Annotated in this window: 48 protein-coding genes; 28 read left to right on the top strand and 20 right to left on the bottom strand. The window is 61.5% G+C overall.

Going from position 1 to position 47585, the window contains the following annotated elements:
- Positions 1–15 precede the first annotated feature (15 nt).
- Complete coding sequence (yaaA, locus tag HX783_RS07200; protein ID WP_177016444.1) at positions 16–795, bottom strand: peroxide stress protein YaaA; 780 nt, start codon at positions 793–795, stop codon at positions 16–18.
- A 119-nt stretch (positions 796–914) separates the two neighbouring features.
- Here yaaA and HX783_RS07195 point away from each other — a divergent pair, with 119 nt between their 5' ends.
- The 5 genes from HX783_RS07195 (at position 915) to moaE (ending at position 5099) form a co-directional block, all read left to right on the top strand.
- Complete coding sequence (locus tag HX783_RS07195; protein ID WP_177016443.1) at positions 915–2039, top strand: polysaccharide deacetylase family protein; 1125 nt, start codon at positions 915–917, stop codon at positions 2037–2039.
- A gap of 348 nt (positions 2040–2387) precedes the next feature.
- Positions 2388–3782 (top strand): PhoH family protein, encoded by a 1395-nt coding sequence (locus HX783_RS07190; protein ID WP_012722339.1) that lies wholly within the window; start codon positions 2388–2390, stop codon positions 3780–3782.
- A gap of 152 nt (positions 3783–3934) precedes the next feature.
- Complete coding sequence (moaC, locus tag HX783_RS07185; RefSeq protein ID WP_177016442.1) at positions 3935–4408, top strand: cyclic pyranopterin monophosphate synthase MoaC; 474 nt, start codon at positions 3935–3937, stop codon at positions 4406–4408.
- Positions 4405–4647 carry a molybdopterin converting factor subunit 1 gene (gene moaD / locus HX783_RS07180; RefSeq protein WP_177016441.1) on the top strand — a complete coding sequence of 81 codons (243 nt, stop codon included), beginning with the start codon at positions 4405–4407 and terminating at the stop codon, positions 4645–4647. The genes moaC and moaD overlap by 4 nt, the downstream gene beginning before the upstream one ends.
- 2 nt (positions 4648–4649) lie before the next feature.
- The gene (moaE, locus tag HX783_RS07175; RefSeq protein ID WP_177016440.1) at positions 4650–5099 is read left to right on the top strand and encodes a molybdopterin synthase catalytic subunit MoaE; all 450 of its coding nucleotides are present in this window, start codon (positions 4650–4652) and stop codon (positions 5097–5099) included.
- 104 nt (positions 5100–5203) lie between these two features.
- Here the strand turns inward: moaE and rhlB are convergent, their stop codons facing one another.
- Both rhlB and HX783_RS07165 read right to left on the bottom strand, forming a co-directional pair.
- Complete coding sequence (rhlB, locus tag HX783_RS07170) at positions 5204–6679, bottom strand: ATP-dependent RNA helicase RhlB (protein WP_177016653.1); 1476 nt, start codon at positions 6677–6679, stop codon at positions 5204–5206.
- A gap of 96 nt (positions 6680–6775) precedes the next feature.
- Complete coding sequence (locus HX783_RS07165) at positions 6776–7432, bottom strand: alpha/beta hydrolase (RefSeq protein WP_159954346.1); 657 nt, start codon at positions 7430–7432, stop codon at positions 6776–6778.
- Positions 7433–7779: 347 nt separating this feature from the next.
- Here HX783_RS07165 and HX783_RS07160 point away from each other — a divergent pair, with 347 nt between their 5' ends.
- The 4 genes from HX783_RS07160 to HX783_RS07145 all read left to right on the top strand — a co-directional run bounded on the left by HX783_RS07160 (position 7780) and on the right by HX783_RS07145 (position 11949).
- Positions 7780–8811: an amino acid ABC transporter substrate-binding protein gene (locus tag HX783_RS07160; RefSeq protein WP_159954347.1), complete on the top strand. Its 1032-nt coding sequence runs from the start codon at positions 7780–7782 to the stop codon at positions 8809–8811.
- Between the two features lie 72 nt (positions 8812–8883).
- Complete coding sequence (locus HX783_RS07155; RefSeq protein ID WP_177016439.1) at positions 8884–10065, top strand: amino acid ABC transporter permease; 1182 nt, start codon at positions 8884–8886, stop codon at positions 10063–10065.
- A gap of 10 nt (positions 10066–10075) precedes the next feature.
- Complete coding sequence (locus tag HX783_RS07150) at positions 10076–11173, top strand: amino acid ABC transporter permease (protein WP_177016438.1); 1098 nt, start codon at positions 10076–10078, stop codon at positions 11171–11173.
- Positions 11174–11184: 11 nt separating this feature from the next.
- Complete coding sequence (locus HX783_RS07145) at positions 11185–11949, top strand: amino acid ABC transporter ATP-binding protein (protein WP_003171943.1); 765 nt, start codon at positions 11185–11187, stop codon at positions 11947–11949.
- Positions 11950–12001: 52 nt separating this feature from the next.
- Here the strand turns inward: HX783_RS07145 and HX783_RS07140 are convergent, their stop codons facing one another.
- Together HX783_RS07140 and HX783_RS07135 are read right to left on the bottom strand one after the other, a co-directional pair.
- Positions 12002–12490: a type II toxin-antitoxin system MqsA family antitoxin gene (locus HX783_RS07140; RefSeq protein WP_177016437.1), complete on the bottom strand. Its 489-nt coding sequence runs from the start codon at positions 12488–12490 to the stop codon at positions 12002–12004.
- The gene (locus tag HX783_RS07135; RefSeq protein ID WP_177016436.1) at positions 12487–12798 is read right to left on the bottom strand and encodes a type II toxin-antitoxin system MqsR family toxin; all 312 of its coding nucleotides are present in this window, start codon (positions 12796–12798) and stop codon (positions 12487–12489) included. The genes HX783_RS07140 and HX783_RS07135 overlap by 4 nt, the downstream gene beginning before the upstream one ends.
- Positions 12799–12957: 159 nt before the next feature.
- Here HX783_RS07135 and HX783_RS07130 point away from each other — a divergent pair, with 159 nt between their 5' ends.
- Both HX783_RS07130 and HX783_RS07125 read left to right on the top strand, forming a co-directional pair.
- A complete protein-coding gene (locus HX783_RS07130) occupies positions 12958–13617 on the top strand; it encodes a FadR/GntR family transcriptional regulator (RefSeq protein ID WP_177016435.1) in 660 nt (219 codons plus the stop codon).
- Positions 13607–14872 (top strand): CynX/NimT family MFS transporter, encoded by a 1266-nt coding sequence (locus HX783_RS07125; RefSeq protein ID WP_177016434.1) that lies wholly within the window; start codon positions 13607–13609, stop codon positions 14870–14872. The genes HX783_RS07130 and HX783_RS07125 overlap by 11 nt, the downstream gene beginning before the upstream one ends.
- 2 nt (positions 14873–14874) lie before the next feature.
- Here the strand turns inward: HX783_RS07125 and HX783_RS07120 are convergent, their stop codons facing one another.
- From HX783_RS07120 to HX783_RS07080, 9 genes are all read right to left on the bottom strand, one after another.
- Positions 14875–15522 carry a DUF1120 domain-containing protein gene (locus HX783_RS07120; RefSeq protein ID WP_177016433.1) on the bottom strand — a complete coding sequence of 216 codons (648 nt, stop codon included), beginning with the start codon at positions 15520–15522 and terminating at the stop codon, positions 14875–14877.
- A gap of 9 nt (positions 15523–15531) precedes the next feature.
- Positions 15532–16662, bottom strand: a complete 1131-nt coding sequence (locus HX783_RS07115) for a DUF1120 domain-containing protein (RefSeq protein ID WP_177016432.1) — start codon at positions 16660–16662, stop codon at positions 15532–15534.
- 11 nt (positions 16663–16673) lie between these two features.
- A complete protein-coding gene (locus HX783_RS07110) occupies positions 16674–19124 on the bottom strand; it encodes a fimbria/pilus outer membrane usher protein (RefSeq protein ID WP_177016431.1) in 2451 nt (816 codons plus the stop codon).
- Between the two features lie 73 nt (positions 19125–19197).
- A complete protein-coding gene (locus tag HX783_RS07105; protein ID WP_177016430.1) occupies positions 19198–19941 on the bottom strand; it encodes a fimbria/pilus chaperone family protein in 744 nt (247 codons plus the stop codon).
- 2 nt (positions 19942–19943) lie between these two features.
- Entirely contained in the window at positions 19944–20573 is a 630-nt protein-coding gene (locus HX783_RS07100) for a DUF1120 domain-containing protein (protein ID WP_177016429.1), read from the bottom strand.
- Between the two features lie 88 nt (positions 20574–20661).
- Positions 20662–21285, bottom strand: a complete 624-nt coding sequence (locus HX783_RS07095) for a DUF1120 domain-containing protein (protein WP_177016428.1) — start codon at positions 21283–21285, stop codon at positions 20662–20664.
- Positions 21286–21321: 36 nt separating this feature from the next.
- On the bottom strand, positions 21322–21945 hold the full coding sequence (locus tag HX783_RS07090) for a DUF1120 domain-containing protein (protein WP_177016427.1): 624 nt from the start codon (positions 21943–21945) through the stop codon (positions 21322–21324).
- 39 nt (positions 21946–21984) lie between these two features.
- Positions 21985–22623 (bottom strand): DUF1120 domain-containing protein, encoded by a 639-nt coding sequence (locus HX783_RS07085; RefSeq protein ID WP_177016426.1) that lies wholly within the window; start codon positions 22621–22623, stop codon positions 21985–21987.
- Between the two features lie 29 nt (positions 22624–22652).
- Complete coding sequence (locus HX783_RS07080) at positions 22653–23282, bottom strand: DUF1120 domain-containing protein (RefSeq protein WP_177016425.1); 630 nt, start codon at positions 23280–23282, stop codon at positions 22653–22655.
- A gap of 448 nt (positions 23283–23730) precedes the next feature.
- Between HX783_RS07080 and HX783_RS07075 the strand changes: the two genes are divergently transcribed.
- From HX783_RS07075 to dacB, 7 genes are all read left to right on the top strand, one after another.
- Positions 23731–24534: a response regulator gene (locus HX783_RS07075; protein WP_177016424.1), complete on the top strand. Its 804-nt coding sequence runs from the start codon at positions 23731–23733 to the stop codon at positions 24532–24534.
- 201 nt (positions 24535–24735) lie between these two features.
- Positions 24736–25371: a response regulator transcription factor gene (locus HX783_RS07070; RefSeq protein ID WP_177016423.1), complete on the top strand. Its 636-nt coding sequence runs from the start codon at positions 24736–24738 to the stop codon at positions 25369–25371.
- A 115-nt stretch (positions 25372–25486) separates the two neighbouring features.
- The gene (locus HX783_RS07065; protein ID WP_010212931.1) at positions 25487–25957 is read left to right on the top strand and encodes a nuclear transport factor 2 family protein; all 471 of its coding nucleotides are present in this window, start codon (positions 25487–25489) and stop codon (positions 25955–25957) included.
- 36 nt (positions 25958–25993) lie between these two features.
- Positions 25994–26269 carry a GIY-YIG nuclease family protein gene (locus HX783_RS07060; RefSeq protein ID WP_119738470.1) on the top strand — a complete coding sequence of 92 codons (276 nt, stop codon included), beginning with the start codon at positions 25994–25996 and terminating at the stop codon, positions 26267–26269.
- A gap of 75 nt (positions 26270–26344) precedes the next feature.
- On the top strand, positions 26345–27280 hold the full coding sequence (locus HX783_RS07055) for a glutathione S-transferase family protein (RefSeq protein WP_177016422.1): 936 nt from the start codon (positions 26345–26347) through the stop codon (positions 27278–27280).
- A 109-nt stretch (positions 27281–27389) separates the two neighbouring features.
- The gene (locus tag HX783_RS07050) at positions 27390–29810 is read left to right on the top strand and encodes a TonB-dependent receptor (RefSeq protein WP_177016421.1); all 2421 of its coding nucleotides are present in this window, start codon (positions 27390–27392) and stop codon (positions 29808–29810) included.
- 235 nt (positions 29811–30045) lie between these two features.
- On the top strand, positions 30046–31497 hold the full coding sequence (gene dacB, locus HX783_RS07045; protein ID WP_177016420.1) for a D-alanyl-D-alanine carboxypeptidase/D-alanyl-D-alanine-endopeptidase: 1452 nt from the start codon (positions 30046–30048) through the stop codon (positions 31495–31497).
- A 1-nt stretch (position 31498) separates the two neighbouring features.
- Here dacB and HX783_RS07040 read toward each other — a convergent pair whose 3' ends face one another.
- Positions 31499–32278 carry an IclR family transcriptional regulator gene (locus tag HX783_RS07040; protein ID WP_177016419.1) on the bottom strand — a complete coding sequence of 260 codons (780 nt, stop codon included), beginning with the start codon at positions 32276–32278 and terminating at the stop codon, positions 31499–31501.
- A gap of 120 nt (positions 32279–32398) precedes the next feature.
- Between HX783_RS07040 and hmgA the strand changes: the two genes are divergently transcribed.
- The 4 genes from hmgA (at position 32399) to HX783_RS07020 (ending at position 37152) form a co-directional block, all read left to right on the top strand.
- The gene (gene hmgA / locus HX783_RS07035; protein WP_177016418.1) at positions 32399–33682 is read left to right on the top strand and encodes a homogentisate 1,2-dioxygenase; all 1284 of its coding nucleotides are present in this window, start codon (positions 32399–32401) and stop codon (positions 33680–33682) included.
- A 3-nt stretch (positions 33683–33685) separates the two neighbouring features.
- Entirely contained in the window at positions 33686–34972 is a 1287-nt protein-coding gene (fahA, locus tag HX783_RS07030) for a fumarylacetoacetase (RefSeq protein ID WP_177016417.1), read from the top strand.
- 12 nt (positions 34973–34984) lie between these two features.
- Positions 34985–35626 carry a maleylacetoacetate isomerase gene (gene maiA, locus HX783_RS07025; RefSeq protein ID WP_177016416.1) on the top strand — a complete coding sequence of 214 codons (642 nt, stop codon included), beginning with the start codon at positions 34985–34987 and terminating at the stop codon, positions 35624–35626.
- Between the two features lie 134 nt (positions 35627–35760).
- A complete protein-coding gene (locus tag HX783_RS07020; RefSeq protein WP_177016415.1) occupies positions 35761–37152 on the top strand; it encodes an aromatic acid/H+ symport family MFS transporter in 1392 nt (463 codons plus the stop codon).
- 1 nt (position 37153) lies between these two features.
- Here the strand turns inward: HX783_RS07020 and HX783_RS07015 are convergent, their stop codons facing one another.
- Positions 37154–37957 carry a SirB1 family protein gene (locus tag HX783_RS07015; RefSeq protein WP_177016414.1) on the bottom strand — a complete coding sequence of 268 codons (804 nt, stop codon included), beginning with the start codon at positions 37955–37957 and terminating at the stop codon, positions 37154–37156.
- A 187-nt stretch (positions 37958–38144) separates the two neighbouring features.
- On the opposite strand from HX783_RS07015, the gene HX783_RS07010 reads away from it, so the two are divergent.
- A complete protein-coding gene (locus HX783_RS07010; protein ID WP_177016413.1) occupies positions 38145–39164 on the top strand; it encodes a Glu/Leu/Phe/Val dehydrogenase in 1020 nt (339 codons plus the stop codon).
- A 55-nt stretch (positions 39165–39219) separates the two neighbouring features.
- Here HX783_RS07010 and HX783_RS07005 read toward each other — a convergent pair whose 3' ends face one another.
- Positions 39220–39480, bottom strand: a complete 261-nt coding sequence (locus HX783_RS07005; RefSeq protein ID WP_003188807.1) for a YebG family protein — start codon at positions 39478–39480, stop codon at positions 39220–39222.
- Between the two features lie 426 nt (positions 39481–39906).
- Here HX783_RS07005 and HX783_RS07000 point away from each other — a divergent pair, with 426 nt between their 5' ends.
- Together HX783_RS07000 and HX783_RS06995 are read left to right on the top strand one after the other, a co-directional pair.
- Complete coding sequence (locus HX783_RS07000; RefSeq protein ID WP_177016412.1) at positions 39907–40152, top strand: DUF6124 family protein; 246 nt, start codon at positions 39907–39909, stop codon at positions 40150–40152.
- Positions 40153–40638: 486 nt separating this feature from the next.
- Entirely contained in the window at positions 40639–41127 is a 489-nt protein-coding gene (locus HX783_RS06995; RefSeq protein ID WP_106579492.1) for a phosphate-starvation-inducible protein PsiE, read from the top strand.
- On the opposite strand, the gene HX783_RS06990 is transcribed toward HX783_RS06995, so the two are convergent.
- Positions 41124–41438 (bottom strand): DUF3509 domain-containing protein, encoded by a 315-nt coding sequence (locus HX783_RS06990; protein ID WP_159954393.1) that lies wholly within the window; start codon positions 41436–41438, stop codon positions 41124–41126. The genes HX783_RS06995 and HX783_RS06990 overlap by 4 nt on opposite strands.
- Positions 41439–41927: 489 nt before the next feature.
- Positions 41928–43304, bottom strand: a complete 1377-nt coding sequence (locus HX783_RS06985; RefSeq protein WP_177016411.1) for an L-serine ammonia-lyase — start codon at positions 43302–43304, stop codon at positions 41928–41930.
- A 137-nt stretch (positions 43305–43441) separates the two neighbouring features.
- On the opposite strand from HX783_RS06985, the gene HX783_RS06980 reads away from it, so the two are divergent.
- The gene (locus HX783_RS06980; RefSeq protein ID WP_177016410.1) at positions 43442–44389 is read left to right on the top strand and encodes a LysR substrate-binding domain-containing protein; all 948 of its coding nucleotides are present in this window, start codon (positions 43442–43444) and stop codon (positions 44387–44389) included.
- Between the two features lie 213 nt (positions 44390–44602).
- Positions 44603–45013 carry an HPF/RaiA family ribosome-associated protein gene (locus HX783_RS06975; RefSeq protein WP_159954396.1) on the top strand — a complete coding sequence of 137 codons (411 nt, stop codon included), beginning with the start codon at positions 44603–44605 and terminating at the stop codon, positions 45011–45013.
- Positions 45014–45072: 59 nt separating this feature from the next.
- Here the strand turns inward: HX783_RS06975 and HX783_RS06970 are convergent, their stop codons facing one another.
- Positions 45073–46584: an MFS transporter gene (locus tag HX783_RS06970; protein WP_177016409.1), complete on the bottom strand. Its 1512-nt coding sequence runs from the start codon at positions 46582–46584 to the stop codon at positions 45073–45075.
- A 105-nt stretch (positions 46585–46689) separates the two neighbouring features.
- Here HX783_RS06970 and HX783_RS06965 point away from each other — a divergent pair, with 105 nt between their 5' ends.
- On the top strand, positions 46690–47562 hold the full coding sequence (locus tag HX783_RS06965; RefSeq protein WP_177016408.1) for a LysR family transcriptional regulator: 873 nt from the start codon (positions 46690–46692) through the stop codon (positions 47560–47562).
- Positions 47563–47585 lie beyond the last annotated feature (23 nt).

The raw sequence follows: 47585 nt of genomic DNA, 5'->3' as shown, positions 1-47585 counted from the left end.
GAGCGGAGCCAGGCCTTACTCTGGTGCGTGATCGCGCAAGAACACCAGATTATCCGGCTTGGACTGCTCCGCATTGAAGCGATAGCCCTGTACATCAAACTGCTTGAGCTTGGCCGGGTCGTTGATGCGCTCTTCGATCACGAAGCGGCTCATCATGCCCCGCGCTTTCTTAGCGTAGAAGCTGATGATCTTGTACTGGCCGTTCTTCAGGTCCTTGAACTCGGTATTGATGATGCGCGCGTTCAGCGCCGTGCGCTTGACCGCCGAGAAGTACTCGTTGGAAGCCAGGTTGAGCAGCACGTCATCACCTTGCTCGGCGAGTGCCTCGTTGAGCCATTCACTGATACGGGTGCCCCAGAAGGCATAGAGGTCTTTGCCACGGGCGTTGGGCAGTTTGGTGCCCATTTCCAGGCGGTACGGCATCATCAAGTCCAGAGGGCGCAGCAGGCCGTACAGGCCCGAGAGCATGCGCAGGTGGTCTTGGGCATAGCTGAAGTCGGCGTCGCTGAAGGTCTCGGCGTTGAGGCCGGTGTAGACGTCGCCCTTGAAGGCCAGCAGGGCCTGCTTGGCGTTCTCCGGCGTGAACGCCGGTGTCCAGCTGCCGAAGCGCGCGGCGTTGAGGCCGCCGATCTTGTCGGAGACGTGCATCAATTCGCTGATTTGCGCCGGGCTCAGTTCACGCAATTGTTCGATCAGCTCCTGGGAGTGGTCGAGGTATTGCGGCTGGGTGAAGCGCGGGGTTACCGGCTTGGACTCGAAATCGAGGGTTTTGGCGGGGGAAATCACCATCAGCATGAACTTGGCTCCTTTAAACGTGGGGGGATTCTAGGGGGTTGGGGCTTTTGACTCCACCTATGATGGCGATAGGCACGATCCGCTATGATGGGCGGTGACTCTGGAGAGGGAGACCCTAGGTGCGAATTGCGCTTTTATTATCAGCTTGCCTGTTATGCCTGACCGCCAATGCGGCGCCGGTGGAGGTGGCCAGCCTGGACCGCGGCACCTGGCCGGAGAAGCTCAGCAGCCCGGTGCTGTTCGACGTGGCCTCGCGCGCCGAAATCCTGATGTTCGCCCACAGCCTGCTGGCCAGCGAGAACCAGGACGAAACCGCGCTCAAGCAACGCCTGGGCCTGAAGATCATCAACCTGGCCGCCATCGACGACCTGCGTCGCCAGCTCTGGCAGCGCCTGCTGGAAAACTACACCTTCGCCCAGCAAAGCTGTGAAGAAGACGCCTCGTTCTGCTACCTGGTGGAAAACATGGACGACCTGCGCGAACAGGCCGGCAAGTTCCAGGTCAGCGACAATTCCTTCTATATAGGCTGGGCCGGCCCCAGCCATAATTTCCACGAACGCTACCTCGACGAACTGCTGCGCAAAGCCGCGCTGTTCCCGCAGATCGGCAGTGAAGTGCTGCGTTTCGGCGATCACGAGCGCAATGGCGATGAATTCAACGACCGCCTGTTCCTGCTGACCTTCGACGGCGGCCCGGCACCGGTCAGCGGCAATACCGACTGGCTCACCGATTACCTGCGCAAGCAGAAGATGAACGCCACCTTCTTCGCCCTCGGCAGCAGCCTGCAGACTCGCGTGGAGCGCAGTTCCGCCGCCGATGTGCAGGCGTTGTACCAAGGCCAGTGTGTAGGCACTCAGGGCTGGCAGTATCGTTCCCACAGCCATTGGGTCGACTGGCAAAGCTCGATCACCCGCAGTGCATCACTGGCGCAGAACCTGATGCCGGAAAACTACGTGCCGCTGTTTCGCCCGCCGTATGGCCAGCGCCGTGCCGACAGCCAGGGCTTCTTCCAGTCCCAGGGTTTACAGGTGGCGTTGTGGGACATCGATTCCCAGGACGAGCCGGGCAAACTCAAGGCCGATGAGTCGGCGCAACGGGTGCTGACATTGATGTTGCTGTGGCGCAAAGGCGTGATTGTGTTTCACGACACCCAGGACAAGGCACGGGTCGCATTGCCGATGTTGCTGCAGGCAACGGCGCAAAGTGGGCTGGGTTGGCAGGACTGCCGGGAGGCGTTTCGCTGAAAAAGCTGAGGTGCCCGGCCCTGTTGGGGATGAGGCATTTTTGGGGTGATTTTGTGCGACATTTCGATGCAGGCGGACTTCCGACTTTAACGGGGTGGCTGGCACTCGGCTAGTGCTATTCGTCATCCTGAAAAATAAACTTCAAAAAAGCGTCAAAGTGCTTTTTCCTGTCATGGTTTTTGCGGTATTACGAAGTCAGATCGCCGAAACCTGCAACACAGGTGGCGTCTTCCAAGACTCCTCATGTGGGCACTGCACTTGACGTCACTCAGGTGCAGTCGGTGGTCGAATCGAGGCGCAGCACTGTTGTGGTATTGCGTCGACTGGCTCCCACAAAGGTGACCGAGTATGGATGATCATGGACGTAACCCTTCTTCCGACCAGCCAATCCTTTATGTGCTTGATACCAACGTATTGATCCACGATCCAAACGCACTGCTTAATTTCGAAGAACACCACGTCGCCATCCCGATGATCGTGCTTGAGGAGCTCGACAAACTCAAAAGCGGGCACCACAGCGTTGCCGCCGAATGCCGCCAGGCCATCCGCCTGATCGACAAGACCCTGGGCGAAGCCTCACCCGAGGACGTTGAGGTCGGCGTGCCGATCCAGCGTGGCAAAAGCGGGCCCAAGGGCTTGCTGTCGATTCTGATGAGCAAGCGCAGCGAGCCCAACAGCCTGCTGCCGGAAAACCTCAACGACAACAAAATCATCAACCAATTGATCGACCTGCACGCGCGTGACAAGGACTTGCGCCTGGTGCTGGTGACCAAAGACATCAATATGCGCCTCAAGGCACGAGCGTGTGGGATCGCTGCCGAGGACTACAGCACCGACCAGCTTGTCGACGACGTGTCGATGCTGTCGCGTGGTTATCACACCGTGACCGGCTCCTTCTGGGACCTGGTCAGCAAGGTCGAAACCCGTCAGGACCATGGCCGCACCTGGCATCAGGTGCAGTTGATCGACAACCTGCCGGCCGTGCACATCAATGAATTCATTATCGACGAACAGGGTTTTGTGGGCTGGATCAAAGAGATCCAGGTCGACAAGCTGCTGATCCTCGACCTGCATCAGGAACCCCTGTTGCACCAGGAAGCCTGGGGCCTGAAACCGCGTGACATCTACCAGAGCCTGGCGCTGTACGCGCTGCTCGACCCGGACATTCACCTGGTCAACCTGACCGGCGCCGCAGGCTCGGGGAAAACCATCCTCGCCCTGGCTGCCGCCATCGAGCAGACCATGGTGACCAAGCGTTATCGCCGCATTATCGCCACCCGCAGCGTGCAGGGCCTGGACCAGGAAATCGGCTTCCTGCCCGGCACCGAAGCGGAAAAAATGGAGCCGTGGCTGGGCGCTATCACCGATAACCTCGAAGCCTTGCACATGGATGACGAAAACACCCATGGCAGCGTCGATTACATCCTCAGCAAAGTGCCGTTGCAGTTCAAATCCCTCAACTACATCCGAGGTCGCAGCTTCCAGCAAAGCCTGATTTTGATCGATGAATGCCAGAACCTGACGCCGCACCAGATGAAAACCATCATCACCCGTGCCGGTGCCGGTTCCAAAGTGGTGTGCCTGGGCAACCTGGCACAGATCGACACCCCTTACCTGTCCGCGACCAGCTCCGGGCTGACTTACCTGACGGAACGCTTCAAAGACTTCCCGAACGGCGTGCACATTGCGCTGCAGGGTGTTCCTCGTTCGATTCTGGCCGAGTACGCCGAGTCGCATCTATAACCCACCAAACCATGTGGGAGCGGGCTTGCTCGCGAAAGCGGTGATTCAGTCGATATCTGTATTGGCTGACACACCGCCTTCGCGAGCAAGCCCGCTCCCACATTTGATCTGTGTTGGGTTTACAATCGGGCCTCCTGATCAGGAGTATCCCTGTGCTGACTCATCTCGATTCCCAAGGTCGTGCCCATATGGTAGACGTCACCGACAAAGCCGTGACGTTCCGTGAGGCGGTGGCCGAAGCGCGGGTGCGCATGCTGCCCGAGACCCTGAAAATGATTGTCGACGGCGTCCACCCCAAGGGCGACGTGTTTGCCGTGGCCCGCATTGCCGGGATCCAGGCCGCCAAAAAAACCAGTGATTTGATCCCGCTGTGCCACCCGCTGATGCTCACCGGCGTCAAGGTCGAGCTGAGTGCCGAGGGCGTGGACGCCGTGCGTATCCTGGCGCGCTGCAAACTCAGCGGCCAGACCGGCGTGGAGATGGAAGCACTGACCGCCGCCAGCGTCGCTGCACTGACGATCTACGACATGTGCAAGGCGGTGGACCGTGGCATGACCATCGAAAGCATCCGTCTGCTGGAAAAACTCGGCGGCAAAAGTGGGCATTTCAAGGCGGACCAGGCATGAGCATCAACGTATTGTTTTTTGCCCGCTACGCCGAGGCGGTGGGCTTTGATTCGCTGGAGATGGAGGGCGATTTCGCCACCGTCGATGCCGTGCGCCTGGCGCTGGCCGCTGACCCGGAGTTTGCGGTGCTCAATGAAACCAGCCTGATGTGCGCGCGCAACAAGGAGCTGTGTGGCCTCGATGAGCCGGTGCAGGCCGGTGATGAAGTTGCGTTTTTCCCGCCCGTAACCGGAGGCTGAGCATGGCCATTCGTGTTCAGGCCGAGGCGTTTGACCCAGGCTTCGAAGTCAATGCAATGCACGCGGCGAATGTCGGCGTAGGCGCGGTGGTGAGTTTTGTCGGCTATGTGCGCGACTTCAATGACGGGCGGGATGTGTCGGGGATGTTTCTTGAGCACTACCCTGGCATGACTGAAAAAGCCCTGGCCAAGATAACGGTCGAGGCCGAACAGCGTTGGCCATTGCTCAAGCTGGAAGTGCTGCACCGGATCGGCGCGCTTGAACCGGGCGAGCCGATTGTTTTCGTGGCTGCCGCCAGCGCGCATCGCCAGGCGGCGTTTGATGCCTGTGCGTTTGTGATGGACTACCTGAAGACGCGTGCGCCGTTCTGGAAGAAAGAAAACACGCCGGAAGGCACGCGCTGGGTGGAAGGGCGGGGCAGTGATCACGCAGCGGCGGATCGCTGGAAATAGATGGAGATCCAAATGTGGGAGCGGGCTTGCTCGCGAAAGCGGTGTATCAGTCAGTACATCTTTAACTGACAGACCGCATTCGCGAGCAAGCCCGCTCCCACATTTTAAGGGCGTTTACGCTCTACAGCCCGCAACAAATGCGTCGGCGGTGTTTCGCAGCTGATCTTGCGGCCCAGCATGGTCTCAATCGACGGCAGCTGATACGAATCATCCTCGCCCGCAAAGCTGATCGACACACCCGCGGCCCCGGCGCGGCCGGTACGGCCAATACGGTGCACGTAGTCGTCCGGCACTTCCGGCAGGGTGAAGTTGATCACGTGGCTGATGCCGTCAATGTGAATCCCGCGCCCGGCCACGTCGGTGGCCACCAGCACGCGAATCTTGCCTTCGCGGAAACCTTCCAACGTCTTGATGCGCTTGTGCTGTGGCACGTCGCCGGACAGTTGCGCAGCGTTGACGCCGTCACGCACCAGGCGCTCTTCGATGCGGCGCACCTCGTCCTTGCGGTTGGCAAAGACCATTACGCGTTCCCAGCCGTTGTCGTTGACCAGGTTGTAAAGCAGCTTGTACTTGTCGGCACCGGCTACGGCGTAGATGTGCTGTTCGACGTTTTCGCTGGCGACGTTCAGCGCTTCGATCTCGACGATGGACGGGTCGGTGGTCCACTGCTTGGCAAGGTTCATCACGTCTTCGGTGAAGGTCGCGGAGAACAGCAGGGTCTGGCGCTCGTTTTTCGGCGGGGTCTGGCGAATGATCTGACGCACTTGCGGGATGAAGCCCATGTCGAGCATGCGGTCGGCTTCGTCCAGCACCATCACTTCGACCATGTCCAGGTGCACGTCGCCGCGCTGGTTGAAGTCGAGCAGGCGGCCCGGCGTGGCGACCAGGATGTCGCAGTGACGCGCTTCGAGGTGCTTGAGCTGTTTGTCGAAGTCCATGCCGCCCACGAACGTCATGACGTTGAGGCCGGTGTACTTGGTCAGGTCGGCGGCGTCCTTGGCAATCTGTACCACCAGCTCGCGGGTCGGCGCGATGATCAGTGCGCGCGGCTCACCCATGTAGCGCTCTTTGGGCGGCGGCGTTTGCAGCAACTGGGTGATGATTGAGATCAGGAACGCAGCGGTCTTGCCGGTGCCGGTCTGGGCGCGGCCGATGGCGTCTTTGCCCGCCAGGGTGAAGCCCAGCACCTGCGCCTGGATCGGCGTGCAGTACGGGAAACCCAGGTCCTGGATGGCGTGCATCAGTTCCGGGGCCAGTTTGAAATCGTGGAAGCGGGTTTTGCCTTCCTGGGGCTCGACGACGAAGTCTTCGAGTTTCCATGGCGTCACGGGCGGTTTGGGTGCGCGCTCGCGGCGCGGGGCTTTGGGGGCAGGCGCAGGCGTTGGCGCCACCTCGGCCGGTTTTACCTGTTCAGGCTGTGTCACCGCAGGCGGCTTCGGCGTGGCGACAGGTGCGGTCCGCTCGGGCTGTTTACCGTCGTTGCGGTGGCCGGGCTTGGGGGCAGGAGCACTGGGAACAGGCGCGAGCGGCTCAGCCTCGCTTTTGCCGAACATCTTCTTAAGTGCTTTGAGCACGGTGATCTCATTAATTGATTAAGGAATGTACGCCGGCCAGTGTAATGCAAGAATCGGGCGCGGCGTAGTGCGTCTGTCATACGGCTACATAATGTATGGATTTCAGCCCAGGCGGGCGGCCAACCAGGTGCCTATGTCGTGTATCTCCTGTGGTAACACTTCGTGACCCATTGGGTATTCCTGCCATGTCACGGTGACACCACGGCTCTTCAAATGCTCGTAGGCGCTGCGACCCATGGCGTTCTGCACCACGTCATCGTATTGGCCGTGCAGGCACAGGGCCGGAATCCGCTGCTGGCTGGCGGAAATTTCCAGCTCGTCACCGAAGGTCGGCGCATAGGTGGAGAGGGCGATGACGCCACCCAGCGAGCCCTGCCATTTCAGGAACGCGGTGTGGAAGACCACGGCGCCGCCTTGCGAGAAACCGGCGAGGAAAATCCGCGAAGCGTCTATTCCGCTGCTTTTTTGCTCCTTGATCAAATCCGTGACCATTTTGGCCGACGTTTCCAGCTCTTCCAGGCTGATCGAGCGGGCCGGGCTCATGGCCTTGATGTCGTACCAACTGGGCATCTCGTAGCCGCCATTAATAGTCACCGGACGGGTCGGTGCCTGGGGCAGTACAAAGCGTGTGGTCAGCAAAGTTTGCTGCAACGCTTCGGCCACCGGCAGGAAGTCGTAGCGATCGGCACCCAGGCCATGCAACCAGATAACGCAGGCGTCTGCGGGCTTGGCGGGCTGAAGAATCAAGGGTTCGGTCATGTCTGCTCCATATATGTGCGTGCGCTCCGATTGGGTGCATCGGAACGGTGCGCGACAGGTTCATTTGTTAAGAGAATGTCGCAAGTTTGAAAGTTTTACTGTTGACCATGGGCTGAATCGACTCAGCCACCACTCTGGTACGGGGCTTGCTATGTGTAGATCGATGTCAGAACTATCTTAGGACGGTAACACTATCAGTGACTGCCGCTTGTGGGATAGCAACTGGAATTACTGCAACAACTTCATGCCGCTTGACCCCAAAAAAAGCCAACATGGGTCGATATCGCCTCATAAGGGTGCGCTGAGGTTGGAGCTCCGACACAACAAGAGCAAAACTGGAGGTTTGAATGAAGGTATTGAAATCCACCCTGGCCATCGTAAGCGCGGCCGCTGTACTGGGTGTCAGTGGTTTTGCCCAAGCCGGCGCCACCCTGGACGCTGTGCAGAAGAAAGGCTTCGTACAATGTGGCGTGAGTGACGGCCTGCCGGGTTTCTCGGTGCCGGATGCCAGTGGCAAGATCCTCGGGATCGACGCTGACGTTTGCCGCGCTGTAGCTGCTGCCGTTTTCGGTGACGCAACCAAGGTCAAATTCAGCCAGTTGAACGCCAAGGAGCGTTTCACCGCGCTTCAATCCGGCGAAGTCGACATCCTGTCGCGTAACACCACCATGACCAGCTCTCGCGATGCGGGCATGGGCCTGAAATTCCCGGGCTTCATCACCTACTACGATGGCGTTGGCTTCCTGGTTAACAACAAGCTGGGCGTGAAAAGTGCCAAGGAACTGGACGGTGCAACCATCTGCATCCAGGCCGGTACCACCACTGAGCTGAACGTTTCCGACTACTTCCGCGCCAACAACCTCAAATACACCCCGATCACCTTCGACACCTCCGATGAAAGCGCCAAGTCGCTGGAATCCGGTCGTTGCGACGTGCTGACCTCCGACAAGTCCCAACTCTACGCACAGCGCAGCAAGCTGGCCTCGCCGAAAGACTACGTGGTACTGCCGGAAACCATTTCCAAAGAACCACTGGGCCCGGTCGTGCGTAACGGCGACGACGAGTGGCTGGCCATCGTGCGCTGGGTTGGCTACGCCATGCTCAACGCTGAAGAAGCCGGTATCACCTCGAAAAACGTCGAAGCTGAAGCCAAGTCCACCAAGAACCCGGACGTTGCGCGTCTGCTCGGTGCTGACGGCGAATACGGCAAAGACCTGAAAGTGAAGAAAGACTGGGTCGTACAGATCGTCAAGCAGGTCGGTAACTACGGTGAAGTGTTCGAGAAAAACCTCGGCAAAAGCACCCCACTGGAAATCGACCGTGGCTTGAACGCACTGTGGACCAACGGTGGCATTCAATACGCACCACCTGTGCGCTGATCGCTGATGGTTCTATCACCCGGTGGGCCAACCACCGGGTGATGTTCTGTTCCATTATTTCCGGGGCACTTCATGCAAAATCAAATCGGCGCACCAAAGCAGAAGCTCAGCTTCAGCGATCCCAAAGTGCGTGCGTGGCTCTTCCAGATCATCACGATTGTGGCGGTGATCTCGCTGGGCTGGTACCTCTTCAACAATACCCAGACCAACCTGCAACACCGGGGCATTACCTCGGGTTTCGACTTTCTTGAGCGCAGTGCCGGCTTTGGCATCGCGCAGCACCTGATCGACTACACCGAATCGGACAGCTATGCCCGGGTCTTTGTGATCGGTTTGCTCAACACTTTGCTGGTGACCGTGATCGGTGTGGTCCTGGCGACCCTGCTCGGTTTCATCATCGGCGTGGCGCGGCTGTCGCCCAACTGGATGATCAACAAGCTGGCGACGGTGTATGTGGAAGTGTTCCGCAACATTCCGCCGCTGCTGCAGATCCTGTTCTGGTACTTCGCGGTATTCCTGACCATGCCGGGGCCGCGCAACAGCCATAACTTCGGCGACACCTTCTTTGTCAGCAGCCGTGGCCTGAACATGCCGGCAGCGATTGCCGCCGATGGTTTCTGGCCATTCGTGGTCAGCGTCGTGGTCGCCATCGTGGCAATCGTGCTGATGGCGCGCTGGGCCAACAAGCGCTTTGAAGCCACCGGTGTGCCGTTCCACAAGTTCTGGGCGGGCCTGGCGCTGTTTATCCTGATCCCGGCGTTGTGCGCCTTGATCTTCGGCGCGCCGCTGCACTGGGAAATGCCTAAGCTGCAAGGTTTCAACTTCGTCGGCGGCTGGGTATTGATCCCCGAACTGCTCGCGTTGACCCTGGCGCTTACCGTCTACACGGCAGCGTTTATTGCCGAGATCGTGCGTTCGGGCATCAAGTCCGTCAGCCACGGCCAGACCGAAGCGGCGCGCTCCCTGGGCCTGCGCCCTGGGCCGACGCTGCGCAAGGTCATCATCCCGCAGGCCTTGCGGGTGATCATTCCGCCGCTGACCAGCCAATACCTGAACCTGGCGAAAAACTCGTCGTTGGCCGCCGGTATCGGTTACCCGGAAATGGTTTCGCTGTTTGCCGGCACGGTGCTCAACCAGACCGGCCAGGCCATCGAGGTTATTGCCATCACCATGAGCGTGTACCTGGCGATCAGCATCAGCATTTCCCTGCTGATGAACTGGTACAACAAGCGCATTGCGCTGATCGAGCGGTGAGGAAACGCACATGACTTCGCATACTTTCAAACCTGATATGCCGCCACCGAACAAAGTCTTCGGGCCGATGGCATGGATGCGCGCCAACCTGTTTTCCAGCTGGCTCAACACCTTGCTGACGCTGTTGGCGTTCTACCTGATCTACCTGATCGTGCCGCCGATCCTGCACTGGGCCATCCTCGACGCCAACTGGGTCGGGACCACGCGCGCCGATTGCACCAAGGAAGGCGCCTGCTGGGTGTTTATCCAACAGCGCTTCGGGCAGTTCATGTACGGCTACTACCCCGGCGACCTGCGCTGGCGTGTTGACCTGACCGTGTGGCTGGCCATCGTTGGCGTGGCGCCGTTGTTCATCTCGCGTTTCCATCGCAAGGCGGTCTACGGCCTGAGCTTCCTGGTGCTGTACCCGATCATCGCCTACTGCCTGCTGCATGGCGGCGTCTTCGGCCTGACCAACGTGGCCACCAGCCAGTGGGGCGGCCTGATGCTGACCCTGGTTATCGCCACCGTCGGCATCGCCGGCGCCTTGCCGTTGGGCATTGTGCTGGCGTTGGGGCGGCGTTCGAACATGCCGGCAATTCGTGTGGTCTGCGTGACCTTCATCGAGTTCTGGCGCGGCGTGCCGTTGATCACCGTGCTGTTCATGTCGTCGGTGATGCTGCCGTTGTTCCTGCCCGAAGGCATGGGCATCGACAAACTGCTGCGGGCGTTGATCGGCGTGATTCTGTTCCAGTCGGCCTACGTGGCTGAAGTGGTGCGCGGTGGCTTGCAGGCGATTCCCAAAGGTCAGTACGAGGCTGCCGCAGCGATGGGCCTGGGTTACTGGCGCAGCATGGGCCTGGTGATTCTGCCGCAAGCCCTGAAGCTGGTGATTCCGGGCATCGTTAACACGTTTATTGCGCTGTTCAAGGACACCAGCCTGGTGATCATCATCGGCCTGTTCGACCTGCTCAACAGCGTCAAACAAGCTGCCGCCGACCCGAAATGGCTGGGCATGGCCACTGAAGGCTATGTGTTCGCCGCCCTGGTGTTCTGGATTTTCTGTTTTGGTATGTCGCGCTATTCCATTCATTTGGAACGCAAGCTCGACACAGGCCACAAGCGTTAGGAGTTGTTGTTATGAGCGAAGCGATCAAACAGCCTGTGAGCCCTGAAGGCATTATCCAGATGCAGGGCGTCAACAAGTGGTACGGCCAGTTCCACGTGTTGAAAGACATCAACCTCAACGTCAAGCAGGGCGAGCGTATCGTGCTGTGCGGCCCGTCGGGTTCGGGCAAGTCCACCACCATCCGCTGCCTCAACCGCCTGGAAGAGCACCAGCAAGGGCGCATCGTGGTCGATGGCGTGGAACTGACCAACGACCTCAAGCAGATCGAAGCGATCCGCCGCGAAGTCGGCATGGTGTTCCAGCACTTCAACCTGTTCCCGCACCTGACCATCCTGCAGAACTGCACGCTGGCACCGATGTGGGTACGCAAGATGCCCAAGCGCAAGGCTGAAGAAATTGCCATGCACTACCTGGAGCGTGTGCGCATTCCGGAGCAGGCCCACAAGTTTCCGGGGCAACTGTCCGGCGGCCAGCAACAGCGTGTGGCGATTGCCCGTGCGCTGTGCATGAAACCGAAAATCATGCTGTTCGACGAACCGACCTCGGCACTCGACCCGGAAATGGTCAAGGAAGTACTCGACACCATGATCGGCCTGGCCGAAGACGGCATGACCATGTTGTGCGTGACCCACGAAATGGGCTTCGCCCGCACCGTGGCCAACCGCGTGATCTTCATGGACAAGGGCGAGATCGTCGAACAGGCGGCGCCGAATGACTTCTTCGACAACCCGCAGAATGATCGGACCAAGTTGTTCTTGAGCCAGATTCTGCATTGATCAATGCTTGAAACGATAAACCCGGCCTGGTGCCGGGTTTATTTTTGCCTGTCTAAGAGGCTTTGAGGGCTTCTTGTGTTTCGTGGTTGATGGTGTGAGTGAAGGCGTTGCGCAGGTCCGCACCTTCGGCCAACTCTTTGGCGTCGGTGAGTAAGTGGGGGTAACGATCCAGCAGGCGCATCAACACCATCAACGGTTTGGGCGGTGTTATTTCGCCGCGTTCGTAGCGTGAGAACGCGTTGTGCCCGCCACCGGAAAGTAGTTCTACGGTTTGTTTTTGCGTGAGGTGCAGCTTGCGGCGGATACGCTTCAGTTCGGCGCCCATCATCCGTCGGGCGGCGTGGAGTAGCTCGTCACCTGCTTTAGCGTGGCGCTCGGAGCTGTCAGCGTCATACATGCCGTCCTCGCATACCTGGCATTCCCAGCCCGAGAGATCATCAATGCGCCGCTCAATACCTTTTATGCACAGGGTTTCGCTGCGACCTTCAAAGCGTGTCATGGCGTCGGGGGCGCCACAGATAAAGCAATGCTGGGTTTTCATGGGTTCATCCCTTTGAAGGAGATCACGGGTGGGTTACTGCCGGAGCAGTAAGTGACCTTGATGTAAATCTCCAGACCATGTGATTGGATGTGGTAGACGTCATGCCAGACGCGGTGATCGGCATAGGTCGTCATCGATTTGTACAACATCCTGTTTTGCAGTTTGAAAACGATCATTTGCATCTGCGCGAGATCAAGGTCGAGAGCCTCTGCGGTTCTCTTTGCCCCCCGTGTAAAAGCCCTGGCGCCAAGCCGCCTCACATCAGCCTTTATCACTGCCAGATCGTAATGAGGTGTGTACTTTTCCATAAGACACCTGCGTCCAATAATTACCCTTATAGGGTAGTTTTACCAATCGAAAATTCAGTTCTTTTTGTTGCCCCCAAACCCTAGTGCGTTGCCTTTGTAGGCAACTCCTAATAGGCTGTAGGAAAATTCATCCTATGATTGGACGAAAGCGAAAAGCCCATGACAGACATCGCCCCTCTGATCAAACGTTCCCTGGTTGACCAAGCCCTGGAGCAACTGCGCCGGCGCATCACCGAAGGCAGATGGGCCATCGGTGAGCGCTTGCCCACCGAGCCCGAGCTGTCCGCCGAGTTGGGCATCAGCCGCAATACCGTGCGCGAAGCCATGCGGGTGTTGGCGTTTTCCGGCTTGATTGAAATCCGCCAGGGCGACGGCAGTTACTTGCGCTCGATGACCGACCCGCTGGGCGCCATGCGTGCGCTGTCCAGTTGCACCCTGGAGCAGGCGCAGGAGACGCGGCAGATTCTGGAAGTGGAGGCCATCGGCCTCGCGGCACTGCGCCGTACCGATGACGATCTGAAAAAATTACGCCTGGCCTTGAGCATCAGCGGCGAGCTGTACCACGGTGACCTGGAGGCTTACATCAGCGCCGATCTGGTGTTCCACAAGCACTTGGTCGACGCCGCACATAACCCGGCCTTGAGCGAGCTGTACCAGTATTTTTCCGCCATCGTCGCTGCACAGTTGCGCCAGACCCTGAACATTTCGCCGCGTCGCCAGGCCGTGTTCGACCTGCATGTCGCCCTGCTCGATGCCGTGGAAAACCACGACCCCGAACGCGCCAAATCCCTCTGCCGGCAGTTGATCAATGAACCTTGAAGCCAAACGCACGCCCGAACTCGACGCACTGCTGATCGACGCCGAAGCCGACGACGACGTGGTGCAGCACAGCCACCCGGTGGTCATGCGGCCGTGGCTGTTGCTGCTGGGCTTGATCCTGGTGGCGCTGAACCTGCGCCCGGCGTTGTCGAGCATGTCGCCGTTGCTGGCCGAAGTCTCCAGCAGCCTGGGGCTGTCAGCCGCCAAGGCCGGTTTGCTGACCACCTTGCCGGTGCTCTGCCTTGGCCTGTTCGCACCGCTGGCGCCGACCCTGGCACGGCGATTCGGCGCCGAGCGCGTCGTGCTGGGGATTCTGCTGACATTGGCGGCCGGGATTATCCTGCGCAGTTCGTTCGGTGAGGTCGGCCTGTTCGCCGGCAGCCTGATTGCCGGTGCGAGCATCGGCATCATCGGTGTATTGCTGCCGGGTATCGTCAAGCGCGATTTCGCCAGGCACGCCGGCACCATGACCGGCGTCTACACCATGGCGTTGTGCTTGGGGGCGGCACTGGCCGCGGGTTCCACGGTGCCGTTGAGTCATTACTTCGGCGACAGCTGGAACATCGGCCTGGGCTTCTGGATTGTGCCGGCACTGGTGGCGGCGCTGTTCTGGTTGCCGCAGGTCGGGCAAAAGCATGGCGCGCACCAGGTCGCCTATCGGGTCAAGGGTTTGCTGCGCGATCCGCTGGCCTGGCAGGTGACGTTGTACATGGGCCTGCAATCCTCGCTGGCCTACATTGTGTTCGGTTGGTTGCCTTCTATTCTGATCGGCCGCGGTCTCACGGCGACCGAGGCGGGGCTGGTGCTGTCCGGTTCAGTCATCGTGCAACTGGCCAGTTCCCTCGCCGCGCCGTGGCTGGCCACCCGTGGCAAGGACCAGCGCCTGGCCATCGTGGTAGTGATGCTGCTGACCCTCGGCGGCCTGTTTGGCTGCCTGTACGCGCCACTCGACGGCCTGTGGGGTTGGGCGATTTTGCTCGGCCTGGGCCAGGGCGGTACGTTCAGCCTGGCGCTGACCTTGATCGTGTTGCGCTCGCGTGATTCTCACGTGGCCGCCAACCTGTCGAGCATGGCCCAGGGCATTGGTTACACCCTGGCGTCCATGGGCCCGTTCGCGGTCGGCCTGGTGCATGACTGGACCGGCGGCTGGGGCGCCGTGGGCTGGATCTTCGCGGTGATCGGCCTGGGCGCGATCATCGCCGGCCTCGGCGCCGGGCGGGCGCGGTATGTGCAGGTCAGCAGCGAAAAACGCTGAGGTTAGAGGTACACCACTTCCAGCGTGGCGGAGCCGTCCATCAGCGTATCCACACTCAGGTCCAGGTTCTGCTTGGCGTTGATCAAGGCTTCCAGGGTCAGGGTGCTGGTCAGGTTCTGGATCGCCGATGGCCCGGCGGTGCTGCCGACCACATCGGTAAAGCCGAGCAAACTCCTGGAGCCGATGTCGATGGGGTTGGTGTTCGATGTGCGCCACGCCACACCGCCGGTGGTGGATTCGGTGCCGTAAGTCACCGGCAAGGCATCGGCGACGGTTTGCTTGGGATCGAACTTTACCGAATAGACACCGAGTTTGTTGCCGGCGGTGTCCAGCCCCAGCCCGTAATAGATCTCGCTGTTGACGTGGGCCGTGCCGTCGCGGTTATCGCGCATGCGCAAGGCGTAACGGCCGGGGGCATTGCAACTGACGGTCAAGGTCAGTGTCTTGAGCGGCAGTCGCGTAGCGGTGGCCTGATTGAGGTCCTTCTGGGAGATCTTGCCGAAGTCCACCAGGCCGCCGGCGGAGAATACCGGCGTGCAGGCCATGGGCGTGATCAGCCCGCCGACGGTCAGTTCAACAGTTGAAGCGGCGTGGGCCATGCCTGTGACCACAGCATGAAAAATTCCCAGGGAGATCAGAAACGCTTTCATTGTTTACTCCTACTGATAGTAAATTTCGAGAGTGCCCGAGCCATCCAGGCGTACTTCACTGCTCAAGTCCAAAGAACCCAAGGGCGCAATCACCGCTTCCAGGCTCAGCGTGGCGTTGAGGTTTTGAATGGGGCTGGGGCCGCTGGTACTGCCGGACGTAGCACCAAAACCCAGGTAGCGATTCGCGCCGACGGCCGCGACGCCCGCGCTGGCGCTGCTCCAGGGCAACCCGCCGGTGGCGGAGTCGGTCGAAAAAACCTGGGCGAAGCTGTCGGCGGTGATGCGGGCCGGGTCGAACAACAACCGGTAACGGCCGATTTTCTGTTGGCGCGCGTCCAGGCCAAGCCCATAGGTGCTTTCATCGGCGGTGCCGGTGGCCGAACCCTGGCGATTGTCTTGCATGCGCACCGCGAAGGCGGTCGGCCCATCGCAGGTCACACTGAGTGACAAGGCGCGTGGGGCCAGGGCCGTGTCCTTGTCGACATTCAGGTCGCCAATCGACAGCTTGCCCAGCTCCACATGGCCGCCGTTGGACAGCGTGGGCGTACACGCCGCCGGCGCAAAGCGCGCTTGCAGACGCAGCTCGCGCGAGCGCCCGGCGGCGAGGGCGTCGAACAGCCCGGCGACGTCCCAGGTCACGGCATCGCGTACCCGTGCGGCGTCTTCGCTGGCCCATGCGCTGGCATCGATCTGCAAGGACAGGCTGCGCCCGCTCACTGCTACGCCGGCGCGCATCGGCACAATGCCGTGGTCCGGTTGCCACGCCAGTTGGGCGCTGACAGCGGCGGGCGGTTGGCCTTGGCCTGCAATCAAGCCCAGTTCCACGGCCTGGCCGTCCAGCAGCGCTTCGCTGACGCGCAAGCCGTAACTGCCGCGCTCGGTAAAACGAAAGCGCTCCGCCCCAGCGCCCAGGCCGCGATAAAACACGCTCATGTCGGTGGGCTGCGGGCAGTTCAGCGTCAGGCTGATACGCCGCTCGCCGAGCAAACGTTCAGGCGCGGGCGCCAGCGCCACGGCGCGGTTCATCAGGCCGAAATCCAGCTGTGACTGGCTCAGGTTGAGCTGGCATTCATCGGCGGCCCAGGCGCCGCTGCTCAGCAGCACAACGCCCAAGGGATACAACGGGTGTTTCAGGCCCATGGTGAACGTCCTCATGGCTGGCGGCACCGGGCCGCTGCGGTTTCGAAATACACCTCGGGGTCTGCGCTTTTCGGCAGTTCAAAGTCCAGGCGACAGCGTGGCTGCCCCGGTGCCTTGACCCACAAGGTGCGCGGGTCGAGCACGTCGGGCAGGAACACTTGGCTGCCTTCCTGCACCAGGGTGATGAACTCGCCGTCGGCGCTGGTCACGGTTGCGCCGCGTGGCAACGGCTGGCCGCTGTCGGTGGTCACGTTCAACAGCGCGCGGCGGGTAAGGGCGACGCCGAAGTGCACCTTGTCGACCGCACCGCGCCCGGCGGCGATCACGGCCAGGCCGTTGTGGATATCGGCGTTGCGCGGCAGTGAGCGCGTCTGCACTTCCACCGGGCTGCGGCCATAGGCGCTGAGTTGCGGCACCACGGCCTGGCCTTGCCAGTCGGTCCATACCGGGCCGCTTGGGGTGCTGACCTTGATCCCGGCCATCTCGCCCACCGACATCACGGCAAAGGTGTCGCGCACCGGGTACGGCGAGAAGGTCAGGCCGTCTTCATGCAGCACCACGCCGCCACGGGCGCCGCCCTGGTAGCTTGACCGTTCGTCATCGCTGCGGGTGTAGTTGAAGTCCAGTTGGCTGTACCACGGCAGTGCCGACACGCCGAGCGACGACTCCACTTCGCGGTCACGACTGTCGCGCTCCACGCCTACCCGGTAGCTCAATTGGTCGTTGAGTTGCTCGTTCACGCCCACCCCCAGGCGATGCTCGCCACCGGTATTACGCACCCAGGCACGCCCGCGACGGGTTTCACCCAGCGGCACGCTGAGGTTCAGGTAAATGCTGTCGTCATTTTGCTGGCGGCCGCCCACTTGCCACTCGGCACTGGCCGACACCGACACCCGGCCAAAACTGGTGCCCCAGGAGGCCAGCGCGCGGCTGCTGCTTTCACCGTTATACGACGCCGTGCGTGAGACCCCGGCACTGAACGCGCCCAATGTCGGGTGCGCCCAGGACGCGGTCGCGCTTTGCTGGTCGCGGTAGCGCGTACGTTGTTGATCGTCGCTGTTGCCGACGTAGGTTGAATCCTCAAGGTCGCGGTAACCCTGGGAGCGCCAGGAGCCGGCGGTGCTCACCGCCCAGCGGTCACTCAAGCGCTGGGACCAGGACAGGTCGGTTTGTACACCCCGCTCAGTGCCCATGCGCTGGGGGCTGGCTTGCGCCGCCTGGGCGGAGAATTGCAGCTGGCTGTCTTGCCACGGCAACCAGCCCAGGCTCGCACCCGCCGAGCGATAGGCATCCGCCATCAGCCCGCCGGCGCTGACGCTGAGTTGCGGGTGCAACGGGCCGCTCCAGCCTGCGCTGATCACCCAGGGCTCACGGCCGTCGCTGTTGCCGATCTGCCGCACCCGCCCGGCCGCCACTGAATAGCCCGGCGCGGGCAGGCCCAGGCCGAGCATGGCGGCGGGCACGGTAAAGCGGCGCTCTTCGCCGGTGGTTTCCTTGACCGTGACTTCCACGTCGGAGCGGCCGTTCAAACGCCGCACGTCAGTCAGCGCGAACGGTCCGGCCGGCACCACGGTGGAGTGGATCAACGCGCCGTTCTGACGGATTTCCACCTGGGCCGGGCTGTTGGCGATACCGGTGATGGTCGCGCCCTGGTTCTGGTCTTGCAGCGCGGTTTCGGTCAGCACCTGGGCGCCGGTAATCTGCGTGCCCGCCAGCACCGGGTTGTAGAGGCTGATTTGCCCGGCCTGCAACACGGCCTGTTGTTCGGCGAACGTGCGCTGGGCGTAGGCGTCCAGGTGGGTGGTGCGCGAGTTGCCGTCCTGCCAGGTTTTCGCCTGCCGACTGCGCACGATCCAGTCGCCGGCGTTGAAGCCGACTTCGGTGTTGGCTGAGCCGAAGCGGCTCGTGTTGTCGCCGAACTCGTTGTAGAGGCCGGTCAGGTCGTAGTTGAGCAGCAAGGCTTTGCCGCCGGTCTGGTAGCCGGAAATGTCCTGCTGGGCGGGGCGCAGAGCATCGGTCGGCACCACCAAGGCCACGGCCAGGGCGGCCGGGTCTTGCTCGATCACGGTTTGCGGGTAGCGCTCGATAAAGGGTTGGCAGGTGCGGACGCCCTCGTCATCGGGCACGTTCAGGTTGCCCGCATCCAGCAGGGCGCGGTTGAAACACAGGCCGCCCTGGCGGTCGAATTCCACGTCCACCCGGCCACGGCGCAGGCCGTTGACGCTGAGGTTGACGGCATGCCGGCCCGCCGCGAAACGCGGCGCTTGCAGCAGCAGGTTGGCCAGCTCCGGGTCGATGCCGCGTCGGGACAGCGTCTGGGGGTCGAAGGCGCCGGCGATATCACTCGCCAGCACCGCCCCGCACGGCAGTGCGCCGCCCAGGGTCAGCGCCAGGCTCGTCAGTAGTTTGCCTGCGCGGCGGGGTGAAACGCCGGGCACGGCGCGGCCGTCGCGGTCAGTCATTGCTGTGCTCACAAGGTCGTACTCAAGTGTTGGGTGGCTTTGGCAAGCCACTCTTTTTTATAGGGCGTTCTTTTTATAGGGTGATCGGTGCTTCGTAAGGCGCCACGGCAAAGCCATACACGGTGGCCGGTTGCAGCTTCACGCGGTTGGCGCCGGTGTCGGTGCTGGTCACCGACACGTTCAGGGTTTCACCGGGCAGCACATAGGTGCGCGGCAACAAGGCCGAACCGCTGCCGGGCAGCAGGCGCAGTTCCTGGGCCAGGCGCACCACGTACGGGCTCGGGTTGTGCACGCTCAGTTGGTCACGCTTCAAGCGCCATTCCAGTCCGGTCCAGGGCGTGCGGTTGGGGGCCAGGCCTTTGGGGTGCAGGATCACCGGCAGGTTCTGGCGCACCGTCACGCCCACCTGTGCATGCCCGGCCTGGGCCGCCGAACGGCCTTGGGGCATGCCTTCGAAAATCACCCGTTTCAGGCGTTGGGTGGTCAACGGCTCGGCCGATTGCAGAATGAAGCGGATCAGTTGGCTCTTGTTCGGTTCGACCCTGGCCAAGGGCGGGGTCACAAACAGCAGTGTCGCGGTGTCTTCAGGGATGTCTTCCAGGGTGACGTGCAGCAAGGCCAGCTTGTCGTCAGTGTTGGTCACGGTGACCGAGGCCTCGCCTTCGCCCTCGTGGACGATCACCACCGAGGTGTCAGGCACCATGCCATCGGCCAGCACCAGGGCCGGGCTACCGATCGCCAATGCCAGCGCACCGAGGTAAAGGCCGGCGAGGCGAGTGAAGATGAAGGCTCGGGTAAAAAAGGGCAGGGCAGTCATGGCTACAAATACCTCAGGTCAAGCACGATGGAGCCGTCCAGCGGCACTTCTTGCTTGAGGGTCAAATAGGCGGCGGCGTTGATGGACGTATTGATTTGCAGGCTGGCGGTGACTTCGCGATGGGGCTCCGGCACCAGCGTGCCCAGGCGGGCGAACCCCATGTAGTTGTTCGGGAAGGCGTTGGTTTCGGGGAACCAGGTTTCCCCCTTGTTGCTTGAGGCCAATACCAGCACGCGTTCGCCGTCGCCCATGGCGTCGCGATAGGCCAAGGAAACCGTGCCCAGCCGTTCGCTGGGCACATGGATATTGTTGCCCAGGCCATAGTAAAAACCCGGTCCAAGGGACGAGTCGGCGCGGTTGTCCACGCCTACCAGTACGAACAGCACCGGTTGGTTGCAACTCACTATCAGGTCCAGTGATTGCGTGGGCAGCGCGCTGTACTCGTACTGGTTGAGGCTGCGCGCCGGCACTCTGCCGTGGTCGACGACGCCGTTGGCAGACAACGTCGGGGTACAGGCATTGGGGGTGATCAGGCCGGTAACATTCAACTCGGTGCTGGACGCCGCCACGACCAGCGGGCTGGCACCGAACAGGTAAAACAGGGCAAGAAGGCGTGAAGAAATCTGCTTCATGGGGAAGGTTCACCGGTTGCCGGGTTCATCGTTTGCGTGGGTGACAAGGGCAGGCGCGGAGGCCTGCCGTTGTTCGACTCGAAGGTTGTTACAGATAGCGCACGGTGAGGGTCACCGAGCCATCGATGGCGACTTCGTTGGTGAGGGTCAGCCCGCTGGTTTTGGCGATAAAGGGCTGCACGCTGAGGTCTGCGTTCCACAGTTGGACCGGGATCGGCGTATCGACGCCGGCCACCGCAGGGGCGAGGATATTGTTGCGCATCAGGTTGCGCTCCGCGCCCCAGGTGACGCCGCCATCGTATGAGCCGACGGTGGCGACCGAGACGCCATCGGCAACCGGGTTCAGCAGCCTTAATTCCATGCCGCCGAGTTTTTCCGTGCCGTTGATCAGGCCCAGGCCGAATTCCATCGTGTCGTTGTTGGCGTCAGACCCTTCGCGGTTGTCCTTGGCCTCCATCGCCATGAGGGTGGCGGCATCACAGGTGACGGTGAATTGCACGACCTGGATGGGCAGAAAGGTCGACGCGTCAGGTTTCAGATCCTTGGCCGAAATCTTGCCGTAGTCCACCGTACCGCCGCTGGACAAGGTCGGGGTGCAGGCGCTTGGTGTAATCAGGCCCTTGACCGTCAGGTCGACGCTGGATGCGGCGAGTACGTTGGCACTGCCGAGCAGCAGCAGGGCGGCGGAGAGGGTTTTGAATGCGGTGTTCATGATGGGGTTCCTGAATGGGGAGACGGGAAAAAGGGCTTACAAGTACTTGAGTTGCATCACGGCCAGGCCGTCGATCGGCACCTCGTCGACCAAGGTCAGGTCTTTGGCAGGCGCGATCATGGTGAACGCCCGCAGCCGGGCGCTCAGGGTCTGCAGCGCCATCGGCGTGGTCGGGCTGCTCGGCGCCGCGAACGAGGTCAAGGCGGCGTGGCCCAGGTACGAAGAGGGGTACCAGGTAGCGCCGCCGTCACGCGACAAGATGGTCTGCGCCGGCGCACCGTCAGCCACCGGGTCGAACAAGCCGAACGCCACGTTGCCGAGTTTCTCGTCATCGTTGGTCATGCCCAGCCCGTGGTGCGCCGGGTTGAGTGCCACGCTTTCGCTGCGGCTGTCTTCGGTGGTCAGGGTGAAAAACGTCGGCCCTTCACAATTCACCAGCAGGTTCATTTCACCGGCCTGCAGGCTGGTGGGCTTGTCCGGGTCGAGGTCCCTGGCGGTCAATTTGCCGTGGTCGACGATGCCGCCATCGGACAGGGTTGGCGTACAAGAGGACGGGGTAATGACCCCGGTGACACTCAAGTCGGTGTTGCTGGCGGCGAATGCGCCGGGGGCGCAGGCCGCGAGCAGCAGGGCAAGAGCGGCGGGCGTGGTTCTTTCCATGGGCACAGGTCCTTGTGAGCGATGCAATGAACGGATGGGTTACAGGTAGCGCACTTCCAGGGTTGCGGAACCGTCGATCGGTTGTTCTTCAGTCAGGGTCAGTGTCTCGGAGGCGGCGATGATCGGGTGGACCCTCACGTCGCTGGTGAGCGTCGTGATTGCGATAGGCGCCCAGTCACCACCTGAGTTACTGCCGAAGGCGGTGAGCCATCCGGGGATCCAGATGGCGTCCTCGCTGTTCTCGATCCAACTGGCGCCGTTGTTGCGCGAAACCAGCTTGGTCACGGGCTGGCTGTCGGCGAGGTAGTTATTGAGAACCACCAGGAAACTGCCGACCTTCTCGGTTCCGTTGATGAACCCCAGGCCAAATGACGACCCGTCGACATCGATGGCCGAGCCGGGGCGGTTATCCACGCCGTTGAGGGCAAACAGCGTGGCGGCGCTGCAGTTCACGTTGAGTTGCAGGGTGGTGGCCGGCAAGGGCGTGGGTTGGCTTATTTGCAGATCCCTGGCGGCGATCTTTCCATAGTCGGCCACGCCGCCCTGGCTCAGGGTCGGGACGCAGGCGCTGGGCGTAATAAGCCCGGTGACGGCCAAGTCTGTACTGCTGGCGGCAAATACGGAGCCTGCACCCATAATCATTAGGGTTGCGGCGAGGGTAATGAGAGGGCGAGCCATGGGTCACATCCTGTGGGTTATGGGGTGGCTTACAGGTATTTCACTTCAAGCGTGGCGGAGCCGAGGATGGGGATCTCGTTGGCCAGGTTCATACCGGCCGTGGGGCCGAGCATGGTTGTCACCTTCATGTCTGACGTCACGTTCTGCACCGGCGTGGGCGCCCAGCTGCCCGTTGAGCGGTCCCCGAACGACGCGAGGTATGCCCGCGGCATGACGTCGCCCGGGAAGCTTTCCGTCCAAGTGAGGCCACTGTCGCTGGACTGAAGTACAGAGATCGGCGCACCGCCGGACGTCGCGTTATCCAGTGACAGCATGTACATGCCCAGTTTTTTACCGTCGACCAGGCCCAGGCCGTAGGCGTTGAACGCGTCTGGCGAATCGCCACGGTTATCAACACCCTGCAGCGCCAGCAGGGTCGGCGCTTCGCAGGTGATGTTCAGCTGCAGGGTGTGATCGCCAAGCCCCGTCCAGTTGATCGGGCTCAAATCCTTGGCCGCAACTTTCCCGTGGTCGATCATCCCGCCGCTTGAAAGGCTGGGCGTGCAGGCGCTTGGGGTAATCAAGCCCTGGACGGTCAGGTCGACGCTGCTGGCCGCAAATACGGTCGAAGCGCCGGTAAGCAGCAATGCGGTGGCTAACAGGGCGAAGGGAGCATTCATTTCTTGGGTTCCAATACGTTGAGTCACGCCGTAGCGACACTCGCTGTGGGCAGTGTGTCGACGGGTGCAAGGCGGCTTTTAATGTTTATCTGGACTGCTCAGGGGGCGGCGGACCGTCCCTGACTAGAGTGGGCCGTAATCTAACGATGGGCCTGGGCGGGAGACATACAACTTTTACGACAATCACAAAGACTCGGAAAGTGGAGTGATCCGTGTCAGAAGAATGAACAGTTAAATGTAGGTAAATGGTCAGTTTCGTAGTTGTTGTATGGTCAGAGTGGCGTGCGAAACGATACTTTTCCTGGGCGATGACCGTCATTTGAATATTTGAAACCTGCTGCAGAGTGCGTTCCGTTGACTGTCGCGTCAGCGCTCCTCGCCCACACAACCTTCGTGTTCCTGGGCCACGGGCGCTGCACCACCGACAATATCAACGAGGTGAGCGAGCGTGCCTTCGAGCGATGTCTCTGCGCAGCGCATTCCGGTCCATTTCTCCCCGCCCGACCACTGGCGGCACTTGGAGGTATTGGTCGCGGAGGATCATTCGGCCTACCGCGCGCTGTTGGGCTGGTTCCTGGAAAAACTCGGGCTTGGCCATGTAGTGGTAGGCGACGGCTGTGAAGGCTTTGCCGCCTTCACGCGCAGGCGCTTCGACCTGGTGATCAGCGACTGCCATATGCCACGCATGGACGGCTATGCTCTGGCCCGCGCCATACGCCTGCACGAGCGGGCGAACGGGCGGCGCCGGGTGCCGATCATTGCCCTTACCGCCAACCTGCAGGCTGACGAACCGCATCGCTGTCGCGATGCCGGCATGGATGCCTGGCTGCTCAAGCCGCTGACGTTTGCGCAGTTGTGCGATGTGCTTGGGCGATGGCTGCCCGGCCCACCGAGTGCGGTATCGCCGGCCGTATCCAAGGGCTCAACGGCCTGGCCGACCCGCGCGAGCATGGTCCAGACCTTCGGCAGCGAACAGGTGGTCAATCAGATGCTCGGCAGCTTGCTGCACGAAGCCCGCACAGACTGCGCGGCCCTCGCCGATGCGCGCATCACGTTGAACGCCCGCCTTGCGTTGGAGCGGTTGCATCGTCTGTTGGGCAGCCTGGCTTTTTTAGGCTGCGACGACTTGGAGACGCAGGGGGGAGCGCTGATTGAACAGGTCCGGCTCCAAGGCGTGTGGGCGAACCTGGGACGGCTGGAGATGTTTGAGCATGACCTCAAGCGTTACTTCGCGTACGTGAGTACGTTATGAGGTTTCATCTTGGCTTGTAGGAAGTTGTTCTTTTGAGTTGTAGTTTTTGTATGTGGGGTTTTTCCTTTTATTTTGTAAGTTTGATGGATGGCACTACAAGGCACTGGGTTTGGCTGAAATGTGCTTCTGCCGGGCGGTTGTTGAAGCGCCCGGTCGGAGGTATTTTGCCCGGAATCAAGTGGCCATCATCCGTGAGTATTTATGCTTCGAGTAATAATTGCCGACGATCACCCCATTGTCCGCATCGGGCAAAGGGTGGTGATTGAGGCGAGTGGCACCTGCAAAGTCGTTGGCGAAGCCAGTGGCCCCGATGAATTGCTGGTGTTGCTGGGCACCACGCCCTGTGACGTATTGGTAACCGATTTCGCCATGCCGGGTGGGCGCCAGGCTGACGGTTATTGCTTGCTGAGCCTGTTGCAGCGCCAGTATCCGAAGATGCCGGTGATTCTGGTCACCATGTTCGCCAACATCGCGACCCTGCGGGCTTCCTTCGCCCATGGCGCACAGGCCATCGTCGCCAAAAAGGCCTCGGCCAAGGAGTTGCCCCTGGCAATCAAGGCCGTCACCAAGGGCCAGACCTTCGCCAGCGAATGTCTACGCGAGCAGTTGCACGAGGCCGGCACGGGCGATCAATCTCAACCGCCGCAGTTGTCCGGCAAGGAACGTGAAGTGGTGCGCATGCTGGCCAGCGGCATGACCGTCAGCCAGATTGCGGCACGGGTCAACCGCAGCATTTCCACCATCAGCAAACAGAAAAGTACGGCCATGAGCCGGTTGTGTATTTCAACCGATGTGGACTTGTTCGCCTACGCGCGCTCGGCGGGAATGGTGCCGTAGACGGTATCCTTGAGTCTGCCATGGTGATTACTCATTCCCATAGCGAATAGCCATGGCATTCCCTTGTTGCGCAGCTTATCGTTCAGTACCTCTGACCACCGTGCGAAACCTGCCCATGAGTGATGCCCACAACGCCCTGATCACCGAGTTCTACAGTGCATTCCAACGCCTGGACGCCGAAGCCATGGCCGCCTGCTACACCGATGACGTGGTGTTCAGCGACCCGGCCTTCGGCGAGCTGCGTGGGCGCGATGCCGGTGATATGTGGCGCATGCTCACCACCCGCGCCAAGGACTTTTCCCTGACCTTCGACCATGTCCGCAGCGACGACAGCACCGGCAGCGCGCATTGGGTGGCGACGTACCTGTTCAGCGCCACCGGCAACACGGTGGTCAACGATATCGGCGCGCGGTTTGTGTTTCGCGACGGCAAGATCTGCGAGCACCACGACCACTTCGACCTGTGGCGTTGGTCACGCCAGGCACTGGGCCTCAAGGGCCTGTTGCTGGGCTGGTCGCCGGCGCTGAAAAACGCTGTGCGCGCCCAGGCGCTTAAAGGCCTGAAGGCATTCCAGGCCGGTCGTTGATAAGATTGGCGCTCCTCTGGTTTGCCGAATTGCCCCGTGACTGAATCGACTGAACCCAAACCCTGGTTCGTGTACCTGGTGCGCGCTGCCAATGGCTCGCTGTATTGCGGCATCAGCAATGACCCGGTGCGCCGTTTTGCCTCCCACCAAAGCGGCAAGGGCGCGCGGTTCTTTTTATCCAGCCCGGCCGTGGCGCTGGTGTACACCGAACAGTGCGCGAGCAAGGGCGAAGCGCTGCGCCAGGAACGGCTGATCAAGAAGCTCAAGAAAAGCGCCAAGGAATGCCTGGCGGCGAGTGGCTCATTGATTTGACTGATGGGTTCCCATCTCGCCTGCGCGCGATTTTGCGCGTTAAGCTAGCCGCTCATTTATCCAGCGGAGCCTGGCATGTCTGAGTTGATCCTGCACCACTACCCGCAGTCCCCTTTTGCTGAAAAAGCCCGGCTGATGCTGGGTTTCAAAGGTTTGTCGTGGCACTCGGTGCTTATCCCACCGATGTCGCCCAAGCCCGACCTGACCGCATTGACAGGCGGCTATCGCAAGACGCCGGTATTGCAGGTGGGCGCGGATATCTACTGCGACACCGCCCTGATCGCCCGGCGCCTGGAGCAGGAAAAATCCACCCCGGCGCTGTTTCCGCTGGGCCAGGAAATCAACACCCAGGCCTTCGCTTATTGGGCCGACAGCGTGGTGTTTCACCATAGCGTGACCTTGGTCTTTGAGCCGGAATCCGCCGCCGTGCGCTTTGCCAAAGTGCCGCCGCAAGCGATGCAGGCGCTGATGGCCGACCGCGTCGCGCTGTTCAGCGGTGGTACGGCGAGCAAGGTGCCGCTCGAGCTGGCACGGCATCAATGGCCGGCGCTGATGGTGCGCCTGGAGCAGCAACTGCAGCATGGCGCCGGGGACTTCCTGTTTGGCGAGCCGTCGATTGCCGACTTCGCCATGGCGCACCCGTTGTGGTTCCTCAAGGGCACGCCGGTGACGTCGCCGTTGGTGGATCACTACCCGGCCGTAGCGGCCTGGTTGGCGCGGGTATTGAGCTTTGGCCATGGCAACGCCAGTGAAATGCGCGCCGACCAAGCGTTGGAGATTGCGCGCAATGCCACGCCCGCACCCTTGCCGGAGGAAATCTTCGAAGACCCCAACGGCTTCAAGCCGGGCCAGCCGGTGACCATCAGCGCGACGGACTACGGCGTAGACCCGGTCGCCGGTGAGTTGCTGTTCGCCGGGCGCGAAGCGCTGATCCTGCGGCGTGCGGATGAGCGCGGCGGTATCGTGCATGTGCACTTCCCACGCCTGGGTTTTCGCATTCAGGCGCAATAAACAAAAATATTTGCAAACAAAGGTGAGGTAAATCCACCGCCCAACCGTGTAGTGCTTGAAACTGCGATCAATTCGCATTAACAGCGTTTTCTACACGGGTTCTCACAGCATGAAATCGACGGCGGGCGGTTGGGTAAAACAGTGGCTGGGAGCCTCGGTATTGACGGTGTCGGGGCTGGCATTGCTGCCTTTGGCCGTGGCGCAGGCACAGGAGCAGCAAAGCGCCCAGTTCAACTTTGCCCTGGCAGCCAAACCGCTGCCCCAGGCCTTGAGCGATTTCAGCCGCGTCACCGGCATCAGCGTGATCTACACCGATGAAGCGCCCTACGGCCTCAGCGCCCCGGCGGTCAGCGGGCAGATGAGCGCGACCCAAGCCCTGCAACGCCTGCTGAGCAATTCAGGCTTTACCTTCCGCCAGATCGACCCGCGCACCCTGGCACTGGAACCCGTGCCCACCGACGGCGCGGTCAACCTCGGCGCCACCACCATCAGCGGCGCCGGCCAAGCCCAGGACAGCACCAGCTACCAGCCGCCGCCCACTAGCTCAGTGATGCGTTCCCACGGCCTGCTGCTGGAAACCCCGCAAACCGTCAACGTGGTGCCGGCCCAAGTGCTACGCGACCAGACCCCGCGCAACCTGGACGACGCCCTCGCCAATATCAGCGGCATCACCCAGGCCAACACCTTGGCCAGCACCCAGGACGCGGTGATGCTGCGCGGTTTCGGCGATAACCGTAACGGCTCGATCATGCAAGACGGCATGCCGGTGGTGCAGGGCCGAGCGCTCAACTCCACCGCCGAGCGCGTTGAAGTGCTCAAAGGCCCGTCCTCGTTGTTGTACGGCATCCAGGACCCGGGCGGCGTGGTCAATATCGTCAGCAAAAAACCCGAACTGGTGCAGTCAACTTCGCTGACCGCACGCGGCTCGACCTTCGGCGACGGCAAGAACGGCAGCGGCGGCAACCTCGACACCACCGGCCCGATTGGCGACAGCGGCCTGGCCTATCGACTGATCGTCGACCATGAAGACGAAGATTACTGGCGCAACTTCGGCACCCACCGCGAGACGCTGGTGGCGCCGTCCCTGGCCTGGTACGGCGACACCACCAAAGTGGTGTTCGCCTACGAACACCGCGAATTCCTCTCGCCGTTCGACCGTGGCACCGCCATCGACCCCAAGACCAACCACCCGTTGAACATTCCGGCGACCCGTCGCCTGGATGAGCCGTTCAATAATATGGAAGGCCGCTCCGACCTGTATCGCCTCGAAGTCGACCACGATTTGAACGACGACTGGAAGGCGCACTTCGGCTACAGCTGGAACCGCGAAACCTACGACGCCAGCCAAGTGCGCACGGTGTCGGTCAACCCCAATGGCACCCTGACGCGCAGCATGGACGGCACCCGTGGTGCGTTGACCACCGACCGCTTCGCCACCCTGAGCCTGGAAGGCAAGGTCAACGTCGCTGGCATGCAGCATGACTTGGTGTTCGGCCTGGACGATGAGTACCGCAAGATCTATCGCGCCGACCTGATTCGCCAGGCGCAACGCAGCGCGTTCAACTACCTCGATCCGGTCTACGGCAAGGATGTACAAGGCACCACCGTCAGTGCCAAAGACAGCGCCCAGACTGACCTGCTGCGCAGCGACTCGCTGTTCTTTCAGGACGCCATTCACCTGACCGACCAGTGGATTCTGGTGGGCGGTGTGCGCTATCAGATGTACGACCAATACGCCGGCAAGGGCGTGCCATTTACCGCCAACACCAATGGCAATGGCCAGGCGTGGGTGCCGCGTGCCGGCTTGGTGTACCGCTACACCGATGAATTGTCGTTCTACGGCAGCTACACCGAGTCGTTCAAACCCAACTCCACCATTGCCGCCCTGGCCGATGGCAGCACCTTGACCGGCGACTTGACGCCTGAGGAATCCAAGTCCTGGGAACTGGGGGCCAAGCTCGACATGCCAGGGCGTATCACCGCCAGTGCGGCATTGTTCAATATCGATAAGCGCAACGTGCTGGTGTCGGTGGGTTCGGGGGCGAACACCGTCTACAGCATTGCCGGCCAGGTGCGTTCCCGTGGCCTGGAGTTGGACGCCACCGGCCAGTTGACCGACCAGTGGAGCCTGATCGGCAGCTACGCCTACACCGACGCCTTGGACACCAAGGACAAAGACCCGACGCTTGAAGGCAACCGCCTGCAAAACGTGGCCAAGCACACCGGCTCGCTGTCGGCGGTTTACGATTTCGGCAATATTTTCGGCGGCGATCAACTGCGGGTGGGCGCGGGCGCCCGGTACGTCGGCGAGCGCGCAGGCGATGCCGCCAACGACTTCAACCTGCCCGGCTACACCGTCGCAGACGCGTTTGCCACCTACGACACCAAGATCGAAGGGCAGAAGGTCAAGTTCCAGCTCAACGTGAAGAACCTGTTTGACCGCACCTACTACACCTCGGCCGCGAGCCGGGTGTTTGTATCACTGGGCGATGCGCGGCAGGTGTCGGTGTCCAGTACCCTGCAGTTTTAACCTGGTTGTGGCGAGCGGGCTTGCCCTAATGCCGTTCAGTTAAGAGATGGGGCAGACAATCGGTAACCTGTGGCGAGGGAGCTTGCTCCCGCTGGGGCGCGAAGCGGCCCTAAAATTGGGACTGCTGCGCAGTCCAACGGGAGCAAGCTCCCTCGCCACAACAGCCCCGCTCGCCACGAAGGTAAGGGTCTGGTAGCGTTGCTGCCACTAAAGACTTCGCGGGAAAACGCTACTGATGCAGTTGGGCAAATGGATACACACCAGCGCAATGCTGGTCGGCTTGAGCTTTTTACTGGGCGGCTGCGCGAGTGTTTCGCCGACTTCCAACGCCCTTGATCAATTGCTGGCCGACCCCGCGCTGCACGGTGCCTCGGTGTCGCTGATGGTGCGTGACGCGCGCAGTGGCGCCACGCTGTACCAGCACAACCCACGCACACGGCTGGTGCCGGCCTCCAACCTCAAGCTGTTGACCACCGCCGCCGCGATGGACGTGTTGGGGCCGCAATACCGCTTCGCCACGCAAGTGCTGAGCAATGGCATACGCCAGGGCGATCGCCTGACCGGCAACCTGTACCTGCGTGGCCTCGGCGACCCGACGATGCAATTCGCCGACTACCAGGCGCTGGCGGCGCAACTGGCCAGCCAGGGTGTTCGCCAAGTCCAGGGCGATATCGTGTTCGACGACACCTGGTTTGACGCCGAGCGCTTGGGTGTCGATTGGTCCCACGATGATGAAACAACCTATTACGGCGCGCAGATTTCGGCGCTGACCGTGTCACCCAATGCTGATTTTGATGCGGGCAGCGTACTCGTCACGGCCAAAGCGCCGGTGCGTGTCGGCCAGCCTGTGAGCGTCGAGATATTCCCGCCCACCGATTACCTGCAATTGAGCAACCGCGCGGTGAGTGGGCCGGGTAACACCTACGGGATCAACCGCCGCCATGGCACCAACCTGTTGCAGCTCAGCGGCGCGGTGGCGCCCGGCCGGCAGAGCCCGCAACTGGTCAGCGTCTGGGAACCGACGCAACTGGTGGCCAATCTGTTTGAACAAGCCCTCAAGCAGCAGGGCATCACCGTGCTGGGCCGTCGAGTGATGGGGGCCGCAACCCCGGCCGGCGTGACCGTGCTGGCCGAGCATCAATCGGCGCCGTTGCAGGAACTGATCACGCCGCTGCTCAAACTTTCGAACAACAACATGTCCGAAGCCTTGCTCAAGGCCATGGGCCGCAAGACCGTGAACAGCGGCACGGCGGCGGCGGGTGTGGCGGCGGTCGATGGGTTTCTCAAGCGTCAGGGCGTGGACACGGCAACGCTCAAGCAGGTTGACGGTTCCGGCCTGTCGCGGCAGAACCTGGTGTCGTCGCAAACCCTCACTGACCTGCTGCTGGCCGCGAGCAAGCAGCCGTGGTTCAACGCCTGGTACACCGCTCTGCCGATTGCCGGCAACACCGACCGCATGACCGGCGGCAGCCTGCGCTATCGCCTGCGCGGCACACCGGCGGAAAACAACCTGCATGCCAAGACCGGCTCCATGGGCGGCGTGTCATCGTTGAGCGGCTACATCACCGACGCCCACGGGCGCCGGTTAGTGTTCTCGATGATCAGCAACAACTATGTGGTTGCCGGTGCACAGGTCAAGGCTGTGGAGAACCGCGTGGCGGTGGCCCTGTCACGCTGGGGCGAATAATTCAGGGCTGATAGCCCATCCGCCAACTCACGGCCCGGGTCGCCGCCAGCAAGCGCTGCGCCGCCGGGCCGTCTTCATCGGCGTGAAACAGTGAGGTCGGGCCGACCACGGTCATCACTGCCGCCACCTGGCCGACCGCGTTGAACACCGGCGCCGACAACGCATCGACGCCAGGCATCAGCAAACCATGCACAAAGTGCAGGCCACGGCTGCGGATCTGCGCGCAGGCGGCGGCGTAGGCCTGGTCGTCGGCCAAGGCATGGGCGATACCGGCCTGAACCTCGCGTTCGCGCAATTCCACGGTTTCCCGCGACGGCAGATAGGCGCTGAACACCAGCCCGGTGGACGAGCTGAGCAGCGGCAACACCGAACCCAATTGCGTCACCACCGTGATTGCGCGCACCGCCGGCTCGATGTGCACCACGGTTGCGCCCTGATTGCCCCACACCGCCAAAAAACAGGTTTCATTCAGGTCATCGCGCAGTTCTGCCAAGGGCAGGGCGCCGACTTTCAACACATCCATGCTGCCCAGCGCGGCCAAGCCCACGCGCAATGCCTCGCGGCCCAGGCCGTAATGGTTGGTGGCGGTGTTCTGTTCGGCAAAACCCGAGGCGATCAGCGCCTGCAAATAGCGGTGGACCTTGCTCGCCGGCATCTGCACATGTTCGGCCAGGCGCGACAGCGAAGTGGCCGGGGACAGTTCGGCGAGCGCCTTGAGGATATCGGTGCCCACTTCAGCCGAGCGGACTTTCTGTTTACCGGTGTCGCGGGGCTTTTCCATGGAAGGGCGAGAATCCGAGAGATGAATGGGCGTCTTTATAGCTTGACGGTCGATAGTGATCAAATTACGTTATGCGTAACTGGATTACGATAAAAACAACTTCCGCTCAGAGGATGATCCATGAACCTCGAATACCTGTCGGGCTTCGGCAATGAATTCGCCAGCGAAGCCCTGCCCGGCGCGCTGCCCGTCGGCCAGAATTCCCCGCAAAAAGCCCCTTACGGCCTGTACACCGAACTGTTCTCCGGCACGGCGTTCACCATGGCGCGCAGCGAAGCCCGCCGCACCTGGCTGTACCGCATTCAGCCGTCGGCCAATCACCCGGCATTCGTCAAACTGGAGCGGCAATTAGCCGGTGGGCCGTTGGGCGCGGTGACGCCGAATCGCTTGCGCTGGAACCCACTGGATGTTCCCAGCGAGCCGACGGACTTTATCGACGGGCTCGTAGGCATGGTCGCCAACGCCGGGTCGGACAAACCGTCAGGCATCAGCATTTATAACTACCGCGCCAACCGCTCAATGGAGCGCGTGTTCTTCAACGCCGACGGCGAACTGTTGATCGTGCCTGAGCAGGGCCGCCTGCGCGTCGCCACCGAACTTGGCGTGCTGGACGTCGAGCCGCTGGAAATCGTGGTGCTGCCGCGGGGCCTTAAATTCCGTGTCGAACTGCTGGATGCGCAAGCACGCGGTTACGTCGCGGAAAACCACGGCTCGCCGCTGCGCCTGCCGGACTTGGGCCCAATCGGCAGCAATGGCCTGGCCAACCCGCGTGACTTTTTAACGCCGGTTGCCCACTACGAAGACCTGAAGCAGCCGACGACACTGGTGCAGAAATTCCTCGGCGAGCTGTGGGCCTGCGAGCTCGACCATTCGCCGCTGAACGTGGTCGCCTGGCACGGCAATAACGTGCCGTACAAATACGACCTGCGGCGCTTCAATACCATCGGCACGGTGAGTTTCGATCACCCCGACCCGTCGATCTTCACCGTACTGACCTCACCCACCAGCGTGCACGGCCTGGCCAACCTCGACTTTGTGATTTTCCCGCCACGTTGGATGGTGGCCGAGAACACCTTCCGGCCGCCGTGGTTCCACCGCAACCTGATGAACGAATACATGGGCCTGATCCAGGGCGCCTACGACGCCAAGGCCGAAGGCTTCCTGCCCGGTGGCGCGTCGCTGCACAGCTGCATGAGCGCCCACGGCCCGGATGGCGAGACCTGTACCAAAGCCATCAACGTCGAGCTGGCGCCGCACAAGATCGATAACACCATGGCCTTCATGTTCGAGACCAGCCAAGTGCTGCGCCCCACGCAGTTCGCCCTCGAATGCCCGCAACTGCAACCCGCTTACGACGCGTGCTGGGCCTCGCTGCCCGCCACCTTCAACCCGAACCGGAGATAACCCATGCCTCAACCAACGCCAACCCGCAGCTGGGTGGCCTCCGCCAACGGTCACCGCGATTTTCCCCTGCAAAACCTGCCGCTGGGCGTGTTCAGCATCAACGGCTCGGCGCCGCGCAGTGGCGTGGCAATTGGTGATGCGATTCTCGACCTGCATGCCGCGCTGGATGAGTTCGAAGGTGAAGCACGTCGCGCCGTTGAAGCCACTGCCGGTGGCCAACTGAACGCCTTTTTCGAACTCGGCCGTGGCCCGCGCGTGGCCTTGCGCGAGCGTCTGCTGGAACTGCTCGCCGAAGGCAGCAAGCTGCAAACCCGCGAGGCTCAGGTGCTGCACCGCGCCGCCGATTGCCAGATGCACTTGCCGGCCAAAATCAGTGACTACACCGACTTTTACGTCGGCATCGAGCACGCGCAGAACGTCGGCAAACTGTTCCGTCCCGACAACCCGCTGTTGCCGAACTACAAGTACGTGCCGATTGGTTATCACGGCCGTGCCTCGACCATTCGCCCTTCGGGCACCGAGGTGCGTCGGCCTAAAGGCCAGACGCTGCCGGCCGGCCAGACCGAGCCGACTTTTGGCCCCTGCGCGCGCCTGGATTACGAGTTGGAGCTGGGCATCTGGATCGGCCAGGGCAATGCCATGGGCGACTCGATTGCGATTGGCGATGCGGCCGAACACATCGCCGGTTTCTGCCTGCTCAACGACTGGTCGGCACGCGATATCCAGGCCTGGGAATATCAGCCGCTGGGTCCGTTCTTATCCAAAAGTTTCATCACCAGCATCTCACCCTGGGTGGTGACGGCCGAAGCACTGGAGCCGTTCCGCAAAGCCCAACCGGCGCGCCCCGAAGGCGACCCGCAGCCGCTGCCGTACCTGCTGGACAAGCGTGACCAGGCCGCCGGCGGTTTCGACATCGAACTGGAAGTGCTGCTGACCACCGCCGCGATGCGCGAGCAAAACCTGCCGGCCCATCGCCTGACCCTGAGCAACACCCAGCATATGTACTGGACCGTGGCGCAAATGGTTGCGCACCACAGCGTCAACGGTTGCCAGTTGCAGGCCGGTGATCTGTTCGGTTCGGGCACCTTGTCCGGGCCGCAGCCGGGGCAGTTCGGCAGCCTGCTGGAGATCACCGAAGGCGGCAAAAAGCCGATTGAATTGGCTTCCGGCGAGGTGCGTAAGTTCCTCGAGGACGGCGACGAAATCATCCTGCGCGCGCGTTGCAGCCGCGAAGGGTTTGCCTCCATCGGCTTCGGCGAATGCCGTGGCACCGTGATCGCGGCGCGCTAAGAGGGCAGGGCGATGGAACTCTACACTTACTACCGCTCCACTTCGTCATACCGGGTGCGTATCGCCCTGGCGCTCAAGGGCCTGGATTTTACTGCGGTGCCGGTCAATCTGCTGGTGCCGCCGGGCGGTGCCAATCGGCAACCGGCGTACCTGGCGATCAACCCCCAAGGCCGCGTACCGGCGTTGCGCACCGATGACGGCCAACTGTTGATTCAGTCGCCGGCGATCATCGAGTACCTGGAAGAACGTTATCCACAGGTGCCACTGCTGTCCGAAGACCTGGCGACCCGTGCCCATGAGCGTGCAGTGGCGTCGATTATCGGCTGCGATATTCACCCGCTGCACAACTCCAGCACCCAGAACCTGCTGCGCAAGTGGGGCCATGACGAGGCGCAATTGCTCGAATGGATAGGCCATTGGATCAGCCAGGGCTTGGGTGCGGTGGAGCAGTTAATTGGCGATAAGGGTTTTTGCTTCGGCGAACAGCCGGGGTTGGCGGACACGTTTCTGATTCCGCAGCTGTACGCGGCGGAGCGCTTCAAGGTGCCGTTGGCCGCGTACCCGCGCATTGGACGCGTGGCAGCGTTGGCGGCGCAACATCCGGCGTTTGTGCAGGCGCATCCGGCCAACCAACCGGATACCCCTGCTACCTGACGATTGTTCCCACGCTCCGCGTGGGAATGCATCGCGTGACGCTCCGCGTCACGGTTCCAAGAGCGGACGCAGAGCGTCCAGGGCTGTATTCCCACGCAGAGCGTGGGAACAATAATAAAAACAGGTACCTTGCGATGCACAATCAGATTGCCAGCTTTCGCGCGGCACTCGACGCCCGTCCGGTGTCGCGCTATCAGTGGTTGATCCTTCTGTTGCTGGCGCTGCTGCTGGTAACCGATGGCTACGATGCCCAAGTACTCGGTTATGTGGTGCCGGCCTTGGCCAAGGATTGGAGCCTGGAAAAAGCCGCGTTCGGCCCTGTGTTCAGTGCCAACCTGCTCGGGCTGACGTTGGGTTCGCTGCTGGTGACGCCGCTGGCCGACCGCTTTGGCGTGCGGCGTATCCTGCTCGGTTGCGTGCTGATTTATGCCAGCCTCACGGTGCTGATGGTGTTCGCCAATTCCCTGACCACGCTGATGGCTGCGCGGTTTATCTGCGGCATCGGCATGGGCGGCGCGATGCCGAGTGCCATGGCGTTGATGTCGGAATATTCGCCACCACGTATGCGCACCTTGATGGTGACCTTGGCCGCCTGTGGTTTCTCGTTCGGCGGCGCGGCGGGTGGGTTTGTGGCGGCTGGGTTTATCGAAGGCTACGGTTGGCAGGCGGTCTTCCTGGCGGGCGGTGTGACGCCGTTGCTGCTGTTCCCGTTCCTCGTGTGGCTGCTCCCGGAATCCTTGCCACGTTTATTCCGTGATGCACCGCCGTACGCACGCCTGCAAAAGGTCACGGCGCGGATGCTGCCGGGTTGGCAACCGCCACCGTCGAATGAAGCAGAAAATCGCCAGGCGCAAGGCAGCAAACTTACGGTGGTGGAGCTGTTTCGTAACGGCTACGCGCGCCCGACCGTGCTGATCTGGGCGACGTTTTTTGTCAGCTTGATTCTGTTGTATTTCATGATCAGCTGGTTGCCGTCGCTGTTGCTGGAAAGCGGCCTCGAGTTGAAAGAAGCCAACCTGGTGACCTCGATGTTCCTGTTTGCCGGCACCTTGGGCGCTATCGGCATGGCCTGGTTCGCGGACCGCTTGAAAAGCAAAGTGCGGCTGTTGTCCGGCGTGTTGGCGGCGGCTGCGGTGTGCACCATTTTGCTCGGCTTGAACCACGACAACCCACGTTATCTGGTGGCCTGTGTGTTCGCGGCCGGGTTCTGCATCATCGGCGGCCAGCTCACGCTTAATGCCTTCGCCAGTAATTTCTACCCGGCACATGTGCGCGCCACGGGCACGGGCTGGGCGCTCGGCGTGGGGCGATTCGGTTCAATTTTAGGACCGTTGTTTGGCAGCCTGCTGCTGGCGATGCATATCCCTGTGGAGCAGATTTTCTTCTTCTGCGCGATTCCGGCGGTGATTGCGGCGCTGTTGATCATTCAAGTGCGTTCGCCGGGTTCTGCTGTGCCGAAGAGTCCACTGCACAGTGACATTCTCAAAGCACCGTCCACGACAAACCATGCAGTCCAAAACAAGTAGTTCAGTGCACCACTGAATTGGGCGGCAGGTGCCCCAGCCGCTCGGTCAGGCGCAGGCGCTGGATCGGGTCTTCGCTGAGCAGCAAGGCGTGCTCCAGGTCAAAACGCTCGGCGCTCGGGCAATCCAGGCGCTGGTAAAGGCTGGCCCGCGCCAGATAGTCGGCCGCGCTGGCATTGCCCAGTTCCAGCACGCGTTCGGCGTCGATCAAGGCGGCCAATGGGTTGTCGTTGGCGAGGTGCAATTGACGCAGGTTGCGTGACAGCCGTTGCAGGATCGCGCGGGGTTCGGCAGTGAGCAGGTGGTCGGCCTTCAGCTTGAGATTCGGCCCGTACTGACGGTGCAGCAACTCGCGGCAATCATTGGGGTATAAACGCCGCCCGCCGCACGGGTCCAGCAGGTGATCGGCGCCGGGCACGCGCAGCAAAAAATGCCCTGGAAAGTTGACGCCGACCATCGGGATATTCAGGCGCCGCGCCATCTCCAGCGCAATCAGCCCCATGGCCAAGGGTTGCCCGCGTTTGCGCTGCAGCACCTTGTCCAGCAAGGCGGCGGCGGGGCGCAATGGGGTGAAGTCGTCCTGGGCGAACCCCAGGTCATTCATACGCCGCAGCAGTGGCTGGCCGAGTTCATCGGCCGGCAACATGGGCATGCCGACGCTGACCTGCTGTTGCAATAACGCCAGATCTTGCAGGATCAGCAACGGCTGCACGGCCGGGTCGTGCTCGGCAGCAATCCACAGCGCGGCTTCAAACAGCGCAGGGGGTGAACGGTCCAGACAGGCGAAAAAGGCTGTGCGGGGATTCATTGCGTTCTCCGGCGTATGCCCCCGTTTTAGCCTTGCTGTGAATTTTCGTCCAGTGACTTAAGAAATATCCGACCTGCTTATGTCGTGGGGTCTGAGAAATCGGGCGGCTTATTCCAGCGTACTTCGGCAGTTTCCTGCCGTAAGCCTATACTTGGGCCTCAACCAGAAGTGATTCGGGAGCCCGACGATGTTCGCTCTCATGCACAGCACCCGCCTTGAATCGCTGCACCTGAGCGTCGACCCGGTAACCGGGCTGAAGGCAATCATAGCCATCCATAACAGCCGCCTGGGCCCCGCGTTGGGCGGCTGCCGTTATCTCGCCTACCCCGACGATGAAAGTGCCGTGGCCGATGCCGCGCGCCTGGCCCAAGGCATGAGCTACAAAGCCGCCCTGGCCGGCTTGCCGGTGGGCGGCGGCACGGCAGTGATCATCCGGCCCGTGCATGTGGAAAGCCGCGCGGCGCTGTTCGAGGCATTTGGGCGTTGTGTCGAAAAACTCGACGGCCGCTTTATCACCTCCATCGACAGCGGCACCTCGGTGGCTGACATGGATTGCATCGCCCAGCACACCCGCTTCGTCACCAGCACCACCGCCGCCGGCGACCCGGCGCCGCATGCGGCCATGGGCGTATTCACCGGCATCCGCGCCGCAGCCATGGCGCGCCTGGGCAGCGACAACCTTGAAGGCTTGCGCGTGGCAGTCCAGGGCCTGGGCAACGTCGGCTACGCCCTGGCCGAGCAACTGCACGCGGCGGGCGCTGAACTGTTGGTCAGCGACATCGACAACGGCAAGGTGCAACTGGCTATGGAACAACTCGGCGCGCACCCCATAGCCAACGATGCATTGCTCAGCACGCCTTGCGACATTCTTTCGCCGTGCGGCGTCGGCGCGGTGTTCAATCGCCACAGCGTCGGCCAACTGCGCTGCGCCGCCGTGGCCGGTTCCGCCAGTGCGCAACTGACCAACCTGGAAATCGCCGACCAGTTGGAAGGGCGCGGCATCCTCTACGCCCCGGACTACGTGATCAACTCCGGCGGCCTGATCTACGTCGCGCTCAAACACGCCGGCGCCGAGCTGTCCGGTATCACCGCGCACTTGTCGAACATTGGCACGCGCCTTACCGAAATCTTCGCCCACGCCCAAGCCGAAAAACGCTCCCCCGCACGGGTAGCGGATGAGCTGGCCGAACGCCTGCTCTACCCATAAGCCAGGCATTAAAAAGGCCCTGAATCAATGATTCAGGGCCTGTTCAATTCGGGCTTTATTCCGCTGCCGGGTTCAGCAACTCGGACAGTGCGTCCGGTTGGCTCTTGAACGCCTTGGCAAATACATCGCGGTTCTTCGCCATGTAGATCCCGGCTTCTTCCACCTGCTGCTCGCTCAGGGACGGCACGGCTTTTTGCAACACTTCTGCCAGCAACTCAGCGAGTTCAAGCATCTTGTCATGACGGTCAGCTTCGGCTTTATCCATGAACAAACGCTCCAGATCTCGGCTGCTGCGGTATACCACTTCGACGGCCATTCACCACCTCACATGCCTTCACGATAGTTGTCTTTTGCGACTACTGTATTTATATACAGCGAAAAGGGTAAGCCAAACGACGGGGTTTGGGTAGCAGTTTTTTAATGTAGCCCGTAAATACAGGTTTGCTACAACGGAAATTTCTGACAACTTGCCGGGGTTGCGCTGGAATTGTCCGGTGGCTTACCTTCCACCGGCGCTGCACATGCAGCGAGCGGGCTTGGCGGCCTGCTACGAAAGGTGCAACAACGCTCTAATAGGATTTCAGACGCTAACTCCGTTTGCATTCTTATGTCATGGCGGGTTGCACAGGGACCCTTCGGGGTGCCGGGTTCCTTTCGTACCGGTCCGCCAACCTTGTGCAATCCGTCACCCAACCTGCTTGGCGGCAGATGGTGATGGTTTCCCTACGAGAGGAGCTGTGCCATGAAAAAGATCACCCCCAATCCCCCGTCTGCTGATTCGACGCTGTTCAGCGTTACTCCTGATTCTGATACAGAAACCTTACTCGCCAATGCCAGCGAAACCCTAAGCAGCGCCCGTGAGATGGCCGATAAGCTGGCATTCGACCTTGAAGGTCCGCAGCGAAGCTTGGTCTTGGCGATTCACCAACTGGTGGAAATGGGCGGCTTGTTGGTCGACCGAGCCCTGGAGCAAGTCGCACCCGCCTGAGGCCTCAACCGATCGTTCCCACGCTCCGCGTGGTAATGCCGACTGGGGCGCTCTGCGCCTCGCTGCCCACGCAAGGCTCAAGGGGGACGCGGAGCGTCCCGGGATGCATTCCCACGCAGAGCGTGGGAACGATCAAAATAGGGGTTGAGCACTGGAACATCACACCGACCTCAGGCCGGCTAAGCACCTGTGGCGAGCGAGCTGCCGATCGTTCCCACGCTCCGCGTGGTAATGCCGCCTGGGGCGCTCTGCGCCCCGCTGCTCACGCAAGGCTCAAGGGGGACGCGGAGCGTCGCGGGATGCATTCCCACGCAGAGCGTGGGAACGATCAAAGAGCGCCCTCGCCACAGGTGGTGTCGTCACCTTGTGCCTCATGTCAGGCGGCCACCATCTCAAGTCCTAGTGTCTGGCCTTTTTTCTGCATGCAGAACAACCGTCACGTCCAACCCGCATTATCCGGTCGAGCCGACCTAAGGAAGCATCATCGTGAAAATCAACTGGGCCGAAAAGCTGCGCCAGAACGTCCATGGTCTGGCCGAGTCGCTGGGCAATCTGTTTGTCGAGACGTTCCACTACCTGGCGTTGTTCGCCATTGGTGCGGTGACCGCCTGGGCGGCGGTGATGGAGTTTCTGGGGATGCTGGAGACGGGGCATATCAAGATCGATGACATCTTGCTGCTGTTCATCTACCTGGAATTGGGCGCCATGGTCGGGATTTACTTCAAGACCAACCACATGCCGGTGCGCTTCCTGATCTACGTGGCGATCACCGCGCTGACGCGCCTGTTGATCTCCAACGTGTCCCACCACAACCCGCCGGACATCGGCATCATCTACCTGTGCGGCGGCATTCTGCTGTTGGCGTTCTCGATTCTGGTGGTGCGCTACGCGTCGTCGGCGTTCCCGTCGGTTAAAGTCGAAGGCCCGCGTCGCAAGGGCGAGGCGAGCCTGGAAACCGAGAAGGGCGAGCTTTAAAGCCCGACGCTGAAGGGCAGGGTGCGGGCGGGCGGCCGCTGCAGGAGTTTATGGTCGCCGTCCGTCATCACCGCCAGAATCTCCATGGCGCTGTGGCCTTGCTCGATGGCGATGCCGAATTGAATGCTTTGCACCAGCCGTTTGAGCCGTTGCGGGTCATTGCGCTGTTCGGCGCTGATCATGCGTTTGGCAACCACGCCCTCCTCATTGGAGAGGGTGAGCATGATGCTGCCATCCAGCCGCTGGATGCTCAGGTTAACCCGGTATTTTGGGCTGAAGGTGTCGGTGATGATCTGAAAAGGATTGTCCATGGTGCGTTACCGCCTGATAAGAACATGCAGTCATTGACGACCGGTGTCGGGATTAGTTCGCGTTGCCTGACCACCGGCCACTCCATCGCTGAGGTTTTCACAAGGTCCGTTTTCCTCAATAGCTGTACAGCAAGGGCCGTGCCGTACAGCGGCTTTCCTGCCATTGAGGTCTGAATGTGGGAGCGGGCTTGCTCGCGAAAGCGGTGTATCAGCCAATAGATACTCGGCTGAAAGACCGCATTCGCGAGCAAGCCCGCTCCCACCTTTGTTTTGTGCTGTGCTTGAGGTCAGTGAGCTATTTCAGGGCACTACCGAGAAAACGATCGCAGACAGCGCAATCAGCCCGATCACCACCACAAACACATTCGACAGCTGGCCCGAGTACTGGCGCAGGGCAGGCACGCGGCGGATCGCGTACATCGGTCATCGATATTGCCTCGTTATTATTTTTGCGCGGGCTCACGTTCAGGACGGGTTGCAGTGCTCCGATCAGCACTCCACCCAGCTGACCGCCAGGCCGCCCCGTGAAGTTTCTTTGTATTTGTCATGCATGTCGGCGCCAGTATCGCGCATGGTGCGGATCACGCGGTCGAGGGAAATGAAGTGTTTGCCGTCACCGCGCAGGGCCATTTGTGTGGCGTTGATCGCCTTGACCGCCGCGATGGCGTTGCGCTCGATGCACGGCACTTGCACCAGGCCGCCGACCGGGTCGCAGGTCAGGCCGAGGTTGTGTTCCAGGCCGATCTCGGCGGCGTTTTCGAGCTGCTCCGGGGTGGCGCCGAGAATATCGGCCAGGCCCGCAGCGGCCATTGCGCAGGCCGAACCTACTTCGCCCTGGCAACCGACTTCGGCGCCGGAAATCGAGGCGTTTTTCTTGCAGAGGATGCCGACGGCGGCGGCAGCCAGGAAGAAATTGACCACGTCATCGTCAGACGCGTCGGCGTTGAACTTCATGTAGTAGTGCAGCACCGCCGGGATGATCCCCGCCGCGCCATTGGTCGGCGCAGTGACCATGCGCCCGCCGGCGGCGTTCTCTTCGTTGACGGCGAGGGCGAACAGGTTGACCCATTCCATGGCCGACAAGGTCGACGTGATGACGTTGGGCTTGCCGATTTCCAACAGGCTGCGGTGCAGTTTCGCGGCGCGGCGTGGCACGTCCAGGCCACCCGGCAAAATGCCTTCATCGCGCAAGCCTTGCTCCACGCATTCGCGCATCACCGACCAGATATGCAAAAGGCCGTTGCGGATTTCTTCGTCACTGCGCCATGCGCGTTCGTTGGCCATCATCAGTTCGGAAACCCGCAAGCCATGCTTGTTGCACAAGGCCAGCAGTTCGACGGCGCTGGAAAAGTCGTAGGGCAATTCAACATCGCTGGTCGGCGCAATGCCGGAGGCCGCCTCGGCCGCTTCGATGATGAAACCGCCGCCCACCGAGTAATAGGTTTGTTCGCTCAGCAGGCCATTGTCGCCATAAGCGTGCAGGGACATGGCGTTGGGGTGGTAGGGCAGGCTTTCGTCCAGCAGCAGGAGGTCGGAGTGCCAGTTGAAGGCAATTGCCTGCGTGCCTGCGAGCAACAGTTGGCCGGATTCGCGCAACTGTTGGATACGCGCGTTGATCGACGTGGGGTCGACCTTGTCCGGCCATTCGCCCATCAAGCCCATCACGCAGGCGCGGTCGGTGGCATGGCCCACGCCGGTGGCGGACAGCGAGCCGTACAGGCGCACCTCGACGCGGCGTGTGTCGCTCAGCAAATCCTGGTCGGTAAGGGCCTGGGCGAAGGTCGCCGCTGCACGCATCGGGCCGACGGTATGGGAGCTGGAAGGGCCGATGCCCACTTTGAATAGATCGAAAACACTGATAGCCATGCTAAAGCCTTACAAGCAATGGAGTAGGAATCGCTGCCATGTTTTGTAGAGCAGGCGGAATTGGCGCGATACTGAGCCTCTGGATCGGCACTGACCAACGAATTATCCTAAGACACCCTTTAGCAGGACTAAACCCTATGACCCGACCCCTTCATGGCCAGACGTATGTCTGGCTGCACGTTTTTTCCTGCGCAGCGCGGCATTTGTCGTTTACCCGCTGCGCTGAAGAACTGCACATCACACCGGGGGCGGTGAGCCAGCAAATCCGCCAATTGGAGGAGCGTTTGGGCTTCCGTCTGTTTCATCGGCGCGCGCGCGGTGTGGAGCTGAGTGCGGAGGGGCAGCGGTTGGCGGCGACGGTGGGGGAGGCCTATGGCAGCATCGATGCTGAGTTGCAGCGCCTGGATGCGGGGATGATCAGCGGCACCTTGCGCCTGCGCTCAATCCCGTCGTTTCTGGGTAAATGGTTGACGCCGCGCTTGCCGCGCTTGCAGCAACGTTTTCCGGATATCCAACTGCGCATGGTCGCCGAAGACAGCAGCATTGCGCTGCACGAGGGCGACTTCGACTTGGCCATCGACTTGAACGACGGCAGCTACCCTGGCCTGTTATCCACAGCCCTGCTGGATGAACAGATTTTCCCGGTGTGTGCGCCCAGCCTCTTGCGCGGCCGCCCGCCGCTGCATGGCCCGGCCGACCTGGTGCATTTCCCGTTGCTGCACGACATTACCGCCTGGCGTGGGAGTTATGAATACGCCGAGTGGGAGTTTTACCTGAATGCCATCGGCTACCACGACGCCGACGTACGGCGCGGGCACACCTTCAACCGCAACCACCTGACCATCGAAGCCGCCATCGCCGGCATGGGCGTGGCCATCGCACGGCGCACCTTGCTCAATGATGAGCTGGAGCGCGGCACGTTGATCGTGCCGTTCGGCCTGGCTGTGCCAAACCACAAACGCTATGTGCTGCTGTATGCGCCAGGCGCGCTGAACCATCCGGGCGTGCGTGCGGTGCATGACTGGCTGGTGGAGGAAGCGGGGATTTTTCGCGGATTGCACCCGTTGGGAGAGGGGCAATTGTGAGGTTCGCTGGGCGTAAGAAGATGTAACTAACTCCCCACCCTAACAGCGTTTTTGCCCGTCGTCAGGCTTAATTTGTAATGTGTAATTTATCTTCGCAAAGGGGTTGAAATGTTCTCCCGACTGCTCAATTGTGTAATCAAGAGGTCATGGTTTCACCACCCCGGTGTTGCAGTTTGTGACCTCTCGCGAGCTAGCTGAAATAAGGGAAGAACTATGCAAATCCAAGTCAATAGCGATAACCATATTGAAAGCAGCATCCGACTGGAGGAGTGGGTACGTACTACCATTGAGAGCACGCTCGAACGTTATGAAGAAGACCTGACCCGCGTCGAGGTCTACTTGAAAGATGAGAATGGCGATAAGCCTGGCCCTCATGATCTGAGTTGCCGCCTGGAGGCACGGCCAAAGGGCCATCAGCCACTGTCGGTCCTGCATAAGGCCGATACCCTGGAACAGGCGATTGATGGTGCAGCGACCAAGCTTGAACACGCGCTGGAGCATCTGTACGGAAAGTTACGCGGCAAACCACGCGCCGCCGGGCAAGCACTGCCTGATACCAAGGCCGACGAGGCCGAGCTTGAAGAGGAATTTCTGGAAAACGAACAGGCTGCGCTTAACAGCTGATAGCTGACAGTTTTTTCAACCCCATACAAACGGGCCTGCATCTGCAGGCCCGTTTTTGTTTATCTGCCGCGTCGGAAGAAGTACCCGCTCAGCATCGCCAACCCGCCAGCGCCAAGGCCCGCAAAAAGCATCGCCCAACCGGCGCCGTGGCGTAGAGCCGACTGCGCGTCTGCCGGGGCCAGCGCCAGCGCGTCCAGCTTGCCCGCCGCAATGCTCTGGCTGATGGCGGGCCAATCCAGTGCAGACGTTGGGGGCAGCACGCTGGAAAGGTGATGGCTGATGCCCAGCAGCAACACCAGGCCCATCAAGGCGATGTTCAGCGCCAAGGTGATCAACCGCGCGCTGAAGTCGATGCCCGAGGCCATGCCCGCACGCTCGGCCGAGACCGAGCCGGTGGTGGTGTTGGTGGTCGGTGAGTTAGTCAGCGCCAACCCCACACCGGCCATCGCGCAGCTGAAAAGCACCAGCACAATGCTCGGATGCTCGGCAGCATTCACGGCGGCCATGGCCATGAAACCTGCACCCATCATGCCCAGCCCCAAGGGAATGACGCGCTCGGCGCCAAAGCGCAACGCCAGGCGCTCGGCCAGCGGCGGCACCAGCAAGGTGGGCAAGGTGTAGGCGAGCAGGGCCGCGCCGGTGGTCAGCGTGTCGTAACCCAGGCCCGCCTGGAAGTAGAGCGGCAGGTAAATCATGAACGGCCAGAAGCTGAAGTTCATGCCGATCGAGCCCATCAGTGCGCCGTTAAAGCGCTGGATCCGGAACACCGAAAAGTCGAACATCGGGTGCGCGCTGCGACGCTCAACAACGATGAACAGCAGCAGCCCGGCTGCTGACAACCCCGCCCAGCCGAGCATGGCCGGTGTGCCGAAGCCGTTTTCACTGCCCTGGGTGATGAAATACACCAGCGCGAACACCGACAGCGTCAAGGTCAGCATGCCGGCGATATCGAGCCGATGGCCGGCCGGGTCGCGGGATTCCTGCACGCTGATGCGCAGCAGCACCAAGGTCAGCAGGGTCAGCGGCACATGCACCAGGAATACCCAGCGCCAGTCCGCGACCGCCAGAATCAACGCGCCCACCATTGGCCCGAAGCCCAGGCCCACGCCTGCGATCACGCCCCATATCGCAAAAGCCCGCGCCCGTGCGGCCGGCTCACGGAACTGGTGCGACAGGATCGCGAACTGGCAGATCATCATCGCCCCGGCGCCCACGCCCTGGACAAACCGCGCGGCGATCAGCGTGGAAGCGTCGTTCGCCACGCCACACGCCAGCGAGGCCAGGCCAAACAGCCACAAGCACAGCACCAGCATGCGCCGCCGCCCAAAGCGATCGGCCAGTGTGCCCGCCGCCATGAGTACGCTGGTGCAGGCCAGGGTGTAGGCATTCATGATCCATTGGGCGTCCTGGAAGCCTGTGCCCAGTTGCTGTTCCAGGGTCGGCAAGATGACCGGCACGCTGGATATTTCCAGGCCGAACATCAGGGCGACGAGGCAGACGGCGGTAAGGGCCAGGCCATCTTTGGCGGTGCGCGGTGCGCTGACGGCCGATACAGCGGCGGCGGGCGGCATGGGATATTCCTTGTGATTGGGGGGAGTACCATTCTCGCGGGAACAAAATTCTTTATTCGTGATAACTTTTCCTCTGCTAAGGGAATCAAGGGCGACAATAGAGCCATGGCCACTCCGCGTTTTGATGGCGTTGAACTGTTTTTGCAAATCGTCGAAAGCGGCAACCTGACAGAGGCTGCCGAGCGGTTGAACCTCACGCGCTCGGCCGTGGGCAAGGGTTTGGCGCGACTGGAGGCACGTTTGGGCACGTGCCTGTTGCAGCGCTCCACTCGCCGTCAGCGCCTGACCGAGGACGGGCAGGCGTACTACGAGCATTGCCTGCGTGCGCTGGCCGAACTTGAAGCTGCTGAATCAGTGCTGGAGAGTGGTCGGCAACAGCCGCGTGGACGGTTAAGGGCGAGCCTGCCGCTGGCGTTTGGTCACCACTATGCGGCGCCGGCATTGTGGGGCTTGATGGACCGTTACCCGCAATTGGAAGTCGAGATTTCGTTCTCTGACAGGCTGATCGACCTGGCGCAGGAAGGTTACGACGTTGCCGTGCGTATCGGCCCGCTGCCGGACACCGATCGCCTGAGCGCACGCCGCCTGGGCGAACAGTCCGTGGGCCTGGCCGCTTCGCCTGCGTATTTGCAACGGGTCGGGCGGATTGAGCATATCGATGACCTCGCCGGTCATCGAGGGATTGCCTACCGTTGCAATAATTCCCATCGCGCGGGTGTGACATCGCCGTTGGTGCTGGACGACCTCCAGGCCGTGGCCGACGCCGCCATTGCGGGCGTGGGCCTGGCCTGGTTGCCGAGCTGGTTGATTGCGCACTATGTGCTGCGCGGCCAACTGGAAGCGGTATTGCCCAGCCACCGCGACCAGCCTGCACCGATCCATGTGATCTGGCCCACCGCCACACATATGCCAGCCAAGACCCGCTGCGCCATCGACGCCCTGGTCGCCGGCACCCCGAGCTGCCTGGCGGGCAGTTAGCAGCGCCGATCCCTTGTGGGAGC

This window comes from Pseudomonas sp. D2002 (assembly GCF_013385735.1).
GTDB lineage: Bacteria > Pseudomonadota > Gammaproteobacteria > Pseudomonadales > Pseudomonadaceae > Aquipseudomonas.
This window is presented reverse-complemented; position numbering and strand designations above follow the sequence as displayed.

Excerpts from the sequence above, each read along its gene's own strand:
- yaaA (WP_177016444.1), bottom strand. The coding sequence starts at position 795 with ATGCTGATGGTGATTTCCCCCGCCAAAACCCTCGATTTCGAGTCCAAG.
- HX783_RS07190 (WP_012722339.1), top strand. The coding sequence starts at position 2,388 with ATGGATGATCATGGACGTAACCCTTCTTCCGACCAGCCAATCCTTTAT.
- moaD (WP_177016441.1), top strand. The coding sequence starts at position 4,405 with ATGAGCATCAACGTATTGTTTTTTGCCCGCTACGCCGAGGCGGTGGGC.
- moaE (WP_177016440.1), top strand. The coding sequence starts at position 4,650 with ATGGCCATTCGTGTTCAGGCCGAGGCGTTTGACCCAGGCTTCGAAGTC.
- HX783_RS07165 (WP_159954346.1), bottom strand. The coding sequence starts at position 7,432 with ATGACCGAACCCTTGATTCTTCAGCCCGCCAAGCCCGCAGACGCCTGC.
- HX783_RS07160 (WP_159954347.1), top strand. The coding sequence starts at position 7,780 with ATGAAGGTATTGAAATCCACCCTGGCCATCGTAAGCGCGGCCGCTGTA.
- HX783_RS07155 (WP_177016439.1), top strand. The coding sequence starts at position 8,884 with ATGCAAAATCAAATCGGCGCACCAAAGCAGAAGCTCAGCTTCAGCGAT.
- HX783_RS07150 (WP_177016438.1), top strand. The coding sequence starts at position 10,076 with ATGACTTCGCATACTTTCAAACCTGATATGCCGCCACCGAACAAAGTC.
- HX783_RS07145 (WP_003171943.1), top strand. The coding sequence starts at position 11,185 with ATGAGCGAAGCGATCAAACAGCCTGTGAGCCCTGAAGGCATTATCCAG.
- HX783_RS07140 (WP_177016437.1), bottom strand. The coding sequence starts at position 12,490 with ATGAAAACCCAGCATTGCTTTATCTGTGGCGCCCCCGACGCCATGACA.
- HX783_RS07135 (WP_177016436.1), bottom strand. The coding sequence starts at position 12,798 with ATGGAAAAGTACACACCTCATTACGATCTGGCAGTGATAAAGGCTGAT.
- HX783_RS07130 (WP_177016435.1), top strand. The coding sequence starts at position 12,958 with ATGACAGACATCGCCCCTCTGATCAAACGTTCCCTGGTTGACCAAGCC.
- HX783_RS07125 (WP_177016434.1), top strand. The coding sequence starts at position 13,607 with ATGAACCTTGAAGCCAAACGCACGCCCGAACTCGACGCACTGCTGATC.
- HX783_RS07120 (WP_177016433.1), bottom strand. The coding sequence starts at position 15,522 with ATGAAAGCGTTTCTGATCTCCCTGGGAATTTTTCATGCTGTGGTCACA.
- HX783_RS07115 (WP_177016432.1), bottom strand. The coding sequence starts at position 16,662 with ATGGGCCTGAAACACCCGTTGTATCCCTTGGGCGTTGTGCTGCTGAGC.
- HX783_RS07110 (WP_177016431.1), bottom strand. The coding sequence starts at position 19,124 with ATGACTGACCGCGACGGCCGCGCCGTGCCCGGCGTTTCACCCCGCCGC.
- HX783_RS07105 (WP_177016430.1), bottom strand. The coding sequence starts at position 19,941 with ATGACTGCCCTGCCCTTTTTTACCCGAGCCTTCATCTTCACTCGCCTC.
- HX783_RS07100 (WP_177016429.1), bottom strand. The coding sequence starts at position 20,573 with ATGAAGCAGATTTCTTCACGCCTTCTTGCCCTGTTTTACCTGTTCGGT.
- HX783_RS07095 (WP_177016428.1), bottom strand. The coding sequence starts at position 21,285 with ATGAACACCGCATTCAAAACCCTCTCCGCCGCCCTGCTGCTGCTCGGC.
- HX783_RS07090 (WP_177016427.1), bottom strand. The coding sequence starts at position 21,945 with ATGGAAAGAACCACGCCCGCCGCTCTTGCCCTGCTGCTCGCGGCCTGC.
- HX783_RS07085 (WP_177016426.1), bottom strand. The coding sequence starts at position 22,623 with ATGGCTCGCCCTCTCATTACCCTCGCCGCAACCCTAATGATTATGGGT.
- HX783_RS07080 (WP_177016425.1), bottom strand. The coding sequence starts at position 23,282 with ATGAATGCTCCCTTCGCCCTGTTAGCCACCGCATTGCTGCTTACCGGC.
- HX783_RS07070 (WP_177016423.1), top strand. The coding sequence starts at position 24,736 with ATGCTTCGAGTAATAATTGCCGACGATCACCCCATTGTCCGCATCGGG.
- HX783_RS07065 (WP_010212931.1), top strand. The coding sequence starts at position 25,487 with ATGAGTGATGCCCACAACGCCCTGATCACCGAGTTCTACAGTGCATTC.
- HX783_RS07055 (WP_177016422.1), top strand. The coding sequence starts at position 26,345 with ATGTCTGAGTTGATCCTGCACCACTACCCGCAGTCCCCTTTTGCTGAA.
- HX783_RS07050 (WP_177016421.1), top strand. The coding sequence starts at position 27,390 with ATGAAATCGACGGCGGGCGGTTGGGTAAAACAGTGGCTGGGAGCCTCG.
- dacB (WP_177016420.1), top strand. The coding sequence starts at position 30,046 with ATGCAGTTGGGCAAATGGATACACACCAGCGCAATGCTGGTCGGCTTG.
- HX783_RS07040 (WP_177016419.1), bottom strand. The coding sequence starts at position 32,278 with ATGGAAAAGCCCCGCGACACCGGTAAACAGAAAGTCCGCTCGGCTGAA.
- hmgA (WP_177016418.1), top strand. The coding sequence starts at position 32,399 with ATGAACCTCGAATACCTGTCGGGCTTCGGCAATGAATTCGCCAGCGAA.
- fahA (WP_177016417.1), top strand. The coding sequence starts at position 33,686 with ATGCCTCAACCAACGCCAACCCGCAGCTGGGTGGCCTCCGCCAACGGT.
- maiA (WP_177016416.1), top strand. The coding sequence starts at position 34,985 with ATGGAACTCTACACTTACTACCGCTCCACTTCGTCATACCGGGTGCGT.
- HX783_RS07020 (WP_177016415.1), top strand. The coding sequence starts at position 35,761 with ATGCACAATCAGATTGCCAGCTTTCGCGCGGCACTCGACGCCCGTCCG.
- HX783_RS07015 (WP_177016414.1), bottom strand. The coding sequence starts at position 37,957 with ATGAATCCCCGCACAGCCTTTTTCGCCTGTCTGGACCGTTCACCCCCT.
- HX783_RS07010 (WP_177016413.1), top strand. The coding sequence starts at position 38,145 with ATGTTCGCTCTCATGCACAGCACCCGCCTTGAATCGCTGCACCTGAGC.
- HX783_RS07005 (WP_003188807.1), bottom strand. The coding sequence starts at position 39,480 with ATGGCCGTCGAAGTGGTATACCGCAGCAGCCGAGATCTGGAGCGTTTG.
- HX783_RS07000 (WP_177016412.1), top strand. The coding sequence starts at position 39,907 with ATGAAAAAGATCACCCCCAATCCCCCGTCTGCTGATTCGACGCTGTTC.
- HX783_RS06990 (WP_159954393.1), bottom strand. The coding sequence starts at position 41,438 with ATGGACAATCCTTTTCAGATCATCACCGACACCTTCAGCCCAAAATAC.
- HX783_RS06985 (WP_177016411.1), bottom strand. The coding sequence starts at position 43,304 with ATGGCTATCAGTGTTTTCGATCTATTCAAAGTGGGCATCGGCCCTTCC.
- HX783_RS06980 (WP_177016410.1), top strand. The coding sequence starts at position 43,442 with ATGACCCGACCCCTTCATGGCCAGACGTATGTCTGGCTGCACGTTTTT.
- HX783_RS06975 (WP_159954396.1), top strand. The coding sequence starts at position 44,603 with ATGCAAATCCAAGTCAATAGCGATAACCATATTGAAAGCAGCATCCGA.
- HX783_RS06970 (WP_177016409.1), bottom strand. The coding sequence starts at position 46,584 with ATGCCGCCCGCCGCCGCTGTATCGGCCGTCAGCGCACCGCGCACCGCC.
- HX783_RS06965 (WP_177016408.1), top strand. The coding sequence starts at position 46,690 with ATGGCCACTCCGCGTTTTGATGGCGTTGAACTGTTTTTGCAAATCGTC.